Here is a 56437-nt window from a genome sequence, read left to right on the forward strand (position 1 = left end):
GCTACCTGCGGTCCATCGTCGCCGCGCACACGCTGCTCGCCCAGCGCGCGCTGAACGGGTACGAGACCATGCCGCGGGCCTGGCGCCACATCCTCAACCTCAGCGACATGGCGGTCCTGCTCACTCCCGAGGAGGCCCGCGCCATGACGGAGGAGCTGGCCGCCGTCGTCGGCCGCTACCGGCAGTTCGACGCGGCGGACGCCCCGGCCGGCGCCGAGCGGATCGGGGTGGTCCTCCAGGTGCTGCCCGAGCCCCGAGGGGGCGCCGATCAGGACGACGCCGGACAGGACGGCGGGGGCGCCGACCAGGACGACGCCGGACAGGACGGCGTCGATCAGGGCGGGGCCGAGCAGGACGGGGCCGGGCGCGGCGGCGGGGAGACGGCGCCTGCGGCGGGCGGGCCCGGGGGTTCGGTCGAGGACTCCGGGGGGCGGTCATGACCGGGTCCACCGCCGTCGAGGCGGTCGCCGCCCCGCGCAGCCTCCGGCCCCTGGTCGGCGTGCTGTCGGCGATGGCCGTCTCGCTCACCGGTACCCGGGTCTCGGCCATCGCCCTGCCCTGGTTCGTCCTCGCCACCACCGGCAGCGCCACCATGACCGGCGTGGTGGCCTTCGTCGAGATGACGCCGTACGTGCTGGTCAAGGCGTTCACGGGCCCGGTGATCGACCGGCTGGGCCCGCGCGTCGTCTCCTGGACGACGGACACGGTGAGTGCCGTCGCGGCGGCCCTGGTGCCGCTGCTGCACGGGCTCGGCCTGCTGCCGTTCTGGCTGCTGCTGGTCCTGGTCGCGACGGTCGGCGCGGTGCGCGGCCCGGGGGACTTGGCCAAGGAGGTGATGGTCCCCGAGGCGGCCGACCACGCCCGGGTGCCGCTGGAGCGCGCCACCGGGCTGTCCGGGGTCACCGAGCGGCTGGCCTCGACGATCGGCCCGGCGGTGGGCGGCGGGCTGGTGGCGCTGCTCGGTCCGATGGCCGGTCTGACGCTGAACGCCGTCGCCTTCGGGCTGGGTGCGCTGGTCGTGCTGGTGGTGCTGCCCCGGGGGATGGGCCGGGGTGCCATCGCACCGGCCACCGCGAAGTCCGCGCGGGCCACCGATTCCGTCGAGTCCGCGCAGTCCGCGCGGGCCGCCGAGTCCGCGCAGCCGACGCGGGCCGACGAGCCGGCCGGCTACTGGCAGATGTTCCGGGAGGGCTTCACCTTCCTGCGCGGCGAGCCGCTGCTGCTCACCGTGATCGTCATGATCGCGGTGACCAACCTGCTGGACGCGGGCTTCATGACCGTCCTGGTACCGCTCTGGGCGCAGCAGTCCGGGGGTGGCCCCGCGGCCATCGGGCTGACCGGCAGCGCCTGGGGGATCGCGGCGGTGACGGGGAGCCTGATAGCGGCGGCCGTCGCCCATCGGCTTCCGCGCCGGGTGGTGTTCTTCGCGGGCTTCCTGCTCTGCGGAGCACCGAGGTTCCTGGTCCTCGCCCTGGACGCGCCGATCGGTGTGGTGCTGGCGGTCTTCGCGGTGGGCGGCTTCGGTTCCGGCTTCCTCAACCCGATCCTCGGTGCGGTGACGTTCGAGCGGGTGCCGCGCCACCTGCTGGGCCGCGTCGGAGCCCTTGGCGACTCGCTGGCCTGGGCCGGCATCCCCCTCGGTGGCCTCCTCGCCGGCGCGGCCGTCGCCCTGTCCGGCCTGATACCCGTGCTGCTGGTGGGCGGTGGGCTGTACTTCGCCACCACCTCGCTGGCGGCCCTGCGGCCCGAGTGGCGGGAGATGGACCGCCTGCGGGGTAGCGGGCCGGCGGCCGACCCCCGCGAGGCCGAACGGTCGGCGCCGCCGGTGTCGTCGCCGCCCGGTACCGCGGAGTCGGGAGTGGGGGCGGACCGGCACCTCCTCTCGGTGGCCGGGGCCAAGGCCGACGGCTGAGTCGGGCGGGCCCGACGGCAGGCCGGCCGAGCGGTTCCGGCGGCCGCCGCCGGTCGTGCCGCGCGGTCGTGCCCTTGGTTCGGGCCGTCGGCTCGTGCCACGGGCTCGCGTCACCGGTTCGCGTCACCGGCTCGTGCTACCGGTTCGTGACGCCCGCTCGTGCCACCGGCTCGTGCCTCCGGCCGGTGACGGCAGGTGCCGGTCGGTCGGGGCGACGGCCTGCGGTGTGCGCCCTCCACGCTCGAAGCGCGCCCTTCGTGCTCCGTTCCGGCAGTGAACTGTCTGGGCGTCAACTGGACTGCTGACCTACCATGTTGGTGGGCGAAGGACGGGGGTGCGGGGTGGCGAACGGGGGCTCGGGGTCCGGGCGGCGGCTGGAGGGCGTGATCGCCTGGGCGCTCAGGAACTCGGACGGTGTCGTCGCCTTCTGCGGCGCGCTGACCGTCGGGTTGCTCGACATGTTCGGGGGAGTGCTCGGTGACAACGTCGTGTCGGGTGCCACGCTCCTGGTGCTCGCCGCGGTGGTCTACGGGTCGCTGGCCGAGCGCAAGCGCCGGATCGCCGACATCCGGGAGGCCACGGCCGGCGCGCGGCAGGCGTTGGACAGTCTGACCTCGGTGCGCGAGCTGGCCGGTATGGATCTCGAACGGGCCCTGGAGGGAGCCCGGCAGGACACCGACCGGTGGGTCTTCAAGGGCGGCACCGGTACCTATCTGCGGGCCGTGACCCTGCCCGAGTGCGTGCGGGAGGCGCAGCGCAGGCGCCGTTCGCTCACCGTCAAGATCGATATCGTGCACCCGGGGGACGAGCGGGCCTGTGCCGCCTATTCGCGGTTCCGCGAGACGTTCAGCAGCCGGCGGGACTCCGTCGCGCAGGACGGCTGGAGCGTCGAGCGCACCCGCAAGGAGTCGTACGCCACCGTGCTCGCCGCCTCGTGGTACCGGCAGCGGCTCGACACCCTGGAGATCGACGTCCACCTGTCGTCCGTCGTCCCGACGCTGCGCTTCGACCTCTCCGCGTCCTGTCTGATCATCACTCAGGACGATCCGCGGCGGGTCAGCCTCTACGTCGAGCGCGGGCGTCCGCTCTACGACTACTACGTCACCGAGCTGCACCACTACCGGGAGCAGGCGCTCAAGCTCGACCTGCGGGACACCGAGCCGCTCAGCGAGGACCCCACCGTCGACGAGGCACGGCGGCTCTTCGAGCAGCTCGGCATCCCCTTGCCGGCGGCGCTCTCGGACCGCGACGTCGGCGACATCATCGACAGGGCGCTGCACGCGGAGAACCCCTACCGCAGGTAGCCGCCGGAGGCGGGAGACGATGGACCTCTTCACGAGACTCGACCGGGCCGCCGGGCGGACCGGGGCGGCGGCCGAACCGGGTGAGCCGGACAGACCGGCCGGCCAGGACAGCCGGGCCGGCCGGGGCAGCTGGGCAGGCCGGGGCAGCCGGGCAGATCAGCACAGCCGGGGTGGCCCGGGCGCGCCGTCCGAACCAGGCCTGCCCGAAGAACCGGGCGGGCTCGACGGGCTGGTCGGCGGGATCCTGGCGGAGATCGCCTCGGGCAGCAGACCCCTGCGCGCGGTGGCCCACCCGCTCGGCTTCTACTGCCTGCCGGTCCTGCGGGAGGGTGCGTGCGGGGTCTGCGTGCACGTCTTCGGGCCGGTCATGCCCGGTCTGCGCCGGGCGGCGCACCCGCCCCCGCAACCGGCGGCGCACCCGCCCGCGCCTCCGCCGGAGATCCACTGCCACAGCTGGGAGTTGAAGAGCAGCGTGCTCTACGGGCGGGTCGGCAACCTGAGGGTCCGGGTGCTGGACGAGCCGCGGCGGCCGACGCACCGCGCCTTCGAGGTGTACAGCCGCGCGGGTGCGGACGAGATCCGGCCGACCCCGCGACTGGTGCGCTGGGAGCCGGTGGTGGAGCAGCGCAGCGCGCGCGGAGAGACGTACACCCTGGCGGCCGGCGAGTTCCACACCACCCTCCTCACCGGGGCCGCGTCGGCGGCGACGGTGGTGCTGGGGCGGTCCGTGCCCGGATCGGTGGACGTCGTGCTGGGGCCCGTCGACGGTCCGGCCCGCCGGGTGGTGCGCCGGCTCTGCGACGCCGACCAGACGGCTCGGATCGCCGGAGAGGCAGCGAGGAGGATCAGTGGACCCGATCAGGCAGCGTGACGGCGCCCCGGCGTTCCCGTTCGCGTTCGAGTGCCGTGTGGCGGTGCGGGCCGCCGAGGAGGCGGGGGCGCTGCTGAGCGCCCGGTTCCAGGACGCCTTCGGGGTCTGCACGAAGGGCGAGGACGGCGATGTGGTCACCGAACTCGACCTCCAGGCCGAGGCCCTGCTGACCAGCCGGCTCGCGGAGTGCTTCCCGGGGGACCGGATCGTCGCCGAGGAGGGCGGTGCGACAGCGGGCGGTACCGGCGGTGCGGCGTCGGGCCGCACCTGGCTGGTGGATCCGCTCGACGGCAGCAACAACGTGGTGATCGGGCTGCCGGCCTATGTGGTCGGCATCGCGCTCTGCGTGGACGAGGAGCCGGTCGTGGGGGTCGTGCACGACCCCGTGATCGGCCGGACGTGGTGGGCCGTCCACGGTGCCGGTGCCTTCGGCCCGCGGGGACGGCTCTGCGGTACGGCGGGTGCGGCCCGTTCGGCGCGTGCGGTCGCCGCGGCCCGGCCGGTGCTCGCCTGGACCCAGGGGCACGGCATCGCGACCGACGACCGGCTGCTCCGGGCGCTGAAGTCGGAGCTGGAGGCCGGCTCCCAGCGGCTGCTGCAGCTGTGGGCGCCGCTGCTGGCCTGGTCGATGCTGGCCCGGGGCGACATCGACGGCTTCGTCGGCTATCTGCCGGAGGAGATCGACCTGCCGGCCGGGTACCTGCTCGCGGCGGAGGCGGGTGTGGTGGTCCGCGGGTTGGACGGCGGCCGGTTCAGCGGGCGGATCGGCCGGCCGGACACCGCGCGGAGCTTCGTCGCGGGCCGACCGGAGGCGCTGCCCTATCTGCTGGACCTGGTGGCCCGGGCCGCCTCGGCCGCCGGGCACGGCTGAGGCAACGGGCAGCGGAGTCGAGTCTCCCCGCCCCGTGCACCTCCGGGCCACCACCGGCCATCCCCGGCCACCTCCGGCCACCGTCGTCACGCCGCTACGCCGTCACGCCGCTACGCCGTCACGACGTCAGGGTCAGGGCCGCGGTGGCCAGCGCCACCGCGCTGACGGCCAGGACGGCGCTGGTCGCCGCGACGCTGCGCAGCGGTACCCGCAGCCCGGCCGACCGGCACCGCTCGTACCAGAGCAGGGTGGCGAGCGAGGCCCAGGGTGTGATCAGCGGGCCGATGTTGGTGCCGATCAGCAGGGAGAGCAGCTGCTGGTGGTTGCCGGCCGGTACGGCGGCTTCGCCGGCCAGGTACACGGGCAGGTTGTTGAGCAGGTTCGACAGCCCCGCGCCCACCGCCGAGGCGCGGAACATCCCGAGCACCCCGCCGTCCGTCCCGATCGCCGCGGCGAGCACCCGGTGCAGCCCGTGCGCGTCGAAGGTCTGCACCACCAGGAACATCCCCGGCACCATCACCAGCAGCCGCCACGGGATCAGCGAGGCCCGCAGCGCCTCGGGCCGCCGCACGGCGAACGCCACGACCACTACCAGCGCCGCCACCCCCGAGGCGACCCAGAGCGGGAGGTCGGCCAGCAGGCTGGTCAGCAGGAACCCGGCGCAGGTCAGTGCGCAGATCCTGAACAGCACCCGGTCGGCCGGCCGGTGGGCCGGCGGCGGGTCGTAGTCGTTCGCGCCGCGCCGGTCGCGCCGCCAGTAGAACCACCAGAGGCAGGCCATGGTCATCAGGCCGGCGGCCAGTTGCGGCGCCCACATCACCCGGGCCAGGCCGGTCGGGGAGAGCGCGACCCGCTCGGCGGCCAGCAGGTTGGTCAGGTTGGACACCGGGAGCAGCAGGCTCGCGGTGTTGGCCAGCCAGACCGTGGTCATCGCCAGCGGGAGCGGCGCGATGCCCACCCGCGAGGCGAGCGCCAGCATCACCGGGGTCAGCAGGACGGCCGTGGTGTCCAGGTTGAGGGTGATCGTGGTGACGGCGGCCAGCGCCACGCAGAGCACGAACAGCGCCGCGTAGCTGCCCCGGGCGGTCCGGGCCACCCCGGCCGCCAGCACGTCGAACACCTCTGCGGTGCTGGTGAGTTCGGCGAGCACGATGACGGTCCCGAGGAAGGCGAGCAGGGGTGCGATCCGGGAGATCGCGGCCCCGGCGGATTCCGTCGGTAGCAGTCCGGTGGCGAGGAGGAGCAGCCCGCAGGCGAGCAGCGCAGCAGCCACCCAGTCGAGAGGATGGAGCCGCTTGACGTTGGGCCAGTAGGCAAGCACGGTGGTCAGGGTCGCATACGAGCGGTGGTTGGTCGAGTGCGGGTCCGAACCGGGGTCGCTCGTCGGCGATCGGCCATAAGCTGGCCCCATGGGGGCTTATGACGTGAACCCGGGCGGCCCCGGGCCGATCGACTTCTTCATCAGCTACTCGCCCGCCGACGAACGGTGGGCGGCCTGGATCGCCTGGACGCTGGAGGACGCGGGCTACCGAGCCTTCCTCCAGGCGTGGGACTTCGTCCCGGGGACCAACTTCGTCGACTTCATGGACCGGGGTGTCACCGAGTCCGCCGCGGTCATCGCGCTGCTCTCGCGCCACTACGAGCGCTCGCGCTACGGCCGGATGGAGTGGCAGGCGGCCCTGCGCGCCGACCCCGACGCCCCGGAGCGCAGGCTGCTGACCGTCCGGATCGAGGACATCCCGGTGGACGGCCTGCTCGCCACCCTGACCTACATCGACCTGGCCACCGTCACCGACCCCGCGCTGGCCCGCCACCTGCTGCTCGCCAGGGTCGCCCAGGCGATGGACGGCCGGGCCCGGCCGGAGCTGCGGCCGGGCTATCCGGGCGGCGCCGCGGGCGCGCCGCCCGCCGCCCGGGCGCAGGAGGACGGGGAGCCGGCCCCGCAGGCGCTGCGGCCGGTCGGCGGCACCGGGCGGTCCGGCCGGCGCAGGCCCTCCGTGCGGCCGGAGTACCCGCCGGCGGCGGGCCACCCGGGCGGGCGGGAGTCGGTCACGGTGCTGCACCTGGCGGGCCCGTCCTTCGGCCGGGGCACCGATCCCGCGGAGCTCCAGGCCGCCGTCTGGGGGGACCTCGTCGAGCTCGCCGACGCCGGGGCCCCGGCACCCGAACTGGTCGTCGTCACCGGGGACCTCACCGCGTCCGGCAGCCCCCGGGAGTGCGAGCAGGCCCTCGCCTTCCTGACCGGCATGCGCTCCCTGCTCGGGCTGGAGCCGCACCGGGTGGCGATCGTCCCCGGCGGTCAGGACGTCAGCCAGGCGGCCTCCCGCGCCTACTTCGCCACCTGCGAGGCGGACGAACTGCGGCCCACCCCGCCGTACTGGCCCAAGTGGCGCCACTACGCCCGGCTGTTCCAGGAGTTCTACCAGGGGCTGAACGTGGTCTTCGACAGCGACCAGCCCTGGACGCTGTTCCCGGTGCCCGAGCTCGGGACGGTCGTCGCGGGCCTGAACTCCTCGATGGCCCACAGCCACCGGCCCGACGACCGGTACGGCTGGCTCGGCCCCGAGCAGGCCGCCTGGTTCGCCCAGGCGCTGCGCCCGTACGAGAACGACGGCTGGCTGCGGATCGGCGCCGTCCGGCACCCCGTCACGCCCCGGCCGGCGGGCGCCCGGTCGGCCCGGGCGGGCCAGGACGCCGAGCCGCTCCGGGACGTCGACCGCTTCACCCGGCTGACCGCGCCCCGGCTGCACCTGCTGCTGCACGGGCCGGCCGACGGCCGCGCCGCGCTCCAGGACCTGCCCACCTCCGCCGGGGAGCTCAGGGTCCTCGGTGCCACCGCCCCGGGCGCGCACCAGCTGCTGCAGCTCACCCGCGAGGGGCTCACCCACTGGCCCAGCCCGAGCCCCGGCGCCGCCCCGGGGGCGGGCACAGCCCCGGGCGCCGGGCCCCGGCGGTCGGCGGTCGGCTGGCACCGGGCGCACCGCGCGTTCCCCCCGCCGCCCGACCGCGCCGCGCCCGACGCCCCGCCCGCGGCGGGCCCCGCCCCGGTGCCCGCCGCCGAGCGGGAGACCAGGGAACTGCCCTCCCCGCTCGACACCCTGCTGGCCCGGGTCGCCGAGGTCTGCCGCACCCGGCACCAGGGCGCCCAGATCCGCTCGGTCACCGGCTCGCCGCCCCAGCTCTTCGTCACCTGGAACGAGTCGGGATTCGTCCGCCAGCAGCGGGTCGCGGTCTGCGTGCACACCCCGACCGCCGAGGAGGTCGACCGCTTCGTCGACGAGGTGCACGCCGCCGGCAGCGCCCCGGACGCCGAGCTGGTCCACGACGGCCCGCCCCCGCCGCGCGAGTTGCGCGACCGGGCCCGGCGGCGCGGCGTCCGGCTGCGCAGTTTCATCGAGTTCCAGGGCCTGCTCGACCTCCGCGACCACGTCGCCGCGCAGAGCGAGCGGCTGGCCGCCGACAGCCAGTACCAGCCAGGCCTCTACCTGCCGCAGCGCTACCGGGACGCCGAGCGCCCCGGCGGGGAGGAACGCGAGGGCCTGGTCGACGAGATGCTCCGGCTGCTGGACTCCGACCACGGCCGGTTCCTGCTGCTGCTGGGCGACTTCGGGCACGGCAAGACCTTCGCCCTGCGCGAGCTGGCCCGCCGCATCCCGGTCGAACTCCCGCACCTGACGCCGCTGTTCATCGACCTCAGCGCACTGGACAAGGCGCACTCCTTCGACGGCCTGGTGGCGGCCCACCTGACCGCCCACGGCGTCGACACCCTCGACCTGCGGGCCTTTCGCTACATGCTCCGGCAGGGGCGCGTGGTCCTCCTGTTCGACGGCTTCGACGAACTGCTGAACCGGGTCAGCTACGAGCGCGCCGCCGACCACCTCCAGGTGCTGCTGGACGCCGCCGTGGACAACGCCAAGATCGTGGTGAGCAGCCGCACCCAGCACTTCAGCTCCCAGGAACAGGTGCTCACCGCCCTCGGCGAGCGGGTCGGCCTGCTCCCGCAGCGGCGGCTGATCGCCGTCCAGGACTTCACCACCGCCCAGATCCGCGGCTACCTGGCCAACCGCTACGGCGACGAGGCCGCCGCCGACCGCCGGATGCGGCTGCTGGAGGCCATCCCCGACCTGCTCGCGCTCTGCCGCAACCCCCGGCTGCTGAGCTTCGTCGCCGACCTCGACCACGACCGGCTGCGGGCCGTCGCCGGAGCCGGCCGGGCGCTCAGCGCCGCCGGCCTCTACCAGGAGGTCTTCACCGCCTGGCTGGAGTTCGAGGAGCGGCGCGGCCAGGGCGGCCCGGGCGCCGCGCCCGGCCTCGGCCTGGACCAGCTCTGGGAGGCCGTGACCGCGCTCGCGGTCCGGCTCTGGGAGACCAGCCGCACCGCCCTGCCGTACGACGAACTGCTCGACCTCTCCGGTGCGCTGACCGGCCTGGCCGGGAGCCACCTGCCCGCGCCGCAGCTCGCGCACGCGGTGGGATCGGGCAGTCTGCTCGTCCGGTCCGACGAGGGCGTGTTCCAGTTCATCCACGGTTCCGTGGTCGAGTGGCTGGTCGCCCGGGCCGCGGCGGCCTCGCTCGGGAACGGCGAGTCGGAGCTGCTCACCCGGCGCCCGCTCAGCCGGCTGGCGGTCGAGTTCCTCTGCGACCTCGCCGATCACCAGCTCTGCCAGCAGTGGGCCCACGACGTCCTGGACGGGGCCGGCGAGGCGGACGAGACCGCGCGGCTCAACGCCGTCACGGTGCTGGCCCGGCTGAGGGTGCCCGCCCACACCGACCTGCGCGGCGCCGCGCTGGCCGGCGAGGACCTCTCCCACCGGGACCTCTCCGGCGTCGACCTCGGCCAGGCCGACCTCACCGACGCCCGGCTGCTCGGCGCCAACCTGGCCGGGGCCTCGCTGCGCGGCGCCCGGCTGGCCGGCGCCCGGCTCGACGCGGCCGACCTCTCCGGCGCCGACCTCTCCGGCGCGGACCTCCGCGGTGCCCGGCTGATCGGCACCGATCTGCGCGGCGCCCGGCTGCGGGGCAGCCGCTGGCAGCGGGCCGCCCTGATCTCCGCCGTCACCGACGACGAGGTGCTGGCCGCCCCCGAACTGCGTGCCGCGGCCATCGCACCGGGCCTGCCCGTCGAGGCCGGCTTCCGGCCCTCGGAGGTCGGCGTGCCGTACGGGTTCGGCGTGCGCACCGCCCGGCTGCCCGAACCGGTCGCCTTCAGCGCCGACGGCCAGCTGCTCGCGGTCGGCAGCGCCGACGGCAGCGTGCTGGTCTGCGACGCGCTCACCGGAGTCGCCCTGCGCACCCTCAAGGACCACATCGACCGGGTCTACGCGGTGAAGTTCGCCGGGAGCGTGCTGGCCACCGGCAGCGCCGACGGCACCGTCCGGCTCTGGGACCAGGTCTCCGGGGAGTGCCTGCACCGCCTCGACGTCCACCCGGGCGGGGTCTGGCCGGTCTCGCTGGAGTCTACGGGGGCGCTGCTCGCCACCGGTGACGCCGACGGGACGGTCACCCTCTGGGACACCGCGACGGGCGGGCTGCTGCGCCGGCTGACCGGCCACGCCGCACCCGTCTACACCGCGGTCTTCAGCCCGGACGGCGCCCTGCTGGTGACCGGTGACCGGCTCGGTGGGGCCCGGCTGTGGGACACCGCGACCGGGCAGCGGGTCGCCGAGCTCCCGGGGCACCGCGGGACGGTCTTCCGGGCCCGGTTCAGCCTGGACGGGACGCTGCTGGCCACCGGCGACGCCGGTGCGGACGGCGCGGCCGTCCGGGGCGCCGCGGACGCGGCCCCGGACGCCCCGGGCGGCGCCGTCCGGGTCTGGGACGTCGCGGGGCGACGCCTGCTGCACACCTTCGAGGGGCACGGCGGCCGGGTCTACACGCTGGCCTTCCACCCCGACGGGGACCTCCTCGCCAGCGGCGACACGGCCGGTCAGATCCGGCTCTGGAACCCGCAGGACGGGACGGCGGCCGGCCGGCTGGAGGGCTGCACCGGCTCGGTCTACCAGGTCGACTTCGACGGCGGCGGCGGCCGGCTCGCCGCCGGGGACAGCGACGGCGTGGTCCGGGTGTGGCGGGTCGGGCCGCCCGCCCCGGGCGGGCGCGAGGTGGTGGCCCCGCGCCGCCAGCCGCCCGAGCACCGGGGCTCGGTCTGGGCCTGCCGGTTCCGCCCCGGCGCCGGACCGGGCGGGGCGGAGGCCGACACGCTGCTGGTGACCGGCGGCAACGACGGCGCCGTCCGGCTCTGGGACCCGGCCTCCGGCCGCAGCCGCCAACTGCTGCGCGGCCACGGGCGCCGGATCGGCTCGCTCTCCTTCAGCGGGGACGCCGGCGTGCTGGCGGCCGGTGGCAACGACGGCGTGGTCCGGCTCTGGGAGCCCGCCACGGGCCGCCGGGTCAGGGAGCTCTCGGGGCGCAGCAGCCGGCTGGTCTCGGCGCAGTTCAGCCCGCAGGGGCCGGTGCTGGCCACCGCCAGCAACGACGGCGACCTCTACCTGTGGAACGCGCTGACCGGTGAGTACCTGCGGGAGATGGACGTCGAGACGGAGCACGTCTGGGCGGAGGCGTTCAGCGCCGACGGAGTCTTCGTGGCCACCGCCAACGACGACGACACCGTCCGCATCTGGTACCGCAGCACCGGCGCCCACGTCGCCACGCTGCGCGAGCACCGGGGCCGGGTCCGCTCGATCGCGTTCAGCGCGGACGGGCGCCGGCTGGCCACCGGCTGCGACGACAGCAGCGTCCGGATCTGGGACATCGAGGCCGGCCGGATCGAGGCCCGGCACGACGGGCACGGTGACCGGGTGTACGGCGTCGCGTTCGGCGCCGACGGCTCCTGGCTGGCCAGCGCCTCGTGGGACGGCGACGCCGTGGTCTGGGCGGACGGCGGGATCAGGCACCGGCTGACCGGCCACGCCGGCCGGCTCTGGACGGCGTCGGTGCACCCCCGGCGGTCGCTGCTCGCCACGGCGGGGGACGACCGGGTGGTCCGGCTCTGGGACCCCCGCACCGGGCAGGACCTCGGACGGCTGCGCGGGCACACCGGCCGGATCCTGGCGGTGACCTTCAGCCCGGACGGATCGCTGCTGGCCAGCGGTGGTGAGGACGGCACGGTGCGGCTCTGGGACGTCCCCGCCGACGGCGCGCCCACGGCCCGGGCGACCCTGCTCGGGGCACCGGACGGCTGGGCGGCGCTGCTGCCGTCCGGCGCGTACAAGTACGAGGGCGACGTCGTGGGCGAGTTCTGGCACGCGGTCGGGATGTGCCGCTTCGAGCCCGGCGAGCTCGACACCCGGCTCCCGGGCGTCCACCGGATGCCGCCGGAGGCGCTGCTGTGAGCCCCGGGGCGGGCGGGCCCGGGGCCACGGCCGACGGGTGGTGTCAGAACGCCGCCGGGTCGCCGGCCGGGGCCGCGTCCCGGGGCGGGCGGGCCGTCCAGTGCAGGAGCAGCAGGCTGGCCAGGGCCGCCAGGGCGCACCAGGTGGAGACGAAGGCCAGCCGCCAGAGCAGCGCGCAGAGGACGGCGCCCGCCCCGGTGAGCAGGCCGAGCCGGCGCAGCAGGCGGTCGCCGCTGAGGAGCAGCGGGCCGACGGTCGCCACCAGGTAGCCGGTCAGCAGGAGCGCCGCGTGCGGGATGCCGACGGCGTAGCCGAGGGTGTGACCGTGCGCGGTGGCCGTCACCGGGCGGGTCGCGACGGCGAGCGCGAGCGGGACCGCGACCAGCAGGCCGAGCAGGACGAAGCCCAGCAGCGGGCGCCGGCGGGCCCGGTCGCGGGTGGCGGTCCACACCCCCACCGGGACCAGGACGGGCAGCAGCGGTAACGCGATCACGGCCCACGCGGTCCGGGCCCACCCGGCCGGACCGGCGGGGAGGCCGCCCTCGGCGCCGTGCCAGACCGCGGCCTCGATCAGCTGGTGCACGCCGAGGACGAGCGGGAGGGCCGCGAGGGGCAGCCGCTCGGGGCGTCCGGCGCGGTGGGTCCGGACCAGGCAGAGGACGCCGATGCCCGACACCACCCCGCCGGCGACGAGGTCCGCCTGCGCGCTCCAGCACATGGGTCGCCGCCGTTCCTTGGCCGGGCCGGCTACCGGGAGCCGGTGGGGTCGGTGGGGCCCGGGCCGTCCGGCCCGGTCGGGGAGTCCGGCGAGTCCCCGCCGTCCCCGCCGTCCGGGCGGTCGGCGGCTTCGGCGGTGCGCGGGACCGCCCGGTGGCCGCTGCCGGGCATGGCCGGGTGGCGCCCGATCACGATCACCCCGATGACGACCGCCACCAGTCCCGCGGCCTGCCAGGCCAGTGCGCCGGGGGTGACCCGCAGGCGGTCGCCGAGGAAGCCCACCGCGCAGGCGATCCCGGTGATCGGCTGGGCCGCCGTCAGCGCGGGCAGCGACATCCGCAGCGGGGCGGCCTCGAACGCGCTCTGCACCAGCAGCAGTCCGACCACCCCCGCCGCCACCACCGCGTACGGCTGCCAGCTGCGCAGCACCGCGTCCAGCCCGTCGTGGTCCAGCCGGAGCGTCGTCGTACGGGTGAGCGCGTCCTGGAGGCCGTAGAGCAGGCCGGCGGCGAGGGCGAGCAGGGTGGCCTCCTCGAACAGCGGCATCCGGCGGGCCGTGGAGACCAGCAGCAGCGTCAGGCCGACCACGGTGCCGACCACCACCCAGTGACGCAGCTCCCCGGCCGGTTCGCCGCCCCCGGTGGGGCGGCCGGCCACGATGAACGCCGTCACACCGAGTGCGAGCAGCAGCACGCCGGCCCAGCCGGACCGGCCGAGGCTCTGCCGGGTCAGCACCCGGGACAGCGCCATCGCGAACAGGAGATTGGTGGCGAGCAGCGGCTCGACCAGCGAGACCTCGCCCTGGTTGAGGGCGAGTGCGGAGAGGATCAGACCGCTGACCATGAACCCGGTGCCGAGCAGCCATTCGGGCATCCGCAGCAGGTCCAGCAGCAGCCGCCAGCGCAGCAGGTCGGCACGCGGGGCACGCTGTGCCGCGTGCTGCTGGAGGACGAATCCGAGCCCCAGGCAGCAGGCGGCGCTCAGTGCGAGGAGGAAGACCACCACGAAGGGACCACCCGAACGTCGCTGCCCGCGCCGGACCGGCGATCCGTGGTTCGACGGCGGTCGCGGCACGTTTCCGCCAGCGTACCGCCGGGGCGTTGACCCGACCGCCGGGACGCGGGCCGGCCTGGGCCGGACGGCTGCTTCCGCTGCCGGCCCCGGCGTCCGGGGCCGCGCTTGCCGCCCCGGGCGCCGGGGGCGCACGCTGGTGTGAGCAGCCGCCACGGGTCCGCAACCGTGCCGGCCCGAGTGGGCGCGACGGGGGCAGGCGCCAGGAGGTGTGGCATGCACAACCAGTGGGATGTGGAGCTGAGCTTCGAGGAAGACGGCGTGCACACGGGATGCGACGCGAGGCTGACCGGTGCCAGGGCACCGGGCCTCAGCGCCCACGGAGAGTCGCTCAAGAGCGCGGAGGACCGCCCGCTCGCCCGGATCGGTGAGGAGGTCGCCGCCTCCCGCGCCCTGGAGGCGCTGTCCCGCAAGCTACGGGCCCAGGCGACCGGCGAGATCGAGGACGAGGGCCACCGGCCGGGATACCTGATCTACTGAACCGTCCGCTGACCCGCCGTCCGGCCGGTCGACCTGACCCGCGCACCCGGGCCGGCCGGTGCGCGCCGCCCGGGACCCACGGGGTGGATGGCGGTGGGGCCGGCGCCGCAGCCGTTCCGCTCGGACGGCCCGTGAGCTACTGGGCCCCGCCGCCCTCCGGTTCGAAGCCGGTCACGCGGCGCCGGACAGGAATGACGTGAGCCGGTCGGTGAGTTCGGTGGGCCGGGCCGTGAGCAGGGTGTGGTGGGAGACCTCGGGCAGCACGGCGACCGTGGCGCCGGGCAGCGCCTGGCGGGCCGACGCGGCCACGCGGCGCGCGTCGTGGGTACGGCTGCGTTCGGCGAGCAGGACCAGGGCCGGCGCCCCGAGGGCGGCCAGTCGTTCACGCGTCGGGCGAGGTCCGGTGACCACCCGGGAGGCCGGGAACCCGGCGTGGCCGAGGGCGTAGAGTTCGCGCCAGCCGGCGTCCAGGCCGCTGCCGCCGCTCTCCCAGTCCAGGTAGGCGCGGGCCCGGCCGGCCGAGCGGGGCGGCAGGAAGAGCGGCAGCGCGCGCAGCAGGTAGCCGGCGCGGAAGCCGGCGAAGCACTGGGTCGGATCCAGCAGGGCGAGCCGGCCGACCCGGGCGGGGGCGTGCAGGGCGTACTCCAGGGCGATCCACCCGCCGTACGAGTGACCGCAGAAGTCGGCCTCGGGCACGTCGAGCCGGTCGAGCACGGCGTCCAGCCAGCCCAGCAGGCCGGGCACACCGCCGAGCGGGGCGCCGTCGTGGACGCTGCGCCCGGGGTCGCCGATCAGGTCGACGGCGAGGACGCGGTGCCCGGCGCAGGTGAGCGCCTCCACCGCGGCGAGCCAGCCGGTGGAGGTCGCGCCGCCGCCGTGGAGCAGGACCAGCGGCCGCCCGTCGCGGGGGCCGCAGGCGTTGACGCGGGTGGTGCCGTGCGGCGTCCGGACGGTGAGCGGCTCGACGGGGACGGGCCAGCGGGCCAGCACGGCGTCGTAGGCGGCGAGGAACGCATCGAGCGGATCGTCGGCGCCGCCCACGCCGGTGGTCCGGGTGCCCTGCGGGGTTCGTGAGGCTCGTGAGGAGCGTGAGGTGCGTGCTGACATTCTGCTGTCCTCCGGCGGGTGGCAAAATTACTCGCTGAACAATAATCTCGCTGAGCGAGAGAATAGTCCCACCGCACCTGGAGCGGAAGGAGAACGAGGTGGACGAACCCGAGGAGCCGATGCGGCTGGTCCATCTGCTGCGCGGCCTGACCGTCGAACTGGACCTGTTCGGAGCGGAGTTCGCCGGCCGCCACGGCCTGCACCCGACCGACCTGCGCGCGTTGATCCACCTGCTGGACGCCGCCCGGGCCGGGACGGTGGTGACGCCGGGCCGGCTCGGCGAGGCGCTGCGGCTGAACTCGGCGGGCACCACCGGCCTGGTCGACCGGCTGGAGCGGCTCGGCCTGATCCGCCGCGAGCGCGACCCCGGCGACCGCCGACGCGTCCGGCTGGTGGTCGAGGAGCGGGCGGTGGAGCTCGGGCAGGGCTTCTTCGGCGGGCTGATCGCCGATCTGGTGGCCGCCATGGGCCGGTTCGACCCCGCGGAGCTGGCGACGGCCCGGCGGTTCCTGCTGGCCATGACCGAGGTGGTGGCCACGGCCCGGGAGGAGTGACCGGACCGCGGACGCGAGGCGACCGTCGTCCGGGGCCGGTGACGCGGGGCACCCCCGGGGGCGCCGGGGGATCAGAACCAGGTCTCGCCGAAGTGGTCCCCGGGGTGGCCCTCGCGGAGCAGGCAGAAGTCGGGTTCCCTGACGTGCTCCGGCCCCTTCAGCCCGGCCTCGGCCGGGCAGCGCGGCGCCAACTCGACCGTGTACACGGGCCAGGAGGCCCAGTGCAGGTCGTTGCCGACGCCCTGGACGAGGGCGCAGTGGGTGCTCTCGTGCCCGGCGACGAGCTCGCAGCGGAGGTGTTGCTCCATCATGAAGGCGGCGTGCGGCAGGCTGTTGAAGTGATCCACATCGGACTGCGGGAGCGTGACGACGGCGGGGCACTGACGCTTGACCATGGGTGGACGGTTGGCTTCAGTCATGCTCGCCAGCATTCCACCGCGCCACCCGGGAGGCGATGCTTTCCGCCCGGTCGCACGCGTCTTGTACAGGTCGGGCGGGTTCTTGACGGCTCCCCACCGGCGGCGTACCGGCGGGCACCGGATCCCGCCCCCGTCGGGCTCCACGAATTCCCCACGCTTCACCCACGTCGCCCACTTCCATGCCCACTTCATCGCCCGCTTCGTCGGCCGGGCCGACCCGCCGTCGCGGCGCCGGTCCGACGGTGCCGCCGGCCCGTACGGCTCAGCCGGGTCCGAGCGTCCAGCTGACGAGTGACAGCGTCGCCATCGAGACCACGGTGGAGCAGAGGATCGAGCGCCGCGCGAGCGCGGTGCTGTGCCCGTACTGGGCGGCGTAGACGAACACGTTCTGCGCGGTCGGCAGGGCGGAGAACAGCACCACGGTGAGCAGTTGGTGGGGCGGCAGGTGGAGCAGGCCGGCCCCGACGGCGAACGCCGCCAGTGGCTGGATCAGCGTCTTGAGCACCACCGTCACCCCGACCTCCGCGTACCGGCGGTTGCCGGGGCCCGCGCCGCTGCCGGGGCCCGCACCGATGTCAGCACCGGCACCAGGAACGGTGCCGGCGCCGGTACCGGTGTCCGCGGCGGTCGCCGGGCGGCCGTGCAGCGACATGCCGAGGGCCACCAGCGCGGCCGGTACGCCCGCGCCGCCGAGCAGTTCGCAGGAGCGGGCCAGCTCGGCGGGCGGGTGCCAGCCGGTCGCCGAGACCGCGGCGCCGAGCGCGACCGCCAGCAGGATGGGGTTGCGCACCGGCAGGGTGAGCGCGGCCCGGCGGCCGGCGCGGCCGGTGTCCAGTACGGTCAGCACGATCGGGGTGACCAGCAGGGTCTGGAACAGCACCACCGGTCCGACGAAGGAGGCGTCGCCGAGCACCTGGAGGGCCACCGGAATGCCGAGGTTGGCGGAGTTGACGTAGCCGGAGGCCATCCCGCCGATCGTGCCCGAGGCGAGCCCCCGGCCGAAGAACCGGTGGGCGGCCAGCAGGCCGAGACCGGCGGCGAGCGCCGTCCCGGCGGCGAAGGCCAGCATCGACGGGTTGGCGAACCGGTTCAGCGGCGTCCGGGCGATCATCAGGAACAGGGCCGCGGGCATGGCCAGATGGAAGCTGAACCGGCTCAGCACCGCGTCGGCGTGCGGCCCGAGCAGTCCGCTGCGGCCGACCAGGTAGCCGATCCCGATGAGGGCCCAGATCGGGGCGAAGCCGGAGAGCAACGGGTGCAGACTGGGCATGGCTCCTCGGGGTGGTCCGGGGTTGGTCCGGGGTGTCCGGCCGTGTCCGGTGGGCGGGTCGCGGGGTCTCCCGGCACCGCCGCAGTCAACCAGACGCCCTCCCGGCCGAGTCGGCCGGGCACCCCGCGGGGGCTCGCGGCCTACCATGGCCCGGTGGAGAACCTGAGCCTGGTCGAGGTCGAGACGATCGCGCGGCGTGCCCATGACGGGCAGGTCGACAAGAACGGTCACCCCTACAGCGAGCACCTCGCCGCGGTGGCGCACGGTGTGGCGGAACGCGGCGGCAGCGAGGAGCAGATCGCGGCGGGCTGGCTGCACGACGCGATCGAGGACGAGGTGCTGACCCGCGAGTGGCTGGCCTCCGCGGCCCTGTCCGAGGACACCAAGGCGATCGTGGACGCCCTCACCAAGCGCCCCGGCGAGCCGGTGGAGGAGTACACGGCCCGCATCCTGGCGACCCCCGGCGCGCTCCTGGTCAAGCGGGCCGACCTGGCCCACAACTCGAGTCCGGCCCGGCTGGCCACCCTGGACGCGCCGACGGCCGAACGGCTGGCCGCCAAGTACCGCCGGATGCGCGAACTGCTCGGCCTGGTGGGCGTGGACGGCGACTGACACCCTTCGCCGCCCTGTACCGGTCCGCCCGGCCCGGTCGGGTCCGGGGGGGCGCGCCGGCCCGGGCCCGGAGACGGGCGAGAGGGCCCGTGCACGCGGATCGCGCGTGCACGGGCCCTCTCGGTCACCCCGGTGATCCCTGTCCGATCCCCGGGGTGAGGGGGGACAGTGGTCTGGCTGCGGCAGCCGGAGCCCCGGCGGAGCACCGGCGATCGATCGATCGGCCGGCCGGCCCGGCGGCTCGGAAGAGTTCGGCTTAGTACCAGTGGTGGGTCTGCCAGAACGACCAGGCGGCGTTCGGGCTGCCGTAGCGGGAGTTCATGTAGTCCAGCGCCCACTTGATCTGGGTCTTCGGGTTGGTCTTCCAGTCCGCACCGGCGGAGGCCATCTTCGAGCCCGGCAGCGCCTGGGCCAGGCCGTACGCGCCCGAGCTGGGGTTGGTCGCGGTCACGTTCCAGCTGGACTCGTGGCTGATGATCTGGCTGAACGACGCGAGCTGGCCGGCCGGCACGATCTGGGCGGCGAGGGCCTGGGGGGACACGGTCGCGGCCGAGGCGGTGGCGGGCACCAGGCCGGCGCCCAGGGCGGTCAGACCGGCGGCGCCGGCGAGAAGAGCGGCAGAAGTACGCATACGGAGCTTGAAAGCGGGCATGAAGGAGAAGACCTCAATCGGGTTGGGCCGGTGTCACGCCCCGCCTCGACCGTTGGCCGGACAGGGGCCGATGCGGTCGCGGGGCGTGACTCGGCAGTAAGCCGTGCTCCGGCGGGACAGGTGCCGGAGCGGCTGACGACTGAGCCATTGTTGCCAGACGGGATCGGCCGTCGCCAAGACCCCCTCGCTACGACCGGGCGTCGTAGCCGGGGTCGTGCCGTGGATTCGAAGGGTCCTCCGGAGCCGCCTGCGGCGTGCCCGCCGGCCTGGTCGGATCCGCGATCGGCGGCCGACCGAGTGGCTGTCCCGAGAACGACTACCGCCCGTCGTGGCGGCCTTTCGTGTGTGAGCGCACTCACCGGCGGGCCACCGGGGCCCGTCACGGACCGGTCCGGGGGAACCACTACGGGTACAGACGATCTGAGAGCGGCGCCACACCGGTGCGGCCTCGGTGGGCGCCCCGACGGCCCGGACCGGGTCCCGCCGCCCGGGCTCCTCAGCCGCGCGAGCGGACGTGCAGGTCCAACCCGCCCGTCCCCGGCGCCTCCACACCCGGCATCAGCCGCATGTCGCGGCCGTAGTCACCCCCGACGAGCGACCGGAACGGGACCGGCTCGTCGGTGAAGAGCCCGTCGAGCCGCCGGCCGTACGCCTCCTTCGCCGCCTCGAAGCGCTCCTCGGACAGCTCGTTCGCGTCGTACACCGCGAACGGCTCCAGCGGTGCCATACCGGTGAACCAGAAGAGGCCGTGCTGGACCGGGTGGAGCACGTCCGCCAGCCGGCCGTGGATGCCCCGGTCGAGGAGTGACGTCTCCCGGGCGCCCGCCGTCACGGACATCAGCGCGCGCCGGCCCGCCAGGGCGGAGTCCTGGGTGTAGGGGGGAGGCAGGGCCGGGCCGTAGCCGAACCCGGCGGTGAACACCCGCTCGATCCAGCCCTTCATGATCGCGGGGGTCGAGAACCACCAGAGCGGGAACTGCAGGATCACCGCGTCCGACCAGCGCACCTTCTCCTGCTCCGCGGCGATGTCCGGCGACAGCCGCCCGGCCAGCGTGGCCCGCTCCGAGGCGGCCATCACGTGCAGCCGCTCGTCCGGCGCGTGGGCGGGGAAGTCGTCGGCGTCCAGCCCGGCCTTCCACTTCATCGCGTAGAGGTCGGACTGCCGGACCTCGTGCCCCGCGCCGCGCAGGCGGTCGACCGCGAACGCGGTGAGGGCGGTGTTGAGCGAGCGGGGGTCCGGGTGGGCGCTGACGACGAGGATCTTCTGCTGCTGCGGCGTGGCTGCGGTCATGTCGTACACGCTCTCCCGGGCGCGCCCGGGCAGCCAGAACCCTGGTCAACCGGAGGACCGGTGATCCTGGTACCGGGAGGGCCACCCATACTGGACGCCAGGAAACGGGGGGCGGGATGAGGCACACGGACACGACGACGGACGGCACGGGCGGGGGCGGCGGCCGGGTCGAGGCTTTCGGGGCGGTCGGGACAGTGGGGGCGGTCGACGGGGTCGGCGACACCCGGCGGGCGCTCGGCGGTTTCCTGCGGGCCCGGCGCGGCCGCGTCGCTCCGGAGGACGTCGGGATCGCCGGCGGCCGTCACCGGCGGGTCCGCGGGCTGCGCCGCGAGGAACTGGCCCAGCTCGCCGGGATCAGCGTCGACTACTACGTCCGCCTCGAACAGGGCCGGGCCACCCAGCCGTCCACCGAGGTGCTCGACGCGCTCGCGCGGGCGCTCGGCCTCGACGCCGCCGAGCGCCGGCACCTCGCCACCCTGGCCGGCGCCCGGCGCGGCACCGCGCCCGCGGCGCGGGTCAGCCCGCAGCTGCGGCGGCTCCTGGACGCCGTCGTCCACTTCCCCGCCTTCGCGACGACCCCCCACCTCGACGTGGTGGCCTGGAACGCGCTGGGCGCCGAACTGATGGGCGGGCTCGGCACACCCGGCGGCCGGGACGGCAACAACGCCAGGTACCTGTTCTGCGACCCCGGCTCCCGGGACGTCCACCCCGAGTGGGAGGACCGGGCCCGCGAGGCCGTCGGCCAGCTGCGGGTCTCCGCCGGGAGCTACCCGGACGACACGGAGCTGGCCGCGCTGATCACCGAACTGTCGGCGCGCAGCGCGGACTTCCGGCGGATCTGGGCCACCGGCGAGATCGTGGTGTGCGGCGCGGGCCGCAAACGGCTGCGGCACCCGGTGGCGGGGCTGCTCACCCTGGACTACGAGACGCTGCACGTGCCCGCCGCACCGGGCGAGACGGGCCTGGTCGTGCACGTGTTCAGCGCGGCGGAGAACAGCCCGGAGGCCGCCGCGCTGGCCCGGCTGGCCGAGGCCGTGGCGGCGTCGCAGCAGGAGCGGGCCGCCGGGCCGGTGCGGTACTCCGACGCCTGAGGCGTCCACGGCAGGGCGCCGGGAGCGCCCCCCGGAGCCTCGCACCCGCCGCCTCCCCACCTCCCCCTACCGCACCGCCCGGTGCCCCGGGCGCGAACGCGGACCGCACCGGATTCGCCGCGGAGGAAGCGGTTCCGGCCCGGTCCGGGCTCAGGAGGGGTGAGGAGGTGCTCATGGGAGAAACGAAGACCGACCGGGACGACGAGTTCCAGGCGTTCATCGTCGGGGCCTGGCCACGGCTGCTGCGTACGGCGTACCTGCTGGCGGGGGAGCAGTACGCGGCCGAGGACCTGGTGCAGTCCGCGGCGGAGAAGGCCTGCGCGGCCTGGGGGAAGGTCCGCCGGGCCGAGGACCCCTACGCCTACGTGCGGCGGATCCTGGTGAACCAGCACGCCCGCCGCTTCCGGCGCCGCCCGCCGGAACTGCTGGTCCACGCCGTGCCGGAGACGGCGGGCGAGGAGGACGGCTACGCGCGGTCCGACCAGCGCTCGGCGTTGCTGGCCGCGCTCGCCACCCTGCCGCCCCGCCAGCGCGAGGCCGTCGTGCTGCGCCACTGGGAGGACCTGAGCGACAGCCAGGCCGCCGTGGCGATGGGCTGCTCGGTGGGAGCGGTGCGCAGCCAGGCGGCGAAGGGGATAGCGAGGCTCCGAGAGGTCTCGGTGCTGAAGGAACTCAAGGGCATGACACACGTCGGAGGTGCGGTATGAGCATGCGCGGCAACGACCGGACGGGCGCCGCGGGCGCGACGGACGACGGCGACTCGGCGGTGTGGGTCGGGCTCGGGCTGGCGGAGGCCGCGGCCGGGGCGCGGGTCGGGGCGGTGCCGCTGCCGGAGATCATGGCGGGCGGTCGCCGGTTGCGGCGGCGGCGACGGACCCTGGTGGGGGCGGTCGCGCTGGGCACCGTGGTGGTGCTGGCCGGCGGCACGACGATCGGTCTGCACGGAGCCGGCGCGGGCGGCACGTCGGTCGGGGCGCTCGCCCCGGCCGGGTCCGGGACCGGCGGCGGCACCGGTGGCGGACCGGCGGCCGAGACCTCCACCACCACGGCCCCGCCGACGGCGGCGGTCCGCGACCCCTTCACCCCGGCCCGGGCGGTGGTCGCCCAGGGCACCGCCGACGGCAAGGAGTGGAAGCTCTGGATCGCGCTCTGGCCGCTCGCCCGTCAGGACCAGGCGTACCAGCAGGCCCAGGCGATCTGGCAGGAGCGGCACGCCGTGGACCCGGAGCTCACCGCGCCGACGGAGGAGTTCGTCAAGCAGTACTGGCAGCCCCGGGACGACGTCACGAACACCTACTTCACGGTGGACGGCGTGCGCCTCGGCCATGACTCCCAGGGCAGCGTCCCGGCGCCGTCCGCGCCCGCGACGCCCGTCGACACGGTGGGTTCGCTCAGCGGGGGCCTGGTCGGCCACCGGGGCAAGGGCGACACCGTGGCCCCGCTCGACGTGGTGTCGGCGCGGCTCGACCCGAACGTCGGCCGGGTGACGGTGACCTGGACGGACGGCACGACGTACGAGCCGCAGCCGGTCACCGTGGGGGACTCCCCGGTGCGCTGGATCGCGGTGGCCCGGCCGGCGGGCAAGGCCGCGCAGACGTGGCAGCTGTTCGACCGCGACGGCGTGCCGATGAAGGGCGGTGACCACGTCGACTTCCTGAAGTGAGGCCGGACCCGCCTCCCGGGGGAGCCACGGCTTGTCCGACCGTTCCCGCCGCGCGCCGGTGCGGCGCGACTGGTCAGTGAGTCCTAGGCGGAGCCGCCGCGGGCCGTATCGACGAGCAGGTCCCCGAGCCGGCGGTGGCGCCGGGCGCGGGCGGTGAGCCGCTCGGCCTCCGGTACCCCGGCGAGTGCGGTGAGCGCCGCGCCGACCGCCCGGCCGAGCCGGTCGCAGAACGCGGCCGGCTCGTCGGCGGCGTCCGGCCGTTCGGGCACCACGGCGTCGACCAGGCCGACCGCCGCCAGGTCGGCTGCGCCGATGCCCTGCGAGCGGGCGAGGTCGGCGGCGTGCGCGCCGTCCCGGTGGACGATCGCGGAGGCGCCCTCGGGCGGCAGCGGCGCGAGCCACGCGTGGCCGGCGGCGAGCACCCGGTCGGCGGGCAGCAGGGCGAGGGCGCCGCCGCCCGAGCCCTGGCCGAGCAGCACCGCCAGCACCGGCGTGCGCAGGGCGAGCAGGGTGGTCAGGCAGTGCGCGATCTCGACGGCGATGCCGTCCAGTTCGGCCGCTGCGGACAGCTCGGCGCCCGCAGTGTCGACGACGGTGACCAGCGGCAGGCCGAGCTGCTCGGCGAGCCGGGCGCTGCGCCGTACGGCCCGCAGGTCGGCGGCGGTGAAAGGGCGTTCGTGGTCCGGACCCTGCCGTTGCTGCCCGACGATCAGGGCGGGCCGGCCGTGCAGGACGGCGAGGGCCCGGACCAGGGCGCCGCCGCGGCCGCCTGGCGCGTCCAGCAGGACCAGCTCGTCGGCCGTCCGGCGCAGCAGCTCGCGCGCCCCCGGCCGGTCGGGGCGGCGGGTGCGCCGCACGGAGTCCCAGGCGTCCGGCTCTCGGGCGGTCGCGGTGTCGGGCGCGGGTGCGGTGTCCGGTACGGTCACGGTGTCCGGTGCGGGTACGGCCTCCGGTGCGGTCACGGAATCCGGCACGCTCGCGGCCGGGGCCAGGACGGCCAGCGACCGTCGGAGCACCTCCCGCAGGTCCTCCGGCGCCACCACGGCGTCCACCAGGCCGCGCCCGGCCAGGGTCTCCGCGAGCTGCACGTCCGCGGGCAGCTCCACGCCCCGCAACTCCTGGTACACCCGGGGCCCGAGGAACCCGAGCCGGGCCCGCGGCTCGGCGAACACCAGCTGTCCCAGCGTCCCCCAGGAGGCGAAGACCCCGCCCATGGTGGGGTTGCGCAGGTAGCTGAGGTACGGCAGGCCGGCCGCGCGGTGGGCCTGGACGGCGGCGGTGATGCGCAGCATGCAGAGGAAGGCCGCCGACCCCTCCTGCATCCGCGTCCCGCCCGAGACCGGCAGGGCGACCAGCGGGAGCCGCTCGGCCGTCGCCCGTTCCACGGCCCGGGTGATCCGTTCCGCCGTGGCCACCCCGATCGAGCCGCCGAGGAAGCCGAACTCGGAGGCGACCAGCGCCACCGGCCGGCCGGCGATCAGCCCGACCCCGGTGATCACCGCTTCGTCCACCCCGGTGCGTTCGCGCGCCCGGGCCAGTGCGGCCAGGTAGTCGGCGTCGGCCGACTGCGCCCCGACCGGCTCGTCCCAGCTCCGGAACGAGCCCTGGTCCACCAGCAGGCCGATGAGTTGACGTGCCGTCAGTGAACTTCCGGTCCCCACAACCCACCCCGCCGTCCGAGCCGTCCGCATCGACAAGATCCACCCTACGCAGCGGCCGACCAGCCGTCCCGGACCGACGGGCGGGTGTGACCGGGTCGACAGCTTCGGGGGCCGGGGTTGCGCGCGCCGACCGCGTCGACCGCCGTGCGCCGGCTCAGCGGAGCACGGCGGCCTCCTCCCGCCGGGGCACGGCGGCGCGATTGTCGTGGTCGGCCTGGTCGGCCTGGTCGGCCTGGTCGGCGTGGTCGGCGCGGCCAGGGAGGGCCGGGCGGCAGGCCCGGTCGTAGCGGTCGGCGACCAGGCGGGCGAGCGCGTCGTGCGTGCCGAGCGGGGCGCTGGCCCACCGGGCGGCGGTGCCGGCCGCCCGGTCGGCGAAGAACCCCGGGCCGAGCAGGTAGGTGGCGACGGCCACGTCGCGGTGGCCGGCCGCGTGCAGGGCCTCGACCGCCTCCTGCGGAGTCGGCCGGGCCGCCGAGAGGTAGGCGGGGACGACCGGCCGGCCCTCGCCGAGCCGGCGGGCGAGCAGCCGCGCCGTCCGGACGGTGTCCGCGGCGGCGTCCGGGTCGGAGGAGCCGGCCGCCGCGAGCACCACCGGTCCGGCGCCGGCCGGGCGGCCGCTCTCGGCGAGCCGGTCCGCCAGGGCGGCGGCCAGCAGCGGGCTCGGGCCCAGCGCGGGGGCGAGCCGGACGTGCGGCGGACCGGCGTCGGCCAGCGCGCCGGGGATGTCCACCCGCAGGTGGTAGCCGGTGCCGAGGAGCAGCGGCACCAGGACGGCGGGCTCGCCGGCGGACAGCTCGCCCAGCGCGGTGGGCAGGGAGGGCGCGGCGAGGTCCAGGAAGCAGCAGCGGACGTCGAGTTCGGGGCGCAGCGCGCGGACCCGGGCGAGCAGCGCCCTGGTGGCGGCCGTTCCGGCCGGATCGCGGCTGCCGTGGGCGACGGCCAGCAGCACCGGGCGGCCGCCGCGCGGTGCCGGCCGGGCCGCCGGCTTCCGCACCGGGCTCATCACCGGCCGGGCCCGGGGACCGTCCCCGGGCAGCCGGTCCGTCAGGTTCCGCGGGGCCGCGTCGGTCGTCCGCTCCGGCCCGTTCAGCCTCGCGGCTGTCCGGCGCATCAGGCCGCCGCCAGCCGGTAGCCACGCTTCGGGACCGTCCGGATCAGCCCGCCGTGCGGCCCGAGCGCGGCCCGCAGCCGGCCGATCGCCGCCTCGACCGCGTGCTCGTCCGCCGCCGCGTCCACCCAGACGGTGCGCAGCAGTTCGGCCCGGCTGAGCACCCGGCCCGGCTGTTCGGCGAGCGCCCGCAGCACGGCCGCCCCGCGCGGGCTCAGCCAGTGGCTCTCGCCGTCGACCAGTACGGCGTTGCCCTGGAGGGTCAGCAGCCGTCCGGCGAGGGCGAGTTCGCGCCGGTTCCGGCCGGGCAGTGTCTCGCCGAGGTAGCGGACCAGGGAGCCCAGCCGGCCGCGCTCGGGGAACAGCACGGGCAGGCCGAGGTCGGCGAACGGCCGGGCGCAGAGCGCGCCGACGCAGACCGGCAGGACGTCGCCGCGCAGGGCGTCCAGCAGCGGCTCCCGCAGTCCTTCGGCGGTGGCCGTCTCCACGAAGGCGCTGACGGCCGGGGCACTGGTGAAGGTGAGCGCGTGGACCTGCCGCCGGACGGTCTGCTCGACCAGCCGCCGTACCGGCGTCGGGTCGTCCGGCGCCTCCCAGCGGTAGACCGGGACGGAGATCACCTCGGCACCGCGCTCGCGCAGCGCCGCCGCGAAGGCGTCCAGCCGGACGCCGTGCTCCTGGATGGCGACCCGACGGCCGGCCAGCGGGCGGGCGAGCAGCCAGGTGCGCAGCTCGTCGGTGGCCTCGGAGCGGGGGGAGAAGGCCTCGTCGAGGCCGCTCGCCCGGACGGCGCCGGTCGCCTTGGGGCCGCGGCTGAGCACCACGGCGTTGCGGCAGGCGTCGGCCAGGGCGGCGCCCCGGCCCCACCCCTCGGCGGCGCTCATCCAGCCGCGCCAGCCGACGCCGGTGGTGGCCACCACGTAGTCCAGCGGGGCGGCCAGGCAGAGTTCGGTGGCCCGGCGCAGGGCGAGGTCGTCGGCCAGCGGGGTGATCCGCAGCACGGGGGCCTCGACCACCTGGGCGCCGCGCCGGCTGAGCAGGGCGACCAGTTCGTCGCGGCGGCGGGCCGCGGTCACCCCGATCGTGAAGCCGGTCAGTGGGCCGGGGGGTGCGCCGGGACGCGGGCCGGTGGGGGTGGGGGAGGTTGCCATGGGCGCAAGGGTGCTTTCTCCGCGTTACGGCGGGGTTGCCCGCCGGTCACCCGGGCGTAAGCGAAGCCGGCCCCCCGGTTACGGCTGATGTCCTGCCGCGCACCCCGCCCCCCGGAGGCCGTGAGCGAGGCGTACCGCGCGCGCAACACGGGGGACCCGACCGCGAAACGACCACCGATCAGATTCTTCGGCATGAGGACGGCACCCGACGGACCACTCGCCGGACACCCGCCCCACCTGCCGGACACCCGGCCCACCCGCCGTACCCGCCCCACTCGCCGGACACCCGCCCCACCTGCCGGACACCCGGCCCACCCGCCGTACCCGCCCCACTCGCCGGACACCCGGCCCACCCGCCGTACACCCGCCCCACCCGCCGTACCCGCTCGCCCGAGCAGCCCCCCACAGACCCCGCCACCCCGCACCCCCCGTACGACCCGAGGAGTACCGCGATGACGTCGCACTCGCCCGACCGACCACGGGAGCTCGTCCTGGTCGGCCACGGCATGGTTGGCCAGCGCTTCCTGGAGGCCTGGACCGAGCAGCCCGGCGCCGATCGCTGGCGGGTCACCGTCCTCGCCGAGGAGCCGCGCCCGGCCTACGACCGCGTCCATCTCAGCTCGCTGTTCGACGGCCGGACACCCGAGGACCTCGCGCTCTGCCCGCCCGGTTTCCTCGCCGAGCACGGCATCGACCTGCGCCTCGGCGACCCGGTCACCGCCATCGACCGCGCCGCCCGTACGGTCACCACCCGGGCCGGCCGGCAGGTGCGCTACGACGCCCTGGTGCTGGCCACCGGGTCCGCGCCCTTCGTGCCGCCCGTCCCCGGCCGGGACGCGGCCGGCTGCCACGTCTACCGGACCATCGAGGACCTGGACGCGATCCGGGCCGACGCCGAGCGGGCGACGATCGGCGTGGTGGTCGGCGGCGGCCTGCTCGGCCTGGAGGCCGCCGGCGCGCTGCGGGCGACGGGCCTGTCCACCCACGTGGTCGAGTTCGCGCCCCGGCTGATGGCCGTCCAGGTGGACGACGGTGGCGGGGCCCTGCTCCGCCGCAAGATCGAGGACCTCGGCGTGACCGTGCACACCAGTGCCGCCGCCGACGCCGTGGCGACCGGGCCGGAGGGCCGGGTGCGGGCGCTGAGCCTCTCCGACGGCCGCGAACTCGCGGCCGACCTGGTGGTGTTCTCCGCCGGCATCCGCCCGCGCGACCAGCTGGCCCGCGACTGCGGCCTGCCGGTCGGCGCCCGCGGCGGCATCGTGGTCGACGAGCGCTGCCGCACCGCCGACCCGGCCGTGCTGGCCATCGGCGAGTGCGCCCAGGCTGCCGACGGCCGGGTCTACGGCCTGGTCGCCCCCGGGTACCAGATGGCCGAGACCGCCGCCCGCGAACTGGCCGACCGCCCCGGCGACGGCTTCGTGGGCGCGGACACCTCCACCAAGCTCAAGCTGCTCGGCGTGGACGTGGCCAGCTTCGGCGACCCGCACGGCGCCGCCGAGGGCGCCGTCGACGTGCTCTACAGCGACAGCCGGCTCGGCGTCTACCGCAAGCTGGTGATCGGCGCCGACGGCGCGCTGCTGGGCGGCGTCCTGGTCGGCGACACCGACTCCTACGGCACCCTGCGCCCGCTCGCGGTGGCCGGCCGGCCGCTGACCGTCCCGCCCGAGCAGCTGGTGCTGCCCGCCGGGCTCTCCACCGCCGGACCGGTCGCGCTGCCCGACGAGGCGGTGCTCTGCTCCTGCCACAACGTCACCCAGGGGGCGGTCCGCGCCGCCGTCCGTGAGCAGGGCTGCGACAGCGTCGCCGCGGTCAAGAAGTGCACCCGGGCCGGCACCGGCTGCGGCAGCTGCGTCAAGCAGCTCGGCACCGTGGTCGGCGAGGAGCTGGCGGCCGCCGGGTTCGCCCCGCAGACCGGCCTGTGCGAGCACTTCGCGCAGACCCGCGCGGAGCTGTACGAGATCGTCCGGGTCACCGGCATCACCGGCTTCTCCGACCTGCTCGACCGGTACGGGCAGGGCGAGGGCTGCGAGGTCTGCAAGCCGACCGTCGCCTCGATCCTGGCCAGCCTCGGCGGCGGCCACATCCTGGACGGCGAGCAGGCCGCGCTGCAGGACTCCAACGACCACTTCCTCGCCAACCTGCAGCGCAACGGCTCCTACTCGGTGGTGCCGCGGGTGCCCGGCGGTGAGATCACCCCCGAGGGCCTGATCACGATCGGCGAGATCGCCCGTGACTACGGCCTCTACACCAAGATCACCGGCGGCCAGCGGATCGACCTCTTCGGTGCCAGCGTGGACCAACTCCCGGGCATCTGGGCCAGGTTGGTGGACGCCGGCTTCGAGTCCGGCCACGCCTACGGCAAGGCGCTGCGCACCGTGAAGTCCTGTGTCGGCGAGACCTGGTGCCGCTACGGCGTCCAGGACTCCGTCGCCCTCGCGATCGAGCTCGAACTGCGCTACCGGGGCCTGCGCTCCCCGCACAAGCTCAAGTCGGCGGTCTCGGGCTGCGCCCGCGAGTGCGCCGAGGCGCAGAGCAAGGACTTCGGCGTGATCGCCACCTCGGCCGGCTGGAACCTCTACGTCGGCGGCAACGGCGGCATGACGCCCCGTCATGCCGACCTGCTGGCAGCCGATCTGGACCGCGAGACGCTGATCCGCACCATCGACCGCTACCTGATGTTCTACATCCGCACCGCCGACCGCCTGGAGCGCACCTCGGTCTGGCTGGACCGACTGGAGGGCGGTCTGGACCACCTGCGCGCGGTGGTCATCGACGACTCGCTCGGCATCGCCGCCGAGCTGGACGAGCTGATGGCCCGTCACATCGGCTGCTACCAGGACGAATGGGCGGCCACCCTGGCCGACCCCGACCGGCTCCGGCGCTTCTCCTCCTTCGTCAACGCCCCCGGTACCCCGGACCCGGCCGTCACCTTCGTCCCCGAACGCGGCCAGATCCGCCCTGCCCGCCCCGGCGAGGACGGGCGCGTCCTCACCACCCCCGCTCCGGTCCTGGTGGCCGGGCCCCGACTGGAGGTGCTCACCCCGTGACCGTGGAAATCCACGACGGCACCCGCTGGCGTACCGTCTGCACCCTCGACGACCTGCAACCCGGGCGCGGAGTGGCGGTGCTGCTCGACGGCGAGCAGGTGGCCGTCTTCCGGGACCGCTCCGGCGGCCTGCACGCCCTCGACAACCGGGACCCGTTCAGCGGCGCGCACGTCCTCTCGCGCGGCCTGCTCGGCAGCCGCGGCGAGCGGCCCACCCTGGCGTCCCCGATGTACAAGCAGGTCTTCGACCTGACCGACGGCCGCTGCCTCGACGAGGAGACCGCCCCCGACGGCACCCCCGCCGTCCTCAGGCTCTGGCCGGTCCGCAGCGCGGTGGAGCCGGCGCCCGCCGCGGCCCGCCCCGCCGTGCCCGCCCGCGCCACCGCGCAGGCCCCCGCATGAGCGCCGTCGTCGAGACCGGACGCCCCGGCAGCAGACCCGCCCCGACCGTGCTCGCCGGCTGGGATCCGGAGGACACCGCGTTCTGGGACCGGACCGGAGCCCGGATCGCCCGGCGCAACCTGGTCTTCTCGGTGCTCTCCGAACACATCGGCTTCTCGGTCTGGAGCCTCTGGTCGGTGCTCGTGCTCTTCCTCGGCCCCGAGTACCACATCGACACGGCCGGCAAGTTCACCCTGACCGCCCTGCCCACCGCGCTCGGCGCGACGCTGCGCCTGCCGTACACCTTCGCGGTGGCGCGGTTCGGCGGCCGCAACTGGACAGTGATCAGCGCACTGCTGCTGCTCGTCCCCACCGCGCTGGCGGCGCTGGTGCTGACACCGGGCGTGCCCTACGGCACGCTGCTCGCGGTGGCCTGCGTCGCCGGGGTCGGCGGCGGCAACTTCGCCTCCTCGATGGCCAACATCAACGCCTTCTACCCGCACCGCCTCAAGGGCTGGGCGCTCGGCATCAACGCCGGCGGCGGCAACCTCGGCGTTCCGGCGGTGCAGCTGCTCGGCCTGCTGGTGCTCGCCACCGCCGGCGCGGCGCACCCCCGGCTGCTGCCGCTGCTCTACCTGCCGCTGATCGTGCTGGCCGCGGCCGGGGCCTGGTGGCGGATGGACAACCTCGCCGTCCCGCCGCGGGGCGAGGGCCGGGCGCTGGGCGAGGTCGCCCGCGACCCGTACGGCTGGGCGGTCTCCACCCTGTACATCGGCACCTTCGGCTCGTTCATCGGCTTCGGCTTCGCCTTCGGGCAGGTCCTGCAGGTGCAGTTCCACGACCGCTTCGACACGCCGGTCAAGGCTGCCGCGCTGACCTTCCTCGGGCCGCTGCTCGGCTCGCTGCTGCGGCCGGTCGGCGGGCGGCTGGCCGACCGCTGGGGCGGTCCGCGGGTCACCCTGGCCACCTTCGTGGGGATGGGCGCCGGCACGGCCGTCGTGCTGGCCGCCTCCCGGGCCGGTTCGCTGCCGCTGTTCCTCGCCGGCTTCGTCGCGCTGTTCGTGCTGAGCGGCATCGGCAACGGCTCGACCTACAAGATGATCCCGGCGCACTACCAGGACCGGGCCCGGGCGGAGGTCGCGGCCGGCGCCGATCCGGCGGGGGCCGAGGCCGACTCGCGCCGCCGGTCGTCCGCGCTGATCGGACTGGCCGGGGCGGTGGGGGCGTTCGGCGGGGTGCTGGTCAACCTGGCCTTCCGGCAGTCCTTCCTCAGCACCCACAACGGCGACGCCGCGTACCTCGGCTTCCTCGCGGCCTACCTGTTCTGCTCGGCGCTGACCTGGGCGGTCTGGCTGCGGCCCCGCGCGTCACGCTGACCGCGGTCGCGCGGACCGGCCCCGGGGTGTCGCCCACCCCGGGGCCGGTCCGGTGCCCGGGCCCGGGCGGACGCGATTGCTAGGGTCGTCGCATGGCATCGAGCAGCGCGACGACCCCCGGCCGGCTGCGACGCGACGCCCAGCGCAACCGCGACCTGCTGCTGGCCGCCGCCCGCGAGCTGTTCTCCCGGCAGGGCCTGGACGTCCCGCTGGACCAGATCGCCAAGGAGGCCGGCGTCGGCAACGCGACGCTGTACCGGCACTTCCCGACCCGCGAGGCACTGATCGCCGAGGTCTTCGCCGACGCCGCCGCACTGCTCGACGGCGCGGCCCGGGAGGCACTGGTCGCCGAGGACGCCTGGAGCGCGATCGAGCGCTACTTCGAGCGGATCTTCGAGCTGGTCGCCGCCGACCGGGGCATCAACGACCTGGTCACCCAGGCCATCCCCACCACCCCCGCGATGATCGCGATCAGCCGGCAGAACGCGGTGACGGTCGGCACCCTGGTCGCCCGGGCGCAGCAGCAGGGCACCATGCGCCCCGACGTCGCCACCATGGACCTGCTCTTCATGCTCGGCCCGCTCTGCCGGGCCCTGCCCGCCACCACCGAGCTGCGACCCGACCTCTGGCGCCGCTACCTCGCCCTCCTGCTCGACGGCTTCCGTACCCGGGCCGCCCACCCGCTCCCCGTCCCGCCGATCGGCGAGGAGCACCTGGACAAGATGTTCGCCGACCTCTGGGAGGCGGACGGCCCCGGCGCCTGACCCGGCCGTGCACCCCGCTGCCGTCAGGGGGAGCGCCGTCAGGACCGCGTACGGATCGGCCCGCCGCGCGTCAGGGCTCCGTCAACGGACGGCCGCTGCGGCCGCGGCCCGGCTTTGCTGAGTCCGTCAGCGAGACACGCGACAGCGCGGCAGGACAGGCCGGAAGGACGGGCAGGGCCATGGCGGACAACGGCGCCGGAATCCACGGGGACGAGCCGACGGACGAGCTGACGGGCGAGTCGACGGGCGAGTCGACGGTCGGGCCGGGTGGCGGACCGGACGGGCGCGGCCGCCTCGTGGTCGGGGTCAGCGGGTCACTCGGCAGCCTGGCCGCCCTGCACCACGCGGTCGCCGAGGCCCGCCGCACCGACGCCGAGGTCCTCGCGGTGCTCTGCTGGACGCCGGCCGGCGGCGAGTTCGGCTACCGCCGGTCCCCCTGCCCGCCGCTGCTCAGCGCCTGCCGCGACGCGGCCGTCGCCCGGTTGCGGCAGGCCCTGGACGAGGCCTTCGGCGGCGGCCCGGCGGGCGTCCGGCTGCGCTGCCAGGCCGTGCGCGGGGAGACCGGCCGGGCCCTGGTCCGCTCCGCCGACCGCCCCGGGGACCAGCTCGTCCTCGGCGCCGGCGGCCGCGGGGCGCTCGCCCGCGCCCTGCGCCCGTCCGTGACGGCCTACTGCGTGCGGCACGCCGCCTGCCCCGTCCTGGCGGTACCCAAGCCACCGCTCCAGCGTGACCTCGAAGCCCTCGAACGCCACCACCACGTCCGCGCGCTGCCCCTCACCGTCGGCAGCTGACCGGGGCCCGCTTCCCTCGGTCAGCGGGCCGGGTCGGCCGCCCGGGCCGGTGCGCCGGCGGCCGCCGCCTCGGCCAGGACCCGGGCGGTCGCGCGGCCGGCGCGCACGGCGTGGTCCGCCCGGGCGGGGCGGCAGCGCTCCACGGCCGGGTCGTACTCGGTCAGCACCACGCCGGCGTGGTCGGAGTCCAGCTCCAGCAGCCGTACCGGCGAGCGCCGCTCGGTCAGCGCGACGTGCAGCTCCCGGCTCAGCGCCGCGGGCACCAGGTCGTCGGCGGTGCCGTGCACCAGCCAGACCGGGACGGGGGAGGGCCGCTCGGCGAGGAGCGGCAGCGGGGCCTCGCCCGTGGTCACGGCCGGGCGGCCGTAGGCGGAGGCGATCCCGACGGCCGCCGTCGGGCGGACCTCCTCGGGGGTGTCCGGGTGGGTGGCCAGCGCGACGGCCTCGCGCCCGCCCAGCGACCAGCCGGCGAGTACGAACCGGGCCGGATCGCCGCCGAACGAGGCCGCCTCCCGGCGGGCGTACTCGAACGAGGCCAGCAGCCGCGCACGGCCGCCGTCCTCCTGGTCCGAGCGCCAGTCGGGGACGAGCACCAGCAGCCCCAGCCCCGCCGCCTCCTGAGCCAGCGGCCGCAGCACGTCCCGCTCGTCCGAGCCCCGCCCGTGCCAGAGCAGGACGACGGCCGCCGGACCTTCGGCGCCCACCGGGCGGTGGACGTCCATCAGGTGGCCGGGGGTGTACTCGACGACCTCGGGCGGGGTGGGGCGCTGACCGGTCATCCGGGATTCTCCTCGGGTTCGGGACGGGGTCTCCGAGCTGGTACTGTACTTCCTGTCGCGAGGGAGATGATCTCTCGTCAGGCGTCAGTGGTGCTACCGGAGCACGTCCTACTTTCAGTAGGGAGAGTCCGTTCAACCCGGGCCTGGCGCTCCACATCGGACGAGGTCCGGTGCCTTTCCAGGCATCGGGCCTCTTCTGTTTTCCCGGATTCGGCCGATGCCCGGGCCGGTTCGGAGCATGGCCCCTGACCTGCTAGTCTTCTTCCTGTCGCGAGGGAGATGATTCCTCGTCAGGCGTCAGTGGTGCTACCGGAGCACGTCCTACTTTCAGTAGGGAGAGTCCGTTCAACCCGGGCCTGGCGCTCCACATCGAATGAGGTCCGGTGCCTTTCCAGGCACCGGGCCTCATTCGTTCTCCGGGTACCGACGGTCCCGTCGCCGGGGCCGGCCCGCCGAAATCGCGCCGGCCGGAAATGCGGTCGGCCGGACGGAATACGGCCGGCCGACCGGAGCGCGGTCAGCCGGGCTGGCGGTCGGAGCCGAGTTCGCGCGAGATCCGCAGGCCGACCTGGGCGACCACCGGGCCGAGCGAGCGGACCCGCGCGGCGGTCATCCGCGAGGTGAGGCCGGAGACGGACAGCGCGGCGGTCACCTCGCCGGTGTGGTCGAAGATCGGGGCGGCGACGCAGCGGACCTCGGGCTCGTTCTCCCGGTCGTCGATCGAGTAGCCGCGGGCGCGGATCCGGGCGAGGTCGGCCCGCAGGTGCGTCTCGTCGGAGATGGTCCAGGCGGTGACCGGGCGCAGCCCGGCGGCGACCACCTCGGTGACGGCCTCGTCGGGCAGCCAGGCGAGGATCGCCTTTCCGGTCGCGGTGCAGTACGCGGGCGCCCGGCTGCCGACCCGGGAGGCCATCCGGACGTTGGTCTCGTCCTCGACCTTGTCGAGGTAGACGATGCCGGGGGCCTGCCAGACCGTCAGGTGCACGGTCTCGCCGGCCTCGCGCTGCAGCCGCCGCAGGTGCTCGGCGGCGACGCTGCGCAGGTCGAGGGTGGACAGGTAGGCCTGGCCGAGGCGGAGCGAGCCGTGGCCGAGGCGGAACCAGCCGGTCTCCCGGTCGCGGTCGAGCAGGTGCTCGTCCAGCAGCGGGCCGGCCAGCCGCAGCACGGTGCTCTTGTTGAGGCCCAGCGCCTCGGCGAGCTGGGCGAGCGGTACGCCCCGCCCGTTGCCGTGGTCGCGTACGTGGCCGAGGACGGCCAGCGCGCGGCGCAGCGAGGACGACTGGTTGCGCTCGGAACCCGCCGCCTTCTTCGCGGCCGCCTTCGCCGGCTCCGCGCCGTCCTTCGCCGGCTCCCCGGAGTCGCTCCCGTCGACCGCGCCGGCCGCCGGCGCGGGTCTCGGTCCGGGCTCCGATCCGGTCTGTGGCCGGGCCTGCGACCCGGTCCCCGTCTCCGTCATCGGTCCGTTCCCCTCTCGTTCCACCGCCGGACTGCGGCGGTGGTCAGACGGTACCCCCTCGCGCCGGGTTAGCCGATTCTTCGATACAGCGTTGTGCACTGCAAAACTTCCCGAACGGCCTCTTGTTGCCCCCGAGCGCCCCCGCCTAACGTCCGTGGCATCGAGCAGGCGCCGCGGCCCACCCGAGCGGTCGCTCTGCCGTACCCCCACATCAAGGCGTTCACGCACCCACCATCGGCCCCGGTCAGGGCCTGCTTCGACGTGCCCGTCCCCAGCGGCGCACGTCTCGGCGGCAACTGTCGGGAGGGGAGGTCTCCACCCATGCGACTCATCAGACGGACCGCCGCGGCCACCGTCCTCGCCGCCAGCTGCCTCGCGGCTGCCGCCTGTTCGCCCGGTACCGCGCTGCCGGCCGGCGACCGGGCCGGCGACGACCGGACGGGCACCCTGCAGGTCTGGCTGTACAACGAGGCCGGCAACGCGGCGAAGGAGGCGGTGATCAGCAAGGCGATCACCGAGTTCCAGGCCTCGCACCAGGGCGTCACCGTCGACATCAGCTACATCGACACCGATGCCTCGGCCCGCGCCGCCAAGATGAAGGGCGCGTTCAACGACCCGAACAGCGCCCCGGACCTGGTCGAGTTCGGCAACACCGACCTCCCCGGCTACGTCGCCGCCGGCGGCCTCGCCGAGATCGGCGCCGACCTCGACAAGTGGAAGGACAAGGGCGACCTCGACCCGGCGATCGCCAAGACCGCCGTGCTGGACGGCAAGACCTACGGCCTGCCGTGGTGGGTCGGCGTCCGTGCGCTGTACTACCGCACCGACCTCTTCACCGAGGCCGGGCTGAGCGCGCCGAAGTCGTACCAGGAGCTGGTGGCCGCCAACCAGAAGATCCACGCCGCGCACCCGGACACCTTCGGCATCGCGGTCGGCGGCAAGTACACCTTCGGTGCGCTGCCGTTCGTCTGGGACGCCGGTGGCGACATCGCCACCAAGGACGGCGCCGCGTTCAGGGCCGGGATCAACTCGCCCGCCGCGCAGGCCGGGATCAAGCGCTACACGGACCTCTTCGGCGCCGACGGCTGTCCGGCCCAGCAGTGCGCCGACCTCACCGGCGGCAAGACCGTCGACCTCTTCGCGGCCGGCAAGTCCGCGATGGCGATCCTGCCCAACTCCAGTCGCAGCAAGGTCGACGCGGGCCCGGTCAACGGCAAGTACGGCGTCGTCCCGCTGCCCGGCGAGAAGTCCGGGTCGATCGCCCCGGCGTTCGGCGGCGGCAACAACCTCGGGGTGATGAAGGCGGCCAAGCACCGCACGCTCGCGGTCGAGTTCGCCGAGCTGCTGGCGAGCCCCGGCTACCAGGAGCAGATGTACGACGCGATGGGGAATCTGCCGACCCTCAAGTCCGTCAACGACAAGGTCGCGGCGAAGGACGCCTTCCTGAAGCCGTTCACCGACACCATCGCGGCCGGCACCAAGTTCGTTCCGCTGGACCAGGCGTGGGCGCAGATCGACGCGCAGGCCGTCATCCCGACGATGCTCCAGCAGATCGTCACCGGAAAGTCGGACGTGGCCAAGGCCTCGGGCGACGCCGCCACGCAGATCACCTCGGCCTTCGCGGCCGGTCACTGATCGCACGCCCGAGAGAGCAGGCCCCGAGAGAGGTCCCGTACGTGTCCGCACCCACCACGACTGCCCCGGCGGCGTCGACTTCCCCGAGCGGGCGTCGTCGGGGCACCGGCCCGGCCGCGCCCCCGCGCGGCCGGCGCCGCCCACCGCTGCTGCTCCTCCTGCCGGCCGCGATCATCATGATCCCGCTGGTGGCCTACCCGATCTACCAGCTCGGACTGCTGTCGGTGCTGGACTTCGGGCAGGCCCAGGCGTCCGGGGGAGTGCCCACCAGCTTCGTCGGCCTCGGCAACTACGAGAAGATCCTGAGCGACACCCAGTTCTGGTCGGTGCTCACCCAGACGATCGGCTTCGCCGCGTTCTGCGTGATCGCCACCCTGGCCGTCGGCGCCACCCTCGCGGTGCTGCTGACCAGGGTCGGCCGGGTGGCCCGGCTGGTGCTGACCACCGCCGCGATGGCGGCCTGGGCGGCGCCGGCGATGACCGGATCGACGGTGTGGAGCTTCCTGTTCGACACCAACCTGGGTCTGGTCAACAAGACCCTGGTCGACCTCGGACTGAGCGGCTTCCACGAGTACAACTGGTTCTACGACAAGTGGTCGGCGTTCCTCATCGTCGGTGCCGTGGTGGTCTGGCACTCCTTCCCGTTCGTGATGGTGACGCTCTACGCGGGCATCCGGGCGATCCCCGAGGAGATCCTGGAGGCCGCCGCCCTGGACGGCGCCAGCACCTGGACCACCTTCCGCCGGATCACCGCCCCGATGCTCCGGCCGATCCTGACCGTCGTGGTGATCCAGTCGGTCATCTGGGACTTCAAGGTCTTCACCCAGATCTACGTGATGACCGAGGGCGGCGGCATCGCCGGGCAGAACCTCGTGCTCAACGTGTACGCGTACCAGAAGGCGTTCGCCTCCTCCCAGTACGGGCTCGGCGCGGCGATCGGCGTGATCATGCTGCTGATCCTGGTGATCCCGACGGTCCTCTACATCCGCACCCTGCGACGGACGGGGAATGAACTGTGAACGCCCGTAGCCGCTGGCGGCTCGCCGCCAACACCACCGCGATCCTGGTGGCCGTCGTCACCGCCTTCCCGATCTTCTGGATGGTGCTGTCGGCCGTCAAGCCCAAGGGCGAGGTGCAGTCGCTGGATCCCAGGCCGTGGACCGCCCACCCCACGCTGGAGAGCTTCCGGCAGGTGCTGAGCGTCGACGGGTTCGGCCGCTACTTCCTCAACAGCCTGGTCATCGCGCTCTCGGTGGTGGTGCTGTCGGCACTGGTGGTCTTCCTGGCGGCGGTGGCGGTGACCCGCTTCCGCTTCCGGTTCCGCACCACGATCATGGTGATGTTCCTGATCGCCCAGATGATCCCGGTCGAGGCGCTGACCATTCCGCTGTTCTTCATGTTCCGCGACGCCGGCCGGGTCGCCCCGGGCATCGGCCTCAACACCCTGGCCTCGCTGATCCTGGTGCAGCTGGCCTTCTCACTGCCGTTCGGCATCTGGATGATGCGCGGTTTCGTCGCCGCGGTCCCGGTCTCCATCGAGGAGGCCGCCCAGATCGACGGTGCCAGCCGGACCCGCATCCTGTGGCGGATCCTGCTGCCACTGGTGGCCCCCGGTCTGGCGGCGACCAGCGTGTTCTCCTTCATCGCGGCGTGGAACGACTTCGTCTTCGCCAAGACCTTCATCATCAGCGCCACCGAGAACCAGACGCTCCCCTCGGCGCTGCTGGTGTTCTTCAAGCCGGACGAGAACGACTGGGGCGGCATCATGGCGGCGTCCACCCTGATGACCGTGCCGGTACTGATCTTCTTCATCGCGGTGCAGCGCAAGCTGGTCTCCGGGCTGGCGGGCGCCGTGAAGGACTGACCCGCGAGGAAGGGGCCGAGGCGGGTGACAGCGGCCCGGTCACGGGAGTGGGGTCCCGGGCCGGGCACGTGCCGACGGGCGACCCGCCCGGACCGCGGGGGCGGTGGGCCCGGCCCACCGCCCCCGCGGTGCGGAGCGGGCAGGAGCTCAGATCGTCGTCCGGTCGGTCGGGTCCGGGTTCGGTCCCGGGTTCGGGTCCGGGCCCGGATCAGCCGGTTCGCCCGGAGGGACGGAGATCAGGGTGAACACCGCCCCGCCGTCGTCCCGCACCACCGCGAGCCGCCCGTACGGGGTCGGCTCGGGCCCGTCCAGCACGCTCCCGCCGAGCCGGACCGCCCGCTCCACCGTCCGGTCGGTGTCCGCCGCCCCGAAGTACACCGCCCAGAAGGCCGGTGGGCCGTCCGGGTCGATGCCCGGGTCCCCGCCGATCCCGCCGACCGGCTGCCCGCCGACCCGGAAGACCGTGTGGTCGGCCGCGGCGGCGTCGTACTCGTAGCCGAAGACCCGGCCGTAGAAGTCCCGGGCGGTGTCCGGCGCCGGGGAGAGCTGATCGTTCCAGGCGACCGTGCCGGGTTCGTTCACCAGGCCGGCCCCCGGGTTGAGCGACCCCTGCCAGAGCCCGAAGACCGCACCGAGCGGGTCCACCGCGAGCACCCCGCGCGCCTGGTCGGGCACGTCGAACGGCTCGAAGACGACCAGTCCGCCCGCCTCCTGGACCAGTCCGGCCGTCCGGTCGGCGTCGTCCACCGCGAGGTAGGTCGTCCAGGCCGGCCGTCCCTGCCCGTCGACCTCCCGGCGCGACCTGATCCCCGCCACCTGCACCCCGCGCACCGTCGCCACCAGGTACTCGTCACCGGCCGGGCCGGTCGGCACGTACTCCCAGCCGAACAGTCGGCCGTAGAACCGTCGTGCCCGCTCGACGTCCGGCGCGGCCAGTTCGGCCCAGCACGGGACTCCCTCGTGGTACCTGCCGGCCTTCGGCATGCCGTCCTCCAAGCCCTGGCGGACCCCTCGGCCAGCCTCCGCGACCCCCGGCCCCCCGGCAACCGGGACGCCCGGCCCGCTCCCGGCCGTGGCTGCTCAGGCCACCCCGCGCGGCCGGAACTGGACGCTGATCCGCGGCCCCACCGGCCGGGCGGTCTTGGCGATCGCGTGCTCCCACGTCCGCTGGCACGACCCGCCCATGACCAGCAGGTCCCCGTGCCCGACAGGGTGCCGGACGACGGGCCCGCCGCCCCCGCGCGGGCGCAGCAGCAACGTCCGGGGCTCGCCCACCGAGACGATCGCGACCATGGTGTCCTCGCGGTCCCCGCGCCCGATCCGGTCACCGTGCCAGGCCACGCTGTCGCGCCCGTCCCGGTAGTAGCAGAGCCCCAGGGTCCGGAACGGCTCGCCCAGTTCCTCCGCGTAGTGTGCGCTCAGCGCCGCCCGGGCCGCGCCCAGCAGCGGGTGCGGCGGCGCGTCGCGCTCCCCGTAGGACGCGAGCAGCCGTGGCACCTCCACCACCCGCTCGTACATCTCCCGCCGCTCGGCCCGCCACGGCACCTCGGCCGCCAGCTGTTCGAACAGCCCGGTCGCCCCGCGCACCCACCCGGGCAGCAGGTCCACCCAGGCGCCGGCGCCCAGGACCTCCCGCCGTACCCCCGTGAGAGGCCCCAGCGCGGCCCCGCCCCCGTCGGCGTCGTCGAACAGCGAGGGCTGGAGGTGCAGGGTGCTCGGCATGGATCCAGCCTACGCCGTTATCGAACGTATGCTCGAACAATTGTTTCGGGTGCGGGCTCCCGCTGCGGGGGCCTCCGCTCGCCGCCTGCTTCACGGGGGCGGCGATCCGCGCTTCGATTTCACCCGTCACCGAGGTGAGCGCGAAGGCGTTCGCTCACATGGCGCCGTCGTCGAGCTCCGCCTGGTCGCGGCCAGTGGGTGAGCGGGGTGCCGGGGAAATCGCCGCGCGGGTGGTGGAGAAGAGCCTCTTCGGAGGGCTCGACGCGCTCGCCGACTGTTCGATGTCTGACATGCGGCGGCCGAATAGCGGTGATATGACTCGTTTGTCCGCCGCCCACCTCCGGGCGGCGCGGTTCACCGCGTGGCCACCGACGGTCGGTCGGCCGGCGGGAGGAGGACACCGTGGACGACTACCCGTTGCTCAACCTGTTCTGGACGATGCTGGAGCTCTTCCTCTTCATCCTCTGGTTCTTCCTGCTGTTCAAGATCATCTCGGATATCTTCCGCAGTCATGACATGGGCGGTTGGGGCAAGGCCGGCTGGCTGATCTTCGTGATCCTGCTGCCCTTCCTCGGCGTCTTCGTCTACCTGATCGCGCGCGGCAGATCGATGGGCGAGCGCGACCTGGAGCAGGCGAAGCAGGCCGACGCCGCCTTCAAGGCGTACGTCAAGGAGGCGGCCGCCGGTGAGGGCGGCGGTACCGGTACCGCTGGCGGGGCGGGCAGCCATGTCGACGAACTGGCCAAGCTCGCCGGCCTCAGGAGCAGCGGGGCGATCTCCGAGGAGGAGTTCCGGAAGGCGAAGGAGATCCTGCTCTCCTGACGCCGGGCCGCACCGGCGGGTCGTGGGCATCGCGCCGCGGCCCGCCGGTGCCGTCCGTCGACGGGCGGTGTGCCGAGTGCCGTGTGCCGTGTGCCGTGCGTGCCGCGGGTGCGGACGCGCCGCCGCCCCGGTCCCGGGCGGGCGGTGTCCGGGGCCGGGGTCCGGGGCCGGTTCAGACCTTGGCCCGCCGACGGGCGAGGAAGTACCCGATGACCAGCCCGACGGCCAGCGTCACGGTGAGGACCGCCCACAGCGGCAGGGTGACGGTGGCGATCCAGAGGGTGATGGAGACCGATCCGGTATTGGCTGCGATGAACCAGATGGCCAGCACCGCGAGGACGGCGACCGCGATCGTACGCATCCGCACCTCGCGGCCCTTGACCGTGACGGTCGGCGGAGCGTGCGGCGGAGGAGTGTTCTGCGCCATGTCCCCAGTATGGTGCGACCCGCCGACCGGGGCCCGTTCGGAGCAATCCGGCCGCCGGCTCTCCGCCCGCCGACCGCCCGGCCCGGCCTCCCCGTGTCGCGCCGGGCGCCCGGTGCTGCCCCGGCTCGACCGGTCGTCGTCGCTCGTTGTCACGGGCGCGGTCGAGTGGTGCCGGGGTTCCGCCGGGTCCGTCTCCCGTTGCCGCCCACTCGATTTCTGACCAGGCGTGATGTCCTGCTAATGTTCTTCCCGTCGAGAGGAAATGATCTCTCGGTCAGGCGTCAGAGGTGCTACTGGAGCACGTCCTACTTTCAGTAGGAAGAGTCCGTTCGACCCGGGCCTGGCGCTCCATTCCAAGGCGGCCGCTCCCCATCGGGGGCGGCCGCCTTGTTCGTTCCCTCGGACTGCCGGACTGCCGGACTGCCGGACTGCCCCGGGAGTCGGCGCCGGCCGGACGGGGTGCCCTCTCCCCGGCTGCCGCCGCTTCGTCGCCCAGGGTGGCGGCTGCGTCCGGCCGAACGAGTCGATCTCATGGGCCCGCACGCGGTCGGCCACGTGATCATCCTGATCGCCCGCTGCCCCGGCTCGGTGGCCGGACGGCACCTCGGTGGGGCGAGCGTGGCGTGATACGGCCCTACCGCACATCCCGTCCGAAACCCTCCGTCGTGGCCGACAACCGGCCAAGGTCGCGCCCCTGGTCGCCTCCCGGGCTGGTCGGCAGCCGGTCGCCCGGCCAGCGGCTTCGCCGTGAGCGATAATCTGACGATGCGTCACAGGATGGCTGAAAGTGGCCTGCTGCGGTGTGAATATGCCATTGGAATGTTCGTCATATGGAATCCGGCAGTAGCCTTCCGTGTCGAAGCCGCCACTGGTCGTGGTGGACCGGCCGGTGCCGACCGAGCGCTCCCGGCCGTACCGAACCCTCCGAAGGAGCCCGAGTGCCGGGTATCGACGAATGCCTCTCCGGGGCGATGGCGATCGCCGGTGCCCGGGCTGCCAGTCTGATCGACTGGAGCAGCGGGCTCGCCCTCGGCAGCATCGGGATCAGCCCCAGCGGGGACCACGACACCTCGGCCGCCGAAGCAACCGACCTGGTACGGGCGGCTGTTGAGAGCCAGACCTTCACCGGGGCGGAGGACCGGCAAGCGCCGTTGCAGGACATCATCGTCACTGCGGGCCGCAGTTACCACCTGTTGTGCTTCATTGACACCGTCTTCGACAGCCGGCTCGTCCTGCATCTCTGGCTCGACCGGACCGAGGGCAACCTGGCTGCGGCGCGCTACCGCCTCCAGGGCCTCGCCGAGGAACTGGTGCTCGGATGACGAACACGATCGTGAATCCGGCCACCCCTTCGGCCTCGGTCGGTCCTGCGAACTGCGCGGATGTCCGTCCGGCCCCCGCCGTCGTGTTTCGGCCGTCCGGGCGCAAGCCTGTCGCCCACCGGCGGTCGGCATGAGCGGCCTCGTCCTGCCCCCGGTGGGCGTCCTCACCCCGGGGCGGCTCGGGCGGAACCCGGGTGAGGCGGTCACCAGGCTCGCCGAGGGCCGGTTGACCGGCGTTCTGCGCGGGCCCGCGGGGGCTCTCTACTTCGCCGACGGACTGGTGGTGCACGCCGAGTCCGACCACAGCCCCGATCTGGCCGCCCTGCTGACCGGGTGCGGCCGGATCACCCCCGAGGCGTGGCGGGACACCGTCCGGAGCTTCGGTCCCCAGTGCCGGGTCGGTGAGGCACTGGTGGAACAACGCAGCCTCAACCGGGGCGAGTTGGAGATCTGCCATCTCGGCGCGCTGTACGACGCCGCGTTCTTCGTCCTGGACTGCGCCGGCGCCGCGTCATGGAACGCCGCCGCCTGGGCCTCCGGTGCGGCGGAGGCGGCCGGATCGGTCGGGGCGGCCGCACCGACCCGGCCGGGCGGGCTCGCCGGACCGTCGAGGGCGGGGTGCTGGTCCTTCGAATCCGGCGTGCGGCACTGGCTCGGGCCGGTCTCGGCGGTGAGCGCCTTCCGGCTCTGCCGGGAGGTCGACCGCCGCCGTCGGTTGCTCGAACGGATCTGGCCGTGGCCCCAAGTCGACACCGCGCCGGTCCGCCCGGTGGCCTGCGAAGCGGTCGGGGCCGGTCGTGCTGTCGGCGCTGCCGGGGCTGTCGCCGCTCGGGAGTCCGACGGGTTCCGTGCGGCGCACGAAGCTCACGAGGGGCGCGTTGTCGGTGAGGTTCACAACGCCCACGAGGCGCGTGCGGCACGGGAGTTCGGGGAGCGACGACCAGCTGTCGAGGGTGGCCGGGCCGATCGGGAGGTGTGGGCGGCGGCGCCCACCCGGGTGGTCCGCCGCCGGCCGAGCCGGCACCAGCGTGAGTTGCTCGACCACGTGGACGGCCGAAGAACCCCGGCGGAGCTGGCCCGGCTGCTCGGGCGCTCGGCCTTCGCGACCACGGCGGACATCCGCCGGCTCGCCGCCGCCGGGCTGCTCGCCACCCCCGGAGGTGCTGTCCCTGGCGCCGGTGCCCCTGGAAGACCCGCCCCGGGAGGCGGTGCCCCGGGACGCGCCGCGCCTCGGCACGCCGCCCAGGCACCGGTGGCGCCCGGTATCGCTGCGCACGTCTCCGCCGGGCACGCGCCGGCCGGAGCCGGGGCGCTCGGGGGCCTGCCGGCCGCCGCGACCGTGCCGGCCGGGCGGTCCGCCGCCGGTCACCCGCCGGTCGGCCGTACCGGTGGGCTGCACCGCCGCGTCCCCGGGGCCGCGCTGGCCGGGCTCGTCCCGGCGGGGGCCACCCGCTCCGCCGCCTTTCCACCGACCCCGGCAGCGACCCACCCGCTGACCGTTCCAGACCCGGACATCGCGCTGCTGACCCGGGTCCGAGACCTTCTGGAGGCCCGACTTTGAACCTCTCTCCGCCCGCGACTCCGTCCTCACGGCCATGAGGCGGGCGCTCAAGCAGCGTGTCGGAAGGAGACAACTGATCGCCTTGGAGACCGAGCTGCTGGCCGAACTCCGCGCCCTCAAGCATCGGGTACCGCATCTCGCGGGCGGGCTGGTGGCCAGCGTGGACGGCCTGCTGGTCGCCCACGACACCCACGGGACCGAACCCTCGGGCCTGGCGGCGATGACGGCGGCCTCCCTCGGCCTGGCGCAGCGGCTCGCCGACACGACCGGGCAGGGCGACTTCCGGGAGTCGCTGGTCCGCGGCGAGCACGGCTACGTCGCCACCTACGCGGCCGGCGGAAGCTGTGTGCTGACCCTTCTGGCGCACCCGGACGTGAACGTGGGCCGGCTGCACCTGGAGGCCAGGCGCTCCGCCGGGCGCATCGCCGAGCTCCTCGCCGACTCCCTCGCGCCCAAGGACGTGCGGGAGTCCAAGGAGGTGGGCTGACCGCCCGCCGCCCGAAGCACCACCCGCCGACCGGCGACCTGTCGACGGCAGACCGGTCGATGGACAGATCTGTCGACGGGCAGACCTGTCGACGTGTCGACTTCCGACCTTCCCCACCTATCGACGTCCCACCGATCCCCAACCCACGAACGAACCGGAGAAACCGACATGACGGACGCAGCAGGCGCGCTCAAGCAGACCATGACCGTGATCGAAGGCGCCCTCGGTGCCGCACTGGTGGACTACAACAGCGGCATGGCACTCGCCACCCTCGACGGCCCCGGCGGGCTGGACCTCAACGTGGCCGCCGCCGGCAACACCGACGTGGTCCGGGCCAAGATGCGCACGATGGACATGCTGGGCCTGCAGGACGGCATCGAGGACATCCTCATCACCCTCAGCAGCCAGTACCACCTGATCCGGCCGCTCACCGGCCGCAGCGGCAAGGGCCTCTTCCTCTACCTCGCGCTGGACAAGAGCCGGGCCAACCTGGCGATGGCCCGCCACCAGCTGACGAAGATCGAGGCCGACATGGAGGTCTGACCCGCTCCGGGGCCCGGAACGGCCCGGAGCCCTCGGCGGGGTCCGGCCGACCCGTCCGTGGCACGGACCCTGCGTCGCGCGGCGCAGGGTCCGGCCCGGCCGCCGGTCCGGCCACCGGTCGCGGGCGCGGCCCGGCTCAGCGGCCCGGGCCGCCCGTCCAGGTCACCTCGCCACCCGCCAGCCCGGAGCAGACGACCCCCTCGGGGGTGAGCACCGTCCAGGGCGCGACCACGGCGTGCGGCGGCACGGACAGGACGGTGTCGCCGTCGAAGACCAGCTCCAGTCCACCGGCCGGGGTCACCCGGGCGGTGCCCACCGTCCGGCCGACCAGGGCGAGCAGCCGGACGGTCGGGCGGACGGCCGGCGCGGGGTAGAAGCGCTCCACCCCGGACGGCACGGCGAAGCGGAACTCGTGTGTCACCCGGACGGTCACCGGCCCGTCCAGGTCGATGTCGAGTCGCCCGCCGCCGCGGACCGACTCCACCCGACGGCCGGCCAGGACGTCCGCGATCCCGTTCTCCATGCCTCCAGTGTGGACCGGGGCCACCGGTCGGGCCGCCCGGTCAGCGCGCCGGTCGGCCCTCGACCAGCTCGGCCGGTCCGCCGGAGCCGCCGCGGGCGGCGAGCGCGGCGGCCGTCCGCGACCAGGACGGGGCGGACAGCAGCGAGCGTGCCTCGGCCGGGTCGCAGAGCCGCCATTCGACCAGTTCGTCCTCGGGCAGCGTGATCGAGGCGAGGCGCTCGTCCGACGCGGTCCCGCCGTCGAACAGGTAGACGAGTACGGCGGTGTCCCGGTCGTGAGCCGGGTCCGCGCCCCGGCCGGGCAGCCAGTCGAGGGCCAGCAGCCGGCCCGGCTCGTACTCCCAGCCGAGCTCCTCGCGGATCTCCCGCCGGGCCGCCGCCCGGGGCAGCTCCCGGTCGGCCTCGATCCCGCCGCCGGGCAGCGTCCAGTACGGCTCCTCGCCGCCGCCCGGCCACGGCCGCAGGCGTACCAGCAGGACCCGCCCGGCCGTGTCGGTGAAGACGGCCCGGGCCTTCGCCCGGATCCGCGGCCGGCTGGCGATGTAGCCGGCCCGGTCCATCGGGGGAGCCGGCGGCTCGGCAGCCGTCCCGGTGGTGTCCCCGGTGAGCGCCAGACCCGCCAACCGGGTGTACTCCGGCGGTGGTTCGACCGTCAGATGCTCCAGGGTGTGCCCGGCCGGTTGGCTGTCCTCCAGCTCCAGCGGACCGGCCGAGCGCGGCGCCCGCAGGCAGGCGGTGACCCGCCGGGAGAGGCGGGGCGGCAGCGCGTGGGCGGCCTGTTCGGCGGTCAGCCAGGTCCACCCGCCGACCTCGGCGGTGTCCGGAGCGAACGCGGCCGACTGCTCGGGGGTGAGCGGTTCGGCCCAGTAGAGGTGTGCGGCGATCGGCGGGCGGGAATCGTCGAGCGTCCAGTCGATGCAGGCCAGTGGGCCGAGCACGGGCGTGAACCCGAGCTCCTCGCGGACCTCCCGGACGGCCGTCGCGCGGGGCGACACGTCCTCCGGATCCCAGCCCCCGCCGGGGACGGCCACCGGGTGCTTCCGGTCGTACGGCAGCCGCACCACGAGCACCCGGCCGTCGGCGGTCGGGAAGAGCACCCCGGCGGCTGCCATCAACTCACGTCCGAAGTCACCGCTCTGTCGGTCCGTCACCGCTCCGACTCCCTCCCTCGATACGGGCAGGTCGATCCGCCCGCTGCCCACCACGACACCTCACCCGCTCCGAACGGTTCCCCGCCGGTCACCGCAACGAACGGGCGGTACCGGCGTACCGGCGGTAGCGGTCCGTCCGGCGGTGAGGCGCGATCACTTCGGCGGGCCGCCGTGCGGTCCGGCCGGCGCGAGCGCGTCGACCGGTCCGCGTGGGTCCGCGTCGACCGGCGCGAGCGCGCCGAGCGCGGCCGCCGCCGCCCGGGCCATCCGCTCGTCGTGGCGGCCGGTGGCGCCGCGCAGGCGTGCCCAGCCTTCGACGGCGGCCAGCGCGAGCAGGCCGGGGAGCAGGTCCGTGCTGCGTTCGGCGACCCAGCTGGTGCCGCGGGTGGCCATCCACCAGAGGTCGGCGACGGCGCCCGGGGGCGGGTCGACGGGACCGCCGGTGGGGGCCGGACCGAGCGGCCGGCCGGCGGCCGCGAGCAACTCGTGGAAGCCCCGGGCGATCAGCCGGTGCCCTTCGGCGCTGGGGTGGAGCCGGTCCACGCTCAGCAAGCCGCGCCGCGCCGTCCAGGGCAGGCCGGCGACGTGCAGGTGGAGGGCGTGGTGGCGCGCGGAGAGGGCGTGCACCACGGTGTTCACCGCGTCCATCCGGCGGGCCAGTGGCCGGGCCAGCGGCCGCGGCAGTCGCAGCAGCGTGCCCGGGTCGGGCAGGCAGGCGGTGAGCACCAGGGCGCCGCCGCAGGAGAGTTCGCGGAGCGTGGTGTCCAGCTCCCGGGCGGTGCGGCCGATGTCGAACTCCGACCGCAGGGTGTCGTTGCCCCCGACTACCACGGCGGCCAGCCGGGGGCGCAGCACCAGCGCGGCGGGCAGCTGCTCGGTCGTCAGGTCGGTGGTGAGAGCCCCGCTCCGCGCGAGGTTGGTGAACTCGACGCCGACCCCCGGCGGAGCCAGTGAGCCGGAGAGCAGCGCCGCCCAGCCCCGCCAGCCGCCGGTGACCGGGTCACCGACGCCCTCCGTGAGGGAGTCGCCGAGAGCCACGAACCGCACCGGCTCGACGGCGCTCCCGGCGCCGGCGTTCCGCTCTCCTCGCACGCCGCCCGGGGCCGCCGCCGTCAGGGGCGGGGGCTCCGGGGCCACCGCCTCCGGCCGCGCCGTGCCCGGGAGCGTCTCGCCGCCCTCGCCCCCCACCACAGCCGTGCTCATCGTGCTTCCTCCGTCCCGGTGGCCGGGGAGACCACCCGGTCCTGCACCCGCTCCTGGGCCCGCTCCTGGTCCTGCCCCCGGTCCGGCGTCCCGAGCGGCGCCGGCACCACGGCCGCCGCACGGTGCGCGGCGAGGAAGGCCGCCACGGCGGCGGGCCAGCCGTACTGTTCGGCCCGGGCGCGGGCGGCGGAGCGGCGCTCCTCCTCGGGGCGTGCGAGCAGCTCACGCGCCGCCCCCGCGAATCCCGCGCCGGTGTCGTCGGCCGCGACACCGGCCGGGCCCACCAGGGCGGGCAGCGCCGAGGACCGGCTGACCGCGACCGGGGTGCCGCACGCCAGCGCCTCCAGCGCGGCCAGCCCGAAGGTCTCGACCGGTCCGGGGGCGAGCACCACGTCGGCGCAGCCGAGCAGCCGGGCCAGTGCGCCCCGCCCGGCCACGTGCCCGAGGAAGTGCACCGGCAGCCGGAGCCGCCCGGCCCGGGTGGCCAGCCGCGACCGGAGCGGTCCGGTGCCGGCCACCACCAGGACGGCCGGCAGCCCGGCCGAGGACAGCTCGGCGAGGGCGTCGACGGCGCGCTCGGGGTGCTTCTCCGCCGAGAGGCGGGAGCAGAGCACCAGCAGCGCCTGCCCCGGGTCCGCGTAGCGCGCCCGCTCGTCCGCCCGCTCGGCGGCCGTGAGGGGGCGCATGGCGGTCAGGTCCACCCCCAGCGGTGCCTGAGCGAGGTTTCGTACGCCCAGGCGGCGGAACTCGGCGGAAGCCCAGTCGGTGGTGCAGACCACGGTGTCGTAGGACCGGGCGGTGCGGCGGTTGAGCCGGTCGGCGGCCGCGGTGGCGAGCGGGCCGGGCAGGCCCCAGGTGCGGAGCAACCCGGCGGTGCTCTCGTGCGACACCATGACCGAGCGCAGGCCGTGGCGCCGGGCCCAGCCGCCGGTCCAGCGCAGCGTCGTGCGGTCGGAGACCTCCAGTCGGTCCGGCGCCAGACGGGTCAGCTCGTGGGCGAGCGCCCGCCGGTCGGTGAGCAGCCGGTAGCCGCCGCTGCCGGGCAGCACCGGTCCGGGCAGGGTGACCACCAGCCCCTGCCCGGTCTCCTCCTCCGTTCGCCGCTCGCCGGGGACGACCAGCACCGGTGTGTGGCCGGCGGACCGGTAGCCCTCGCCGAGGTGGCGCAGGGCCGTGCGCAGTCCGCCCGAGACCGGGGTGACGAAGTTCGCCACCCGGACGATCCGGAGCGAGGCTCTGTGGTCGGTCATGCCGGGAGCTCCTCCGCCACCGGGGTGCCCTCGGCGGGGCGCGCCTGGTCGGCCGTCGGGGCCGCGCCCTCGCGGCCCGGTCCGGTCGCACCCGTGACCTCGGCCACCGCGGTGCCGCGGTGCTCGGCCAGCACCTCCGCGTAGTGCCGCAGCAGGAGGTCCCCGACCGCCTCCCAGGTGCGGGCCGTCACGTCCGCCCGCCCGGCCCGCCCGTAGGCGGCCCGCAGCTCGGCGTCGCCGGCCAGCGTGGTGACCGCTCTGGCCACCGCCGCGCCGTCCCTCGGCGGCACCAGCAGGCCGGTCCGGCGGTGGCCGACCAGGTCCAGCGGCCCCCCGGCGGCCGGGCCGATCACCGGGACCCCGCTGGCCATCGCCTCCTGGATGGTCTGGCAGAAGGTCTCCAGCGGGCCGGTGTGCACGAACACGTCCAGGGTGGCGAAACAGCGCGCCAGCTCCTCCCCGGTCCGCCGGCCGAGGAAGACCGCGCCGGGCATCGCGGCCTTCAGCCCCGGCGCGGACGGCCCGTCGCCGATCACCACCACCCGCACCCCGGGCAGCGCCGAGGCGCTCGCCAGCAGGTCGACCCGCTTCTCGGGCGCGAGCCGCCCGACGTACCCGACCAGCACCTCCCCGCCGGGCGCGAGGGCCCGGTGCAGCGTCTCGTCACGGTGGCGCGGGTGGAAGCGGACCGAGTCCACCCCGCGCGGCCAGAGCCGCACCCGCGGCACGCCGTGCGCGGTGAGGTCCTGTGCCGCCGGGGTGGAGGGCGCGAGGGTGCGGGCGGCGGCCCGGTGGACGGTCCGGATCCGGTGCCAGGCCGCGGCCTCGCCCAGCCCGCGGCCCGCGCGGTAGGCGTGCGCGTACCCGGCGAGGTCCGTCTGGTAGACGGCGACGGCGGGGACACCCAGCCGGGCGGCGGCCTGCATCCCGCGCGCGCCGAGCACGAACGGACTGGCCAGGTGGACGATGTCGGGCCGGTGCCCGGCGATCGCGGCCGTCAGCCGCCGGCCGGGCAGCGCGATCCGGACCTGCGGGTAGCCCGGCAGCGGGACGGACGGGACGCGGACCACGGGCAGCTCGGCCGCCCCCGTCCCGCCTCCGAAGACGTGCGGCGGGCACTCGGCCCCCCGCGCGGGTGCCGGGGTGATGACGAGCGGCTGGTGGCCCCGGCGGACCAGATGCTCGGCCGTCCGCAGCACGCTGTGGGCGACTCCGTTGACCTCGGGCGGAAAGGATTCGGTGACGATGACGACGCGCATGCCAACGTTCTGTCCGCATCCGGCGTGCAGGCGGCCAAAGGGATCTGTCGAACAAACGAACGCGGGTCGGCGATTGTGCCACCGACCCGCGTTTCCGCCCTCACCCGCCCGAAGCGCGGTGCGTCCGCCCTACCGGGCCGGACCGGCCGCCGTCTCCTTGAGCTCCGCGTAGGGCGCGAGCTTCCGGATCGACTCGATGCTCCTGATGCAGTCGTCCCGGCTCTCGTGCGGATCGCCCGTCACCACGACGGTGCCGTTGCTCGCCTTGAGCCGGAACCGGTGCATGCCGGTCTCGTCGGTGTACAGCTCGAACTTCCCTGCCATTGGGTCTTCACCTTTCGGTCCGGTAGCCCCCTCGCACCGCAACGTAGGCCCAAGTTCCCACCACCGCATGCCAGATGGGCCAGATGGGTCACCCCCTACCGCGATCGGGCCGAGAGCCTCCGGTCGTCGCTACTCGCGGGTCAGGATGCCGGTGGCCCGCGACGGGCCCCAGTCGAACAGGAGCGTGCCGTCGCTGCGCGGCTCCAGCACGAAGTCGCCGTTCACGCACGTCGTCCGGGTGTTGCGGGTGACCCTCTCGTGGCCGGTCAGCCGTTTCGGGAGGCGCTCGGTGAGCAGCCAGACCGTGGTGCAGCCGAGCGGGGAGTACTCGGCGTCCGCGAACTCCTCGCCGATCCGCGCGTCGCGGATCCGTACGAGGAGGACGTACTTCTCGCGGCCCTGGGTGATGCTCCCGCGCCAGGTCCCGGCCCAGGACGCCGCCGTGGCGGTGGCCGCCGGGCCCGGAGCCGTCGACGCGTACGTGCTCGCCGGTGCCGGTGCGGCGGCGGCCGGCCCGCCGGAGGAGGCCGGGTGGGGGGAGTCGTTCCCCGAAAGCTGCCACCAGGTCAGGACGGCGGCGAGGCCGGCGAGCAGCGTCCCGAGGCCGCCGAGGACGGTGGACCAGTGGCCCGGCCAGGCTCGAACGGCTTGCTGCCGTGACCGCCCGGGCGGAGCGCCGGGTCCGCCGCCCGGAGTGTTCCCCGGCCCGCCACCGCCACCCGGCCCGGTCCCCGGCCCCGGGCCGGTACCCCCGGCCGTTGCCATCCCGACCACCCCCGGCGGCAGCGTTCCCGTTGCCGGAGGCTTGAACCGCGTGTCGCTCCCCGGTCGACGGCCGCCCGCTCGGTCGTCGCCCGCCCCGAGCGACTCCACCTCGCGGTTCGCGGTCGGCAACTCCTCCGGAGGCCGGACCTCAGGCGCGCAGTTCCGGTGCCCTGTCGACGGCTCCGCCCGGGGGAGTGCTCGCCGGCTCGGCCGTCGGTGCGGCGAGCGCCGCCAACCGCCGTTCGCAGGAGCGGCGTTGCACGACGGAGAGTCCCGCGACGGCGGCGCCGAGGGTGAGCCAGCCCGCCGGGCCGGCGGCCATCACCGCGCCGGTCAGCAGCAGCGGGCCGGCCGACTTCTGGACGGACTGGGCCATGCCGGCCACGCCCAGGTAGGAGGCCCGGGCCCGTTCGGGTGCCAGCGAGACGGCCAGCTCCCAGGAGCTCACCGACCGCATCAGCTCGGCGGCGGTGACCAGCATCGCCGCGACCAGCAGGGCGGCCGCCGCCGACCAGGCCCCGCCGCCGGTGCCGAGTGCCACGACCGCGCAGCCCGCCGACATCGCCACGCCGTACAGGGTGACCGCCGCCGCCGCGCGGTGCGGGCCCTCGGCGCGCGCCGAGACCCGGAGTTGGAGCACCACCACCAGGACGGTGTTGATCGCGAGGAAGGCGGGCACGAGGGCGTGCGGCGCCGAGGTGTGGTTCACCAGCCAGAGCGGAAGTCCGACGTTGAGCACCGAGTCGTCCAGGCTCATCGGGATGTCCAGGAGGACGAAGCGCAGGTACCCGCGGTCCCGCCACGGGCTGGGCGCCGGCTCCTGTGCCGGGGCGCCCGGCGTATCGGCCCGCGCCGCGACCCGGCCGCCGCCGCGCGGTTCCCGGGTGCGCCACACCAGGGCGGCGGTCACCGCGAAGGACAGCGCGTTGCCGAGGACCAGTGCCCGGTAGGCGTCGGTGGTGCCCACCGCCAGGCCGACCGCCGCGATGCCCGCGCCCAGCGCGTACCCGGCGTTGGCCGCGCTGCGGGTGAGCGCCTGGTAGGTGGAGCGCCGCTCGCCCGTCGACCGGGTGGCGAAGAGCATCTCCAGCGTCTTGGCCGCCCGCTCGCCCAGGGAGGTCACCGCCATCACGGCGAGCAGCGCGGTGAAGCCGTCGCAGACCAGCAGCAGGCCCATCGTGACGATCCGCACCAGGTGGCACCCGATCAGCAGCCCCCGGACGGGGAACCGTTCGGCCAGTTGCCCGGCCAGCGGGGAGCCGGCGATGCCCGCCACGGCGGCCACGCCCAGCAGCAGGCCGACCTGCTGCGCGTCCAGCCGGGTGACGAAGGTGAAGTACAGCACCGAGGCCGCGGCCCACACCCCCGTGCCGGTCCGGTCCAGGAACTGGGCGAGCAGCATGATCCGCCCGTCCCGTCCGCCCGGTGGCCGCCGCAGCTGCGCCAGTAGTCCGCCCCCGTGCTGTGCCATGACCCCTGCCCCTCGCCGTTCCGGTGTTCGGGGAGCAGCCTGCCGGACATGAATCTCGACGTCAAGATACTTGATGTCAACAGACCTCATGAGGGGACTTGCGGGGAGCGCCACCCGCCGCCCGGCCGACCTGTCGGACCTCGAAGCTAGGCTGGGAAGCCCGCTGTCCGCACCGCTCCGGAAGGCCCCGGCCGATGTACGCCCTGCACGCGCTCTGGCGAGCCGACGGCCGCCTCGCCCTCTGGGCGGAGGATGCCGCGGTGTACCGGGAGGGGCGCGCGGCGGCCGACCGGAGTACGGCGGACGGCGCCCGGGCCGGCGCCCATCCGTTCGCCTGCGCGGCCGCCGACGTCGCGCGTCTGCTAGGCGCGATCGGGCCGGGCCTCGACTGGCTCGCCGGCCAGGGGGCGGAGCGCTGGACCGGCCTGCTGCTGCCCGCCCTCGGCGGCCGACCGGTGCCCTCGCCCGATCTGCCGGTCGGAGCCGCACCGCGCGGGGTCACGCTCAGCCCCTGGCGGGTGCCGACGCTGCTGTTCGACGCCGCCGAGGCGGCCCAGCTGCTGGGTGCCCTGCACGACCCGCACTGGCCGGGCGCGACCGTCGAGCTCCCGGGCGGTGAAACCGTCGAGGTCGCCTACGGCGCCTCGCTGCGCTGGCTGTCCGCCGTCCACGACCTCGCCTGGCGGCTGGTCGGGCGAGGGCGGCTGCTGCCCGCGCTGGAGCAGGAGCGGCCGGGGGAGTGGTACGCGCGCTGGCGGCCCGCGCCGGACGCCGCGGCCCGCCGGGAGCTCGCGGCCCTGGCCGCCGGCTGCCCCCCGGTCTGCCGTGCCGAGCACGCGCCCGGACCGCCCACGCCCGCACCGCCCGCGCCCGGAGCGCCCACGTCCGGACAGCACACGCCCGGACCACCGACAACGGAGCCGGCGCCGGCCGGGCGCGGCGCCGTCGACCTGTCGACAGAACTGCTGGACACCCTGGTCGACCGCGAGGCCCGGGCCGCGCTCGCGGACCTCGAACCGCCCGCCGAGCCGTGGCTCGCCGCGCTCCACTCCGCCGACGGCCGGCTTCCCGAGCGCCCGCCCGCCGACCTGCCCGAGCGGCTCGCCGGCTGGTACGCCGCCCGGTCCCCGGACAGCCCGGTCCGGCTGAACCTGCGCCTCGGCGAACCGCTCGGCCCGGACCCGGACGACCCCGACGGCGGCGCCGTCGCCGACTCCTGGCGGCTCGACCTGCTGGTCCAGGCCGCCGACCGGCCGTCCCTGGTGGTCCCCGCCGCCGCGCTGTGGGCCGAGGACGAGGCGTACGCGGCCCTGGCCCGCACCGTCCCGGATCCGGCCGAGGCCTACCTGGCCGAGCTCGACCGGGCCGCCCGGATCCACCCGCCGCTGCGCACCGCCCTGCTGGACCCCCGCCCCACCGGTGTCGACCTGGACCGCGACGGCGCGCTGGACTTCCTGCGCACGGCGGCGCCGGCCCTCACCCGGGCCGGCTTCGGGGTGCTGCTCCCGGCCTGGTGGCAGCGGCGCCCCCGGATCGGGCTGGTCCTCACCGCGGCTCCGGCAGCCACCCCCGGCGCGGTCAAGCGCACCGCGCAGATCGACCGGGATGCCGTACTGGCCTTCCAGTGGCAGCTCTCGCTCGGTGAAGTTGCTCTCACCGAGCAGGAGTTGGCCGAGCTTGCGGCCGCCCAGCAGGGCCTGGTCCGGCTGCGCGGCCGCTGGATCGAGGTCGACCAGGCTCAACTCGCCGCCGCGGTGAGGTTCCTGGCCGACCACGGCAGCGGCACGATGGAGTCGGTCGAGCTGCTCCGACTGGCCGTGGACGACCGGGCCAGTGTGGACGGCTTCCCCGTCACGGCCGTCCACGCGACCGGGCCGATCGGCGACCTGCTGGCCGGTCGGCCCGGCGACGCCGACCGGGCACCGGAGCTGCCCGAGGCCTTCACCGGCACTCTCCGCCCCTACCAGCGAAGGGGGTTGGCCTGGCTGGACGCCCTCGGGCGGCTCGGCCTGGGCGCGGTGCTCGCCGACGACATGGGGTTGGGCAAGACCGTCCAGACCCTCGCCCTGCTCGCGCTGGAGCAGGAGCGCGGCGCGGCCGGGCCCACCCTGCTGGTCTGCCCGATGTCGCTGGTCGGCAACTGGCAGCGGGAGGCCGCCCGGTTCGCCCCCGGCCTGCGCCTGCACGTCCACCACGGCGCCGACCGCTCGGCGCCGGATCCGTCCGCCGACCTGGTGATCACCACGTACGGGCTGGTCCAGCGCGACGTCGGCGACCTGCGGCGGATCCGCTGGCGGCGGATCGTCGCCGACGAGGCCCAGCAGGTGAAGAACCCGGCGGCCCGGCAGTCCAGGGCGCTGCGATCACTGCGCTCCGGCCC

At 75.3% G+C, this 56437-nt stretch carries 50 protein-coding genes (2 of these 50 cut by a window edge); 26 read left to right on the forward strand and 24 right to left on the reverse strand.

Annotation, left to right across the window (positions count from 1 at the left end):
• The 5 genes from OG618_RS31160 to OG618_RS31180 all read left to right on the forward strand — a co-directional run.
• On the forward strand, positions 1 to 440 hold the 3' portion of the coding sequence (locus OG618_RS31160) for an ArsR/SmtB family transcription factor (protein ID WP_442906892.1). 334 nt of this gene lie to the left of the window's left edge; the window shows 440 of its 774 coding nt (coding positions 335-774); the start codon falls outside the window, past its left edge; it ends in the stop codon at positions 438 to 440.
• Positions 437 to 1912, forward strand: coding sequence for an MFS transporter (locus tag OG618_RS31165; RefSeq protein WP_329490912.1), 1476 nt, complete (start codon positions 437 to 439; stop codon positions 1910 to 1912). Before OG618_RS31160 ends, OG618_RS31165 begins: the two co-directional genes overlap by 4 nt.
• 341 nt (positions 1913 to 2253) lie before the next feature.
• Complete coding sequence (locus tag OG618_RS31170; RefSeq protein ID WP_329490913.1) at positions 2254 to 3216, forward strand: hypothetical protein; 963 nt, start codon at positions 2254 to 2256, stop codon at positions 3214 to 3216.
• 19 nt (positions 3217 to 3235) lie between these two features.
• Entirely contained in the window at positions 3236 to 4087 is an 852-nt protein-coding gene (locus OG618_RS31175) for a hypothetical protein (RefSeq protein WP_329490914.1), read from the forward strand.
• Complete coding sequence (locus OG618_RS31180; RefSeq protein WP_329490915.1) at positions 4065 to 4958, forward strand: inositol monophosphatase family protein; 894 nt, start codon at positions 4065 to 4067, stop codon at positions 4956 to 4958. The genes OG618_RS31175 and OG618_RS31180 overlap by 23 nt, the downstream gene beginning before the upstream one ends.
• Positions 4959 to 5076: 118 nt before the next feature.
• Here the strand turns inward: OG618_RS31180 and OG618_RS31185 are convergent, their stop codons facing one another.
• Entirely contained in the window at positions 5077 to 6279 is a 1203-nt protein-coding gene (locus OG618_RS31185) for an SLC13 family permease (RefSeq protein WP_329490916.1), read from the reverse strand.
• A gap of 88 nt (positions 6280 to 6367) precedes the next feature.
• On the opposite strand from OG618_RS31185, the gene OG618_RS31190 reads away from it, so the two are divergent.
• On the forward strand, positions 6368 to 12289 hold the full coding sequence (locus OG618_RS31190) for a TIR domain-containing protein (RefSeq protein WP_329490917.1): 5922 nt from the start codon (positions 6368 to 6370) through the stop codon (positions 12287 to 12289).
• A 43-nt stretch (positions 12290 to 12332) separates the two neighbouring features.
• Here OG618_RS31190 and OG618_RS31195 read toward each other — a convergent pair whose 3' ends face one another.
• Together OG618_RS31195 and OG618_RS31200 are read right to left on the reverse strand one after the other, a co-directional pair.
• Positions 12333 to 13007, reverse strand: coding sequence for a DUF6629 family protein (locus OG618_RS31195; RefSeq protein ID WP_329490918.1), 675 nt, complete (start codon positions 13005 to 13007; stop codon positions 12333 to 12335).
• A gap of 29 nt (positions 13008 to 13036) precedes the next feature.
• The gene (locus OG618_RS31200; protein ID WP_329490919.1) at positions 13037 to 14011 is read right to left on the reverse strand and encodes a DMT family transporter; all 975 of its coding nucleotides are present in this window, start codon (positions 14009 to 14011) and stop codon (positions 13037 to 13039) included.
• 282 nt (positions 14012 to 14293) lie between these two features.
• On the opposite strand from OG618_RS31200, the gene OG618_RS31205 reads away from it, so the two are divergent.
• On the forward strand, positions 14294 to 14557 hold the full coding sequence (locus tag OG618_RS31205; RefSeq protein ID WP_329490920.1) for a dsRBD fold-containing protein: 264 nt from the start codon (positions 14294 to 14296) through the stop codon (positions 14555 to 14557).
• Positions 14558 to 14728: 171 nt separating this feature from the next.
• Here OG618_RS31205 and OG618_RS31210 read toward each other — a convergent pair whose 3' ends face one another.
• Entirely contained in the window at positions 14729 to 15664 is a 936-nt protein-coding gene (locus OG618_RS31210; RefSeq protein WP_329490921.1) for an alpha/beta fold hydrolase, read from the reverse strand.
• A gap of 119 nt (positions 15665 to 15783) precedes the next feature.
• On the opposite strand from OG618_RS31210, the gene OG618_RS31215 reads away from it, so the two are divergent.
• Positions 15784 to 16218 carry a MarR family winged helix-turn-helix transcriptional regulator gene (locus OG618_RS31215; protein ID WP_329492362.1) on the forward strand — a complete coding sequence of 145 codons (435 nt, stop codon included), beginning with the start codon at positions 15784 to 15786 and terminating at the stop codon, positions 16216 to 16218.
• A gap of 71 nt (positions 16219 to 16289) precedes the next feature.
• On the opposite strand, the gene OG618_RS31220 is transcribed toward OG618_RS31215, so the two are convergent.
• Positions 16290 to 16637: a hypothetical protein gene (locus OG618_RS31220; protein ID WP_329490922.1), complete on the reverse strand. Its 348-nt coding sequence runs from the start codon at positions 16635 to 16637 to the stop codon at positions 16290 to 16292.
• A gap of 262 nt (positions 16638 to 16899) precedes the next feature.
• Positions 16900 to 17907, reverse strand: coding sequence for an AEC family transporter (locus OG618_RS31225; protein ID WP_329490924.1), 1008 nt, complete (start codon positions 17905 to 17907; stop codon positions 16900 to 16902).
• 153 nt (positions 17908 to 18060) lie between these two features.
• On the opposite strand from OG618_RS31225, the gene OG618_RS31230 reads away from it, so the two are divergent.
• Positions 18061 to 18519: an HD domain-containing protein gene (locus OG618_RS31230; protein ID WP_329490925.1), complete on the forward strand. Its 459-nt coding sequence runs from the start codon at positions 18061 to 18063 to the stop codon at positions 18517 to 18519.
• Positions 18520 to 18775: 256 nt separating this feature from the next.
• Here the strand turns inward: OG618_RS31230 and OG618_RS31235 are convergent, their stop codons facing one another.
• Together OG618_RS31235 and OG618_RS31240 are read right to left on the reverse strand one after the other, a co-directional pair.
• Positions 18776 to 19150 carry a transglycosylase SLT domain-containing protein gene (locus OG618_RS31235; RefSeq protein WP_329490926.1) on the reverse strand — a complete coding sequence of 125 codons (375 nt, stop codon included), beginning with the start codon at positions 19148 to 19150 and terminating at the stop codon, positions 18776 to 18778.
• A gap of 517 nt (positions 19151 to 19667) precedes the next feature.
• Complete coding sequence (locus OG618_RS31240; protein ID WP_329490927.1) at positions 19668 to 20462, reverse strand: NAD(P)H-dependent oxidoreductase; 795 nt, start codon at positions 20460 to 20462, stop codon at positions 19668 to 19670.
• A gap of 116 nt (positions 20463 to 20578) precedes the next feature.
• On the opposite strand from OG618_RS31240, the gene OG618_RS31245 reads away from it, so the two are divergent.
• The 3 genes from OG618_RS31245 (at position 20579) to OG618_RS31255 (ending at position 23216) form a co-directional block, all read left to right on the forward strand.
• The gene (locus OG618_RS31245; protein WP_329490928.1) at positions 20579 to 21553 is read left to right on the forward strand and encodes a helix-turn-helix domain-containing protein; all 975 of its coding nucleotides are present in this window, start codon (positions 20579 to 20581) and stop codon (positions 21551 to 21553) included.
• Between the two features lie 173 nt (positions 21554 to 21726).
• A complete protein-coding gene (locus OG618_RS31250; RefSeq protein ID WP_329490929.1) occupies positions 21727 to 22260 on the forward strand; it encodes a SigE family RNA polymerase sigma factor in 534 nt (177 codons plus the stop codon).
• 2 nt (positions 22261 to 22262) lie between these two features.
• Positions 22263 to 23216 carry a hypothetical protein gene (locus tag OG618_RS31255; RefSeq protein WP_329490930.1) on the forward strand — a complete coding sequence of 318 codons (954 nt, stop codon included), beginning with the start codon at positions 22263 to 22265 and terminating at the stop codon, positions 23214 to 23216.
• Positions 23217 to 23299: 83 nt separating this feature from the next.
• Here the strand turns inward: OG618_RS31255 and OG618_RS31260 are convergent, their stop codons facing one another.
• The 3 genes from OG618_RS31260 to OG618_RS31270 form a co-directional block, all read right to left on the reverse strand.
• Positions 23300 to 24877: a carboxyl transferase domain-containing protein gene (locus OG618_RS31260; RefSeq protein WP_329490931.1), complete on the reverse strand. Its 1578-nt coding sequence runs from the start codon at positions 24875 to 24877 to the stop codon at positions 23300 to 23302.
• Between the two features lie 154 nt (positions 24878 to 25031).
• Positions 25032 to 25988: a sirohydrochlorin chelatase gene (locus OG618_RS31265; RefSeq protein WP_329490932.1), complete on the reverse strand. Its 957-nt coding sequence runs from the start codon at positions 25986 to 25988 to the stop codon at positions 25032 to 25034.
• The gene (locus OG618_RS31270) at positions 25988 to 27136 is read right to left on the reverse strand and encodes a uroporphyrinogen-III synthase (protein WP_329490933.1); all 1149 of its coding nucleotides are present in this window, start codon (positions 27134 to 27136) and stop codon (positions 25988 to 25990) included. Before OG618_RS31270 ends, OG618_RS31265 begins: the two co-directional genes overlap by 1 nt.
• Before the next feature lie 452 nt (positions 27137 to 27588).
• Between OG618_RS31270 and nirB the strand changes: the two genes are divergently transcribed.
• The 5 genes from nirB (at position 27589) to OG618_RS31295 (ending at position 33494) form a co-directional block, all read left to right on the forward strand.
• Positions 27589 to 30183, forward strand: a complete 2595-nt coding sequence (gene nirB, locus OG618_RS31275) for a nitrite reductase large subunit NirB (RefSeq protein ID WP_329490934.1) — start codon at positions 27589 to 27591, stop codon at positions 30181 to 30183.
• Complete coding sequence (nirD, locus tag OG618_RS31280; protein WP_329490935.1) at positions 30180 to 30584, forward strand: nitrite reductase small subunit NirD; 405 nt, start codon at positions 30180 to 30182, stop codon at positions 30582 to 30584. The genes nirB and nirD overlap by 4 nt, the downstream gene beginning before the upstream one ends.
• The gene (locus OG618_RS31285; RefSeq protein ID WP_329490936.1) at positions 30581 to 31939 is read left to right on the forward strand and encodes a nitrate/nitrite transporter; all 1359 of its coding nucleotides are present in this window, start codon (positions 30581 to 30583) and stop codon (positions 31937 to 31939) included. The genes nirD and OG618_RS31285 overlap by 4 nt, the downstream gene beginning before the upstream one ends.
• Positions 31940 to 32031: 92 nt before the next feature.
• Positions 32032 to 32703: a TetR/AcrR family transcriptional regulator gene (locus OG618_RS31290; RefSeq protein ID WP_329490937.1), complete on the forward strand. Its 672-nt coding sequence runs from the start codon at positions 32032 to 32034 to the stop codon at positions 32701 to 32703.
• A 179-nt stretch (positions 32704 to 32882) separates the two neighbouring features.
• Positions 32883 to 33494 (forward strand): universal stress protein, encoded by a 612-nt coding sequence (locus OG618_RS31295; protein ID WP_329490938.1) that lies wholly within the window; start codon positions 32883 to 32885, stop codon positions 33492 to 33494.
• A gap of 20 nt (positions 33495 to 33514) precedes the next feature.
• On the opposite strand, the gene OG618_RS31300 is transcribed toward OG618_RS31295, so the two are convergent.
• Together OG618_RS31300 and OG618_RS31305 are read right to left on the reverse strand one after the other, a co-directional pair.
• Complete coding sequence (locus OG618_RS31300; RefSeq protein WP_329490939.1) at positions 33515 to 34273, reverse strand: alpha/beta hydrolase; 759 nt, start codon at positions 34271 to 34273, stop codon at positions 33515 to 33517.
• A 517-nt stretch (positions 34274 to 34790) separates the two neighbouring features.
• Entirely contained in the window at positions 34791 to 35729 is a 939-nt protein-coding gene (locus tag OG618_RS31305) for an IclR family transcriptional regulator (protein WP_329490940.1), read from the reverse strand.
• 321 nt (positions 35730 to 36050) lie between these two features.
• Here OG618_RS31305 and OG618_RS31310 point away from each other — a divergent pair, with 321 nt between their 5' ends.
• Genes OG618_RS31310 through OG618_RS31320 form a run of 3 tightly spaced genes read left to right on the forward strand, consistent with a single transcriptional unit; the run spans position 36051 to position 39228 of the window.
• Positions 36051 to 37364 carry an extracellular solute-binding protein gene (locus OG618_RS31310; protein ID WP_329490941.1) on the forward strand — a complete coding sequence of 438 codons (1314 nt, stop codon included), beginning with the start codon at positions 36051 to 36053 and terminating at the stop codon, positions 37362 to 37364.
• Positions 37365 to 37405: 41 nt separating this feature from the next.
• Positions 37406 to 38383, forward strand: a complete 978-nt coding sequence (locus OG618_RS31315) for a carbohydrate ABC transporter permease (protein WP_329490942.1) — start codon at positions 37406 to 37408, stop codon at positions 38381 to 38383.
• Positions 38380 to 39228 (forward strand): carbohydrate ABC transporter permease, encoded by an 849-nt coding sequence (locus OG618_RS31320; protein ID WP_329490943.1) that lies wholly within the window; start codon positions 38380 to 38382, stop codon positions 39226 to 39228. Before OG618_RS31315 ends, OG618_RS31320 begins: the two co-directional genes overlap by 4 nt.
• 147 nt (positions 39229 to 39375) lie before the next feature.
• Here OG618_RS31320 and OG618_RS31325 read toward each other — a convergent pair whose 3' ends face one another.
• A complete protein-coding gene (locus OG618_RS31325; RefSeq protein ID WP_329490944.1) occupies positions 39376 to 40212 on the reverse strand; it encodes a VOC family protein in 837 nt (278 codons plus the stop codon).
• A 96-nt stretch (positions 40213 to 40308) separates the two neighbouring features.
• Positions 40309 to 40950: an alpha-ketoglutarate-dependent dioxygenase AlkB gene (locus OG618_RS31330; protein ID WP_329490945.1), complete on the reverse strand. Its 642-nt coding sequence runs from the start codon at positions 40948 to 40950 to the stop codon at positions 40309 to 40311.
• Positions 40951 to 41352: 402 nt separating this feature from the next.
• On the opposite strand from OG618_RS31330, the gene OG618_RS31335 reads away from it, so the two are divergent.
• Complete coding sequence (locus OG618_RS31335; protein ID WP_329490946.1) at positions 41353 to 41772, forward strand: SHOCT domain-containing protein; 420 nt, start codon at positions 41353 to 41355, stop codon at positions 41770 to 41772.
• A 172-nt stretch (positions 41773 to 41944) separates the two neighbouring features.
• Here the strand turns inward: OG618_RS31335 and OG618_RS31340 are convergent, their stop codons facing one another.
• Positions 41945 to 42199, reverse strand: coding sequence for a LapA family protein (locus tag OG618_RS31340; protein WP_329490947.1), 255 nt, complete (start codon positions 42197 to 42199; stop codon positions 41945 to 41947).
• A gap of 938 nt (positions 42200 to 43137) precedes the next feature.
• Here OG618_RS31340 and OG618_RS31345 point away from each other — a divergent pair.
• The 4 genes from OG618_RS31345 to OG618_RS31360 all read left to right on the forward strand — a co-directional run bounded on the left by OG618_RS31345 (position 43138) and on the right by OG618_RS31360 (position 46112).
• Entirely contained in the window at positions 43138 to 43521 is a 384-nt protein-coding gene (locus OG618_RS31345) for a hypothetical protein (RefSeq protein ID WP_329490948.1), read from the forward strand.
• A 130-nt stretch (positions 43522 to 43651) separates the two neighbouring features.
• Positions 43652 to 45082, forward strand: a complete 1431-nt coding sequence (locus OG618_RS31350; protein ID WP_329492415.1) for a hypothetical protein — start codon at positions 43652 to 43654, stop codon at positions 45080 to 45082.
• 82 nt (positions 45083 to 45164) lie between these two features.
• Complete coding sequence (locus OG618_RS31355) at positions 45165 to 45569, forward strand: roadblock/LC7 domain-containing protein (protein ID WP_329490950.1); 405 nt, start codon at positions 45165 to 45167, stop codon at positions 45567 to 45569.
• A gap of 168 nt (positions 45570 to 45737) precedes the next feature.
• The gene (locus tag OG618_RS31360; RefSeq protein ID WP_329490951.1) at positions 45738 to 46112 is read left to right on the forward strand and encodes a hypothetical protein; all 375 of its coding nucleotides are present in this window, start codon (positions 45738 to 45740) and stop codon (positions 46110 to 46112) included.
• Between the two features lie 136 nt (positions 46113 to 46248).
• Here the strand turns inward: OG618_RS31360 and OG618_RS31365 are convergent, their stop codons facing one another.
• From OG618_RS31365 to OG618_RS31400, 8 genes are all read right to left on the reverse strand, one after another.
• Positions 46249 to 46635, reverse strand: a complete 387-nt coding sequence (locus OG618_RS31365; protein ID WP_329490952.1) for a DUF6188 family protein — start codon at positions 46633 to 46635, stop codon at positions 46249 to 46251.
• Between the two features lie 40 nt (positions 46636 to 46675).
• Positions 46676 to 47785, reverse strand: a complete 1110-nt coding sequence (locus OG618_RS31370; RefSeq protein WP_329490953.1) for an NUDIX hydrolase — start codon at positions 47783 to 47785, stop codon at positions 46676 to 46678.
• A gap of 153 nt (positions 47786 to 47938) precedes the next feature.
• Positions 47939 to 48988, reverse strand: coding sequence for an SGNH/GDSL hydrolase family protein (locus OG618_RS31375; protein WP_329490954.1), 1050 nt, complete (start codon positions 48986 to 48988; stop codon positions 47939 to 47941).
• Positions 48985 to 50238, reverse strand: coding sequence for a glycosyltransferase (locus OG618_RS31380; protein WP_329490955.1), 1254 nt, complete (start codon positions 50236 to 50238; stop codon positions 48985 to 48987). Before OG618_RS31380 ends, OG618_RS31375 begins: the two co-directional genes overlap by 4 nt.
• A complete protein-coding gene (locus tag OG618_RS31385; RefSeq protein WP_329490957.1) occupies positions 50235 to 51497 on the reverse strand; it encodes a glycosyltransferase family 4 protein in 1263 nt (420 codons plus the stop codon). The genes OG618_RS31380 and OG618_RS31385 overlap by 4 nt, the downstream gene beginning before the upstream one ends.
• Positions 51498 to 51626: 129 nt before the next feature.
• Positions 51627 to 51821: a YegP family protein gene (locus tag OG618_RS31390; protein WP_329490958.1), complete on the reverse strand. Its 195-nt coding sequence runs from the start codon at positions 51819 to 51821 to the stop codon at positions 51627 to 51629.
• A 129-nt stretch (positions 51822 to 51950) separates the two neighbouring features.
• A complete protein-coding gene (locus tag OG618_RS31395; protein WP_329490959.1) occupies positions 51951 to 52586 on the reverse strand; it encodes a hypothetical protein in 636 nt (211 codons plus the stop codon).
• A 148-nt stretch (positions 52587 to 52734) separates the two neighbouring features.
• Positions 52735 to 54057 carry an MFS transporter gene (locus OG618_RS31400; protein ID WP_329490960.1) on the reverse strand — a complete coding sequence of 441 codons (1323 nt, stop codon included), beginning with the start codon at positions 54055 to 54057 and terminating at the stop codon, positions 52735 to 52737.
• Between the two features lie 194 nt (positions 54058 to 54251).
• Between OG618_RS31400 and OG618_RS31405 the strand changes: the two genes are divergently transcribed.
• Positions 54252 to 56437, forward strand: partial view of a DEAD/DEAH box helicase gene (locus OG618_RS31405; RefSeq protein ID WP_329490961.1) — the 5' portion only. The gene runs 979 nt beyond the window's last position; the window shows 2186 of its 3165 coding nt (coding positions 1-2186); its start codon is at positions 54252 to 54254; its stop codon lies off the right edge, out of view.

It is taken from the genome of Kitasatospora sp. NBC_01246 (assembly GCF_036226505.1).
Classification (GTDB): Bacteria; Actinomycetota; Actinomycetes; order Streptomycetales; family Streptomycetaceae; genus Kitasatospora.

Coding starts and splice junctions, on each gene's coding strand:
- OG618_RS31190 (WP_329490917.1), top strand. CDS start 6,368: ATGGGGGCTTATGACGTGAACCCGGGCGGCCCCGGGCCGATCGACTTC.
- nirB (WP_329490934.1), top strand. CDS start 27,589: ATGACGTCGCACTCGCCCGACCGACCACGGGAGCTCGTCCTGGTCGGC.
- OG618_RS31220 (WP_329490922.1), bottom strand. CDS start 16,637: ATGACTGAAGCCAACCGTCCACCCATGGTCAAGCGTCAGTGCCCCGCC.
- OG618_RS31340 (WP_329490947.1), bottom strand. CDS start 42,199: ATGGCGCAGAACACTCCTCCGCCGCACGCTCCGCCGACCGTCACGGTC.
- OG618_RS31365 (WP_329490952.1), bottom strand. CDS start 46,635: ATGGAGAACGGGATCGCGGACGTCCTGGCCGGCCGTCGGGTGGAGTCG.
- OG618_RS31235 (WP_329490926.1), bottom strand. CDS start 19,150: ATGCGTACTTCTGCCGCTCTTCTCGCCGGCGCCGCCGGTCTGACCGCC.
- OG618_RS31390 (WP_329490958.1), bottom strand. CDS start 51,821: ATGGCAGGGAAGTTCGAGCTGTACACCGACGAGACCGGCATGCACCGG.
- OG618_RS31385 (WP_329490957.1), bottom strand. CDS start 51,497: ATGCGCGTCGTCATCGTCACCGAATCCTTTCCGCCCGAGGTCAACGGA.
- OG618_RS31195 (WP_329490918.1), bottom strand. CDS start 13,007: ATGTGCTGGAGCGCGCAGGCGGACCTCGTCGCCGGCGGGGTGGTGTCG.
- OG618_RS31290 (WP_329490937.1), top strand. CDS start 32,032: ATGGCATCGAGCAGCGCGACGACCCCCGGCCGGCTGCGACGCGACGCC.
- OG618_RS31395 (WP_329490959.1), bottom strand. CDS start 52,586: ATGGCAACGGCCGGGGGTACCGGCCCGGGGCCGGGGACCGGGCCGGGT.
- OG618_RS31245 (WP_329490928.1), top strand. CDS start 20,579: ATGAGGCACACGGACACGACGACGGACGGCACGGGCGGGGGCGGCGGC.
- OG618_RS31330 (WP_329490945.1), bottom strand. CDS start 40,950: ATGCCGAGCACCCTGCACCTCCAGCCCTCGCTGTTCGACGACGCCGAC.
- OG618_RS31240 (WP_329490927.1), bottom strand. CDS start 20,462: ATGACCGCAGCCACGCCGCAGCAGCAGAAGATCCTCGTCGTCAGCGCC.
- OG618_RS31225 (WP_329490924.1), bottom strand. CDS start 17,907: ATGCCCAGTCTGCACCCGTTGCTCTCCGGCTTCGCCCCGATCTGGGCC.
- OG618_RS31380 (WP_329490955.1), bottom strand. CDS start 50,238: ATGACCGACCACAGAGCCTCGCTCCGGATCGTCCGGGTGGCGAACTTC.
- OG618_RS31300 (WP_329490939.1), bottom strand. CDS start 34,273: ATGACCGGTCAGCGCCCCACCCCGCCCGAGGTCGTCGAGTACACCCCC.
- OG618_RS31175 (WP_329490914.1), top strand. CDS start 3,236: ATGGACCTCTTCACGAGACTCGACCGGGCCGCCGGGCGGACCGGGGCG.
- OG618_RS31310 (WP_329490941.1), top strand. CDS start 36,051: ATGCGACTCATCAGACGGACCGCCGCGGCCACCGTCCTCGCCGCCAGC.
- OG618_RS31270 (WP_329490933.1), bottom strand. CDS start 27,136: ATGGCAACCTCCCCCACCCCCACCGGCCCGCGTCCCGGCGCACCCCCC.
- OG618_RS31265 (WP_329490932.1), bottom strand. CDS start 25,988: ATGCGCCGGACAGCCGCGAGGCTGAACGGGCCGGAGCGGACGACCGAC.
- OG618_RS31305 (WP_329490940.1), bottom strand. CDS start 35,729: ATGACGGAGACGGGGACCGGGTCGCAGGCCCGGCCACAGACCGGATCG.
- OG618_RS31165 (WP_329490912.1), top strand. CDS start 437: ATGACCGGGTCCACCGCCGTCGAGGCGGTCGCCGCCCCGCGCAGCCTC.
- OG618_RS31350 (WP_329492415.1), top strand. CDS start 43,652: ATGAGCGGCCTCGTCCTGCCCCCGGTGGGCGTCCTCACCCCGGGGCGG.
- OG618_RS31210 (WP_329490921.1), bottom strand. CDS start 15,664: ATGTCAGCACGCACCTCACGCTCCTCACGAGCCTCACGAACCCCGCAG.
- OG618_RS31250 (WP_329490929.1), top strand. CDS start 21,727: ATGGGAGAAACGAAGACCGACCGGGACGACGAGTTCCAGGCGTTCATC.
- OG618_RS31295 (WP_329490938.1), top strand. CDS start 32,883: ATGGCGGACAACGGCGCCGGAATCCACGGGGACGAGCCGACGGACGAG.
- OG618_RS31325 (WP_329490944.1), bottom strand. CDS start 40,212: ATGCCGAAGGCCGGCAGGTACCACGAGGGAGTCCCGTGCTGGGCCGAA.
- OG618_RS31285 (WP_329490936.1), top strand. CDS start 30,581: ATGAGCGCCGTCGTCGAGACCGGACGCCCCGGCAGCAGACCCGCCCCG.
- OG618_RS31360 (WP_329490951.1), top strand. CDS start 45,738: ATGACGGACGCAGCAGGCGCGCTCAAGCAGACCATGACCGTGATCGAA.
- OG618_RS31375 (WP_329490954.1), bottom strand. CDS start 48,988: ATGAGCACGGCTGTGGTGGGGGGCGAGGGCGGCGAGACGCTCCCGGGC.
- OG618_RS31400 (WP_329490960.1), bottom strand. CDS start 54,057: ATGGCACAGCACGGGGGCGGACTACTGGCGCAGCTGCGGCGGCCACCG.
- OG618_RS31255 (WP_329490930.1), top strand. CDS start 22,263: ATGCGCGGCAACGACCGGACGGGCGCCGCGGGCGCGACGGACGACGGC.
- OG618_RS31205 (WP_329490920.1), top strand. CDS start 14,294: ATGCACAACCAGTGGGATGTGGAGCTGAGCTTCGAGGAAGACGGCGTG.
- OG618_RS31215 (WP_329492362.1), top strand. CDS start 15,784: ATGCGGCTGGTCCATCTGCTGCGCGGCCTGACCGTCGAACTGGACCTG.